Genomic DNA, 55513 nt, shown 5'->3' on the forward strand with positions numbered 1-55513 from the left:
TATTTCGAACCCCGGCCATTGGTCGGGGTTCATTCGTTTTGGGGGCTCCCCTGGACCCGTTCGTCGGGAACGAACGGGAACCGCTTCAGCGGGCCCGAAGGGCGAGTCTCGGGAGGAGACGAGTCAAGTCGCGGAGCGCCGCCCGCCGGGTGGCCGGCCCGAACATCGTCAGGCTTCTATACCCAACCCCAGCTTCGAAAGAGGCTGGGGTTTTGCTTTGTCCGACGGATCATCGCCACGGGCTACGGGCTACGGGCTACGGGCTACGGGCTACGGGCTACGGGCGGCGTTATCGATAAGCTGCGAACTTCGCTAGAATGTCGGTTTTGTCGCTAGGCGTATCCTGATGAGTATCGGTGACCTGATTCGTTTGCTCAGTGACGGCAACTACCATTCCGGCCAGCAGTTGGGTGAGCGTCTTGGTGTGTCGCGTACTGCAGTCTGGAAACAGCTCAAGAAGCTGGAGGCGATGAACCTGCCGCTGGAGGCGGTCAAGGGGCGGGGTTATCGACTGGTCAACCCGCTGGATTCGCTTGACGGCGCCTGTATCGTTTCCCGGTTGTCGGCCGAAACCCGACATCATCTCAAACGGCTTTTCGTCGAGGATGTTCTCGACTCCACCAACACGTTTCTGCGGGATCGCTTCCGCCATGGCGCGGGTCACGGCGAGGTGTGCCTTGCGGAGAGCCAGACTGCGGGGCGAGGCCGCCGAGGGAAGGTTTGGAGTACCGGCTGGGGGGAGAGCCTGATCCTGTCGCTGGGTTGGCGGTTCGAGTCCGGCGTGGCAGCGCTCGAAGGGCTGAGCCTCGCCGTCGGGGTGGTTCTGGCCAACGTCGTCGGTGACCTGGGTGCCGATGTTGCCCTGAAATGGCCCAACGACGTTCTGCTTGCCGTCGATGACGAATGGCAGAAGCTTGCCGGTATCCTGCTCGAAGTGACCGGAGACGTGGAAGGGCCTTGCGAAGTGGTCATTGGCATCGGCCTCAACGTCTCTGCAAGCGATGCCGTTCGAGAAGCTGCGGGGCAGCCGGTGGGCGCGCTCGCCGACGTGGTGCAGGCGCCCAAGCGCAATCATGTCGCGGCGGCGCTGATCGAGTCGCTGCTGATGATGTTGCCCGAGTTCGAGCGCCAGGGTTTCGGCGCCTGGCGAGCAGACTGGAACAGGCGGCATGCCTATGCGGGCCGATCCATTCGTATTCACCAGGGCTCTACTTCCTATATCGCCGAAGCGGTCGAGGTGGACCCTAGCGGCAATCTGATCGTGAAGACCGAAGCTGGTGAGCAGGCTCTCACGGGGGGCGAGATAAGCATTCGGCCGGAGTGATCCGATCAGCAATCGGCGACGGGCGTATGGGGGGGCGCCGCCACATGGCGTGAGCAGGCAGAGGTTCGTCGAAAAGATAGCATTCGCGCTTGCATTCGATGCCCTGCTTTGACACAATGCGCCCCGCTTTGTGCGCAAGGCCATTGATATCCGAGCCTGTTATCGCAATAAAAACAGACGCTTGACATCAATGAGGGGCAGTGTAGAATCTGTCGCCGTCATGGAGAGGTTCCCGAGTGGCCAAAGGGAGCAGACTGTAAATCTGCCGCGAAAGCTTCGAAGGTTCGAATCCTTCCCTCTCCACCAGTTTTATTGCAGTAGTTTTGCCGGTCTGTTTCGGCAAGCCGGATCAGAGCGGGTAGGCGGGTATAGTTCAATGGTAGAACCTCAGCCTTCCAAGCTGATGGTGTGGGTTCGATTCCCACTACCCGCTCCATTTGATGTTGAAGTGATTTAGGCTCATGTAGCTCAGGGGTAGAGCACACCCTTGGTAAGGGTGAGGTCGACGGTTCAATTCCGTCCATGAGCTCCATTTCAATCATCGATGCCGATGTGCGAAAAGCGAGCCAGGAGCTCGCTTTTTTGGTGAAAAAGAAAAATGCCGGATGGGATTGCTTTTTCTGGCATATCTTCGCTATCATAGCGCCCTCCTAATTTCCGGGTGCTTCTCGGAAGTGTAGTTGCAGGCCAGTAGCTCAATTGGCAGAGCAGCGGTCTCCAAAACCGCAGGTTGGGGGTTCGATTCCCTCCTGGCCTGCCAGTCTTCCCCAGGCTGGCTTGTATTTGATATCTTGTCTTGTTCGGTTATCGCGCCTTGAGTTGAGGAGTTTTCATGAAGCACAACGCCGAGGTGCAGGAGTCACGCTTCGACACTCCCAAGTGGATCGTCGTGGTGTTGCTGCTGGCAGTCGCGGTTGGCGGCAATGCGTGGTTCGCGGATCAGGCGTTGCTATACCGCGTGCTGGGCGTCGTCGTCATCTGTGGTATTGCCGCCGCGATCGCCTTGACCACGGCAAAGGGGCAGGCATTGATGGATCTGGCGCGGGGTTCCAAGCGTGAGATTCAGCGAGTGGTCTGGCCGACCCGACAGGAGACCATCCAGACGACGTTGATCGTACTGGCGGCCGTTCTCGTCGTGGGGCTGCTGCTGTGGCTTATCGATACCGTCCTGGGTTGGGCGATGTCCGGAATCATTGGCTAGGAGTTTTCATGTCCAAGCGTTGGTACGTCGTTCACGCCTATTCCGGTTTCGAGAAGCAGGTGATGCGCTCGCTGATCGAGCGGGTAAAGCTCTACGAGGTCGAAGATCAGTTCGGTGACATTCTGGTGCCGACCGAAGAAGTCGTCGAGATGCGTGACGGCAAGCGCCGCAAAAGCGAGCGCAAGTTCTATCCCGGCTACGTGCTGGTCGAGATGGAGATGAACGAGCAGACCTGGCACCTGGTCAACGAGACGCCGCGCGTGATGGGATTCATCGGCGGTACGCCGGAGAAGCCCGCCGCCATCACGCAGAAAGAAGCGGATGCGATCTTGCGCCGCGTCCAGGATGGTACCGACAAGCCACGCCCCAAGACACTCTTCGAGCCAGGCGAGACCGTTCGTGTCGTCGATGGCCCCTTCGCCGATTTCAACGGTGTCGTGGAAGAGGTCAACTACGAAAAGAGTCGCCTGCAGGTCAGCGTGCTGATCTTCGGGCGTTCGACGCCGGTAGAGCTGGAGTTCGTCCAGGTGGTCAAGGACTGACCGGCGTTGCATTGAGTTCATCGCGGCGCCATTCGGTGCTGCGTTATCGTTGCCGGCCGTCGTGTCGGCTGAATTGGGGAGCCGCAAGGCGTCCGTACCCGACTGGAGTTCAAAATGGCTAAGAAAGTCCAGGCCTACATCAAGCTGCAGGTTGCAGCTGGCAAGGCCAATCCGAGTCCGCCCGTGGGTCCCGCGCTGGGTCAGCACGGCGTCAACATCATGGAATTCTGTAAGGCGTTCAACGCCGCGACTCAAGAAATTGAGCCGGGCCTGCCGACGCCGGTCGTGATCACGGTCTATTCCGACCGCAGCTTCACCTTTGTCACCAAGACGCCGCCGGCGGCCGTGCTGCTGAAGAAAGCCGCGGGTATCAAGTCCGGTTCCGGCGTGCCGAACAAGACCAAGGTCGGCACCGTGACTCGTGAGCAGCTCGAGGAAATCGCCAAGACCAAGGAGCCGGATCTGACGGCTGCCAGTCTTGACGCCGCCGTTCGTACCATCGCTGGCAGTGCTCGCAGCATGGGCCTCAACGTGGAGGGCCTCTGATCATGGCAAAGCTGACAAAACGCGCTCAGATGATTCGCGAGAAGGTCGAGCCGGGCAAGGTCTACACCCTCGAAGAAGCTGTCGCGCTGCTCTCCGAAGTGTCCACGGTCAAGTTCAAGGAAGCCGTCGAGGTTTCCATCAACTTGGGTGTCGATCCGCGTAAATCCGACCAGGTCGTGCGTGGCGCCACCGTGCTGCCCAACGGAACCGGTCGTGACGTCCGCGTCGCCGTGTTCGCGCAAGGCGCTGCCGCCGACGCCGCCAAGGAAGCCGGTGCCGACATCGTCGGCATGGAAGATCTGGCCGAAGACGTCAAGAAAGGCAACATGAACTTCGACGTCGTCGTCGCTGCCCCGGATGCCATGCGTGTGGTCGGCCAGCTGGGCCAGATTCTCGGCCCGCGCGGCCTGATGCCGAACCCGAAGGTCGGCACCGTGACGCCGGACGTCGCCACCGCGGTCAAGAACGCCAAGGCAGGTCAGGTCCGTTTCCGTACCGACAAGAACGGCATCATCCATGCCTCCATCGGTAAGGTCGACTTCCCTGCCGACGCGCTCAAGGGCAACCTGGAAGCGCTGGTCAACGACCTCAAGCGCCTCAAGCCGAGCACGTCCAAGGGCATCTATCTCAAGAAACTGACCCTGTCCAGCACCATGGGCCCGGGTCTGACCGTCGATCACAGCGCTTACGCGTGATCGGCGACAACCAGGCAATAACTTTGCGGTCCCCGTGCGCTGTTTCGACGACTCGCGTCGTCCTGGCAGAGTGGGGCGGGGCACCGTCAAAGACCGCAGGTGACAGCGCTAGCCGCTGACTTAATGCCCCGAATGGGGGCCTGCGCAGATGGTGTTGCTCGCCGAGTCAGGTGTGCAGCCATCATCCAAGACTTTCATCGCTGTCAGGTGAAAGAGATGGTAACCACCGGGTCGCGACGCCGTCGCCCCGGCACGAAGGAGTAACCACTGTGCCACTAGCACTCGAAGGCAAAAAAGCGATTGTTGCCGAGGTCAGTGAAGCCGCTAAGGACGCTCTTTCCGTCGTAGTTGCCGATTCTCGCGGTGTGACCGTTGGCGCAATGACCGATCTGCGCAAACAGGCTCGCGAGAATGGCGTCCAGATTCGTGTTGTCCGCAACACGCTGGCGCGCCGCGCGCTGTCAGGGACTTCATGGGAGTGCCTGAACGAGACTTTCGCAGGCCCGACGCTGCTGGCCTTCTCCTACGAACACCCGGGCGCTGCCGCGCGGCTGTTCAAGGAGTTCGGCAAGACGCAGAAGGATTTCGAAGTCAAGGCGCTGGCTTACGAAGGGGAGATGATCCCGGCTGCTGATATCGACCGTCTGGCAACGCTGCCGACTTACGATGAAGCGATCGCCAAGCTGATGTCCGTCATGAAGGAAGCTTCTGCCGGCAAGCTGGTTCGTACGCTTGCAGCACTTCGCGACCAGAAGCAGGAAGAAGCTGCCTGATTGGCAGCCTGTTCGCGCAGACTGGATCGACTGTTGAATCAATGAGCGCTTGGCCGATACCGGCTGGGGCTCCGCAAAGTTTAGGAATCTGAAAATGGCACTTTCTCAAGAAGACATCATCAACGCCGTTGCCGAAATGTCCGTGATGGAAGTTGCGGAACTGGTTTCTGCAATGGAAGAGAAGTTCGGCGTTTCTGCAGCTGCTGCTGTCGTCGCCGGTCCTGGCGGCGGCGGTGAAGCTGCTGCCGAAGAGCAGACCGAGTTCTCTGTCGTTCTGACCGCTGCCGGTGACAAGAAAGTCAACGTCATCAAGGTCGTTCGCGAAATCACCGGTCTTGGCCTGAAAGAGGCCAAGGGCGCTGTCGACGGCGCTCCGGCGACGTTGAAAGAAGGTCTGTCCAAGGACGACGCTGAAGAAGCCAAGAAGAAGCTGGAAGAAGCTGGCGCTTCTGTGGAGCTCAAGTAACTCTGTGCTCACGGCTTCACGCGCTGTGTAAGCGCCACGGCTGGTGGCGGGCCTACCCGCTGCCGGCCTTTTTCTGTTTTTGCTAGCCTGGCGTTAGTACGCCTGGTCCGGGGTCGACCTCCCGGTTCAGGATTGTAGCCACTAGACGAATTCCGACGGCGAGCTCCCTGTGTTGGGAGGCTTGCCGTCAGCGCCTAACGGGGGTAGCCCGCGTTAGGGAGCGCCGACCACGCACCGGTCACCCATGGTGAACAAGCTGGGGAATACAGATGGCTTACTCATACACTGAGAAAAAACGCATCCGCAAGGATTTCGGCAAACTGCCTCAAGTAATGGATGTGCCCTACCTGCTGGCCATCCAGCTTGATTCCTATTACGACTTTCTCCAGCAGGACCGGGCGCCGGAAGAGCGTCTCGAGACCGGTCTCCATGCGGCTTTCAAGTCCGTATTTCCGATCGAGAGCTTTTCAGGCAATGCGGCGCTCGAGTATGTCAGTTATCGCTTCGGCACCCCGGCTTTCGACGTCAAGGAGTGCCAGCTGCGCGGCGTGACCTATTCGGCACCGCTGCGGGTCAAGGTTCGCCTGATCATCTACGACAAAGAGTCCTCGAACAAGGCCATCAAGGACATCAAGGAGCAGGAAGTCTACATGGGGGAGATCCCCCTGATGACCGAGAACGGTACCTTCGTCGTCAACGGTACCGAGCGTGTCATCGTCTCCCAGCTCCACCGCTCGCCGGGCGTGTTCTTCGATCACGACAAGGGCAAGAGCCACTCCTCCGGGAAGCTGCTTTATTCCGCGCGGATCATTCCTTACCGCGGCTCCTGGCTGGATTTCGAGTTCGATCCGAAGGACAACGTCTTCGTGCGTATCGACCGTCGCCGCAAGCTGCCGGCGACCGTGCTGATGCGCGCGCTCGGCATGAGCGCCGAGGAGATCCTCGAGACCTTCTTCGATACCAGCACTTTCCATATCGAAAGCGACGGCATTTTCGTCGAGCTGGTGCCGTCACGGTTGCGTGGTGAAACCGCGACCTTCGACATCAAGGGTACCGACGGCAACGTCATCGTCGAAGAAGGTCGCCGCATCACCCAGAAGCACATCCGTCAGCTGGAAAGCGCCGGAATCGAGCGCTTGCAGGTGCCGATGGACTATCTGTTCGGCAAGACGCTGGCCAAGGATCAGGTCGATGCCAATACCGGCGAACTGATCTGCGAATGCAATACCGAGCTGACGCCGGAGCTGGTCGAGAAGCTGGGGCAGGGCGGTGTCACCAAGCTGGAGACGCTCTACACTAACGATCTCGACGCGGGCTCGTTCATCTCCGATACGCTGAAGGTGGACACCACTCGCTCCGCGCTGGAAGCGCTGGTCGAGATCTACCGCATGATGCGCCCGGGTGAGCCGCCGACCAAGGAAGCGGCCGAGACGCTGTTCCACAACCTGTTCTTCACCGAAGACCGCTACGACCTGTCGGGCGTCGGCCGGATGAAGTTCAACCGTCGTCTGCGTCGCGAGGCCGACACAGGCTCCGGCGTGCTCGACAACCAGGACATCCTTGATGTCCTCAAAGAGCTGATCAACATTCGTAACGGCTTCGGCGAAGTCGACGACATCGATCACTTGGGCAACCGCCGTATCCGCTGTGTCGGCGAGATGGCGGAAAACCAGTTCCGTGTCGGTCTGGTGCGTGTCGAGCGTGCGGTCAAGGAGCGCCTCTCCATGGCGGAGAGCGAAGGCCTGATGCCGCAGGACCTGATCAACGCCAAGCCGGTGGCGGCGGCAGTGAAGGAGTTCTTCGGCTCCTCGCAGCTGTCCCAGTTCATGGATCAAAACAACCCGCTCTCCGAGGTCACCCACAAGCGCCGTGTCTCCGCGCTTGGGCCGGGCGGTCTGACCCGCGAGCGGGCCGGTTTCGAAGTGCGCGACGTTCACGCCACGCACTATGGCCGGCTGTGCCCGATCGAGACCCCGGAAGGTCCCAACATCGGTCTGATCAACTCGCTGGCGACCTACTCCAAGACCAACAGCTACGGTTTCCTCGAGACGCCGTATCGCAAGGTCGTGGATCGTCAGTTGACCGACGAGATCGTGCATCTTTCCGCGATCGAGGAAGGCGACTTCATCATCGCCCAGGCTTCGGCGACGGTCGACGAGAGCAACAAGTTGATCGACGATCTGGTCCAGGTCCGCCACAAGGGTGAAACCACCTTCATGGCGCCGGACAAAGTGACCCTGATGGACGTGTCGCCGCGCCAGGTGGTTTCGGTCGCCGCCGCGCTGATCCCGTTCCTTGAGCACGACGACGCCAACCGCGCGTTGATGGGCTCGAACATGCAGCGTCAGGCAGTACCGACCCTGCGTGCCGACAAGCCGTTGGTGGGTACCGGGATGGAGCGCTTCGTGGCGCGTGACTCCGGCGTCTGCGCCGTGGCCCGTCGTGGCGGCGTGATCGATTCCGTCGACGCCAAACGCGTCGTGGTCCGGGTCAACGAAGACGAGATCATCGGTGGCGAAGCCGGTGTCGACATCTACAACCTGACCAAGTACGTGCGTTCCAACCAGAACACCTGCCAGAACCAGCGCCCGATCGTGCGCCCGGGCGACCAGGTGGCACGAGGCGATATCCTCGCCGATGGCCCGTCCGTCGACATGGGTGACCTGGCCCTGGGCCAGAACATGCGTCTCGCGTTCATGCCGTGGAACGGCTACAACTTCGAGGACTCCATCCTCGTCTCCGAGCGGGTGGTCGAGGACGATCGTTTCACCACGATCCATATCCAGGAACTGACCTGTGTCTCTCGCGACACCAAGCTGGGTGCGGAAGAGATCACGTCCGATATCCCCAACGTGGGCGAGTCGGCGCTGGGCAAGCTGGACGAGGCCGGCGTGGTCTATATCGGCGCCGAGGTCGGTGCCGGCGACATCCTGGTCGGCAAGGTAACGCCCAAGGGCGAGACCCAACTGACGCCGGAAGAGAAGCTGCTGCGGGCGATCTTCGGCGAGAAGGCGTCCGACGTGAAGGACACCTCGCTGCGCGCGCCGACCGGCATGCGCGGTACCGTCATCGACGTTCAGGTGTTCACCCGCGATGGCGTCGAGAAGGACTCCCGCGCGCTCTCCATCGAGCAGCAGCAGCTCGACGAGGTGCGGCGTGACCTGCAGGAGACCTATCGCATCGCCGAGGAAGCGACTTTCGAGCGTCTCCAGCGCACGCTGGACGGCCAGCCGGTCAATGGCGGGCCCAAGCTCAAGAAGGGTGATGTCCTGAGTGAAGACTACCTCGACGAACTGCCGCGTCAGCAGTGGTTCAAGCTGCGGATGCAGGACGAGACGCTCAACGAGCTCCTCGCCCAGGCCGACGAACAGCTGGAAAATCGCCGCAAGGAGATGGACGAGCGTTTCGAGGACAAGAAGCGCAAGCTCACCCAGGGCGACGACCTCGCGCCGGGCGTGCTCAAGATCGTCAAGGTCTACCTGGCGGTGAAGCGTCGCATCCAGCCGGGCGACAAGATGGCCGGGCGTCACGGTAACAAGGGTGTCATCTCCGCGATCATGCCGATCGAGGACATGCCGTTCGACGACAACGGCCAGCCGGTCGACGTCGTGCTCAACCCGCTGGGTGTACCGTCACGCATGAACGTCGGTCAGATCCTCGAGACCCACCTGGGCATGGCGGCTCACGGCCTCGGGGTCAAGATCGACCGGATGCTGCGCGACGCCCGTGAACAGCAGGTCAGCGAGATTCGCGGCTTCCTCAAGCAGGTCTACAACACCCAGGAAACGCGTCAGGAAGACATCGACTCCCTGACCGATGACGAGATCATCACCCTGGCCAAGAACCTGCGCGGTGGCGTGCCGATCGCGACGCCGGTGTTTGACGGCGCCAAGGAGCACGAGATCAAGCACCTGCTGAAGCTCGCCGATCTGCCGGACTCCGGCCAGATGACGCTCTACGACGGCCGTACCGGCGAGTCGTTCGATCGTCCGGTGACCGTGGGCTACATGTACATGCTCAAGCTCAACCACCTGGTCGACGACAAGATGCACGCGCGTTCCACCGGCTCCTACTCGCTGGTCACCCAGCAGCCGCTGGGTGGCAAGGCGCAGTTCGGCGGACAGCGCTTCGGGGAGATGGAAGTGTGGGCGCTCGAGGCCTATGGCGCCGCCTACACCCTGCAAGAGATGCTCACCGTCAAGTCGGATGACGTCGAGGGTCGTACCAAAATGTACAAGAGCATCGTGGATGGCGACCACACCATGCAGGCCGGTATGCCGGAATCCTTCAATGTGCTGGTGAAGGAAATCCGCTCGCTGGGTATCGACATCGAATTGGAAAGCTAAGACCGGCACAGTCGATCGATAGCGACGGTTTGCGGGGCGAGCGAGTGATTCGCGGCCCCGCTCATGACAACTCCGCAACGGAGCGATCCCATGAAAGATTTGGTGAAAGTCCTCAAGTCACAGGCGCAATCTGACGAGTTCGACGCGATCAAGATCACGCTCGCGTCGCCGGAAATGATCCGCTCCTGGTCATACGGCGAAGTCAAGAAGCCGGAGACCATCAACTACCGTACGTTCAAACCGGAACGTGACGGGCTGTTCTGCGCCAAGATCTTCGGGCCGGTCAAGGATTACGAGTGCCTGTGCGGCAAGTACAAGCGCATGAAGCATCGCGGCATCATCTGCGAGAAGTGTGGGGTCGAGGTGACCAAGGCCGCGGTACGCCGCGAGCGCATGGGTCACATCGAGCTGGCCTCGCCGGTGGCGCACATCTGGTTTTTGAAGTCGCTGCCGTCACGCATCGGCATGTTCCTGGACATGACCCTGCGCGATATCGAGCGCGTGCTCTATTTCGAATCGTTCGTCGTGATCGATCCGGGCATGACCACCCTCGAGCGCGGCCAGCTGCTCAATGACGAGCAGTACTTCGAAGCGCTGGAAGAGTTCGGCGACGACTTCGATGCGCGCATGGGCGCCGAAGCCGTGCAGGCCCTGCTCAAGGATATCGATCTGGAAGAAGAGATCGAGCGGCTGCGCGAGGAGATTCCGCAGACCAACTCCGAGACCAAGATCAAGAAGCTCTCCAAGCGCCTCAAGCTGCTGGAAGCCTTCTACAAGTCCGGCAATGCGCCGGCATGGATGGTCATGGAAGTGCTACCGGTGCTGCCGCCGGACCTGCGTCCGCTGGTGCCGCTGGACGGTGGCCGCTTCGCGACCTCCGATCTCAACGACCTCTATCGTCGTGTGATCAACCGTAACAACCGCCTCAAGCGGCTGCTCGACCTCAATGCGCCCGACATCATCGTGCGCAACGAGAAGCGCATGCTGCAGGAGTCGGTGGACGCACTGCTCGACAACGGTCGCCGCGGTCGTGCCATCACCGGTTCCAACAAGCGCCCGCTGAAGTCGCTCGCCGACATGATCAAGGGCAAGCAGGGGCGTTTCCGCCAGAACCTGCTGGGCAAGCGCGTCGACTACTCCGGTCGTTCGGTCATCACCGTGGGTCCGACCCTGCGCCTGCACCAGTGCGGTCTGCCCAAGAAGATGGCGCTGGAGCTGTTCAAGCCGTTCATCTATTCCAAGCTGCAGGGCAGCGGGCAGGCGTCCACGATCAAGGCCGCCAAGAAGATGGTCGAGCGCGAGCTGCCGGAAGTGTGGGACATCCTCGCCGACGTCATCCGCGAGCATCCGGTGCTGCTCAACCGTGCCCCGACCCTGCACCGTCTGGGTATCCAGGCGTTCGAGCCGCTGCTGATCGAAGGCAAGGCGATCCAGCTGCACCCGCTGGTCTGCGCCGCCTACAACGCCGACTTCGACGGCGACCAGATGGCCGTTCACGTACCGCTGACGCTGGAGTCCCAGCTCGAGGCGCGTGCGCTGATGATGTCGACCAACAACGTGCTGTCGCCGGCCAACGGCGAGCCGATCATCGTGCCGTCCCAGGACGTCGTGCTGGGTCTCTACTACATGACTCGCGAGCGTATCGGCGCCAAGGGTGAAGGCAAGGCGTTCGCCAACCTCAACGAGCTGGATCGCGCCTTCGCGACCCAGAACGTGTCGCTGCACGCCCGGGTCAAGGTCCGCCTGACCGAGTGGCTGTCCGACGAGAAGGACGGCGAGATCACCGAGCTGACCGAGACCGTCTCGATCAAGGACACCACCGTCGGCCGAGCACTGCTGTTCCGCATCCTGCCGAAGGGGATGCCGTTCGAGCTGGTCGACCGCCCGATGAAGAAGAAGGCGATCTCCGGTCTGATCAACGAAGTCTATCGCCGCACCGGCCTCAAGGACGCGGTCATCTTCGCCGACCAGCTGATGTACACCGGCTTCCGTCTGGCGACCTGGTCCGGCGCCTCCATCGGCGTCAACGACTTCGTCATCCCGGATGCCAAGGCCGAGATCGTCGACGCGGCCGAGGACGAGGTCAAGGAGATCGAGGATCAGTTCTCCTCCGGTCTGGTGACTGCGGGCGAGAAGTACAACAAGGTCATCGATATCTGGTCCAAGGCCAACGACAAGGTGGCCAAGGCGATGATGGCCGGTATCTCGAAAGAGACCGTGACCGATCGCGACGGCAACCAGGTCGAGCAGGACTCGTTCAACAGCGTGTTCATCATGGCTGACTCCGGTGCCCGTGGTAGCGCGGCCCAGATCCGTCAGCTCGCCGGCATGCGTGGCCTGATGGCCAAGCCGGACGGCTCGATCATCGAAACGCCGATCACCGCCAACTTCCGTGAAGGCCTGAACGTACTCCAGTACTTCATCTCGACCCACGGCGCGCGTAAGGGTCTGGCGGATACGGCCCTCAAGACCGCCAACTCCGGTTACCTGACCCGGCGTCTGGTCGACGTGGCCCAGGATCTGGTCATTACCGAAGAGGACTGCGGCACCGAAGAGGGCCTCACCCTGCACCCGGTGATCGAGGGCGGCGACGTCATCGTCTCGCTGGCACAGCGTGTGCTCGGCCGAGTCGTGGCGCAGGACGTCATCGATCCACAGACCGACGACGTGCTGATCCCGCGTGGCACCCTGCTCGACGAAGCCTGGTGCGAGCGTCTCGACACCATGGGTGTCGACGAGATCATCGTGCGCAGCCCGATCAGCTGCGAGACGTCTCATGGCGTCTGTTCGGCCTGTTACGGTCGTGATCTGGCCCGTGGCCATCAGGCCAACATCGGCGAGGCGGTGGGTGTCATCGCTGCACAGTCGATCGGTGAGCCGGGTACCCAGCTGACCATGCGTACGTTCCACATCGGTGGTGCGGCATCGCGGGCCTCGGCGGTGGACAGCGTGCAGGTCAAGCACGGCGGCAGCGTGCGCCTGCACAACATCAAGTCGGTCGAACGCGCCGATGGCAAGCTGATCGTGGTTTCCCGCTCCAGTGCCCTGGCCGTCGCCGACGACCACGGCCGTGAGCGCGAGTACTACAAGCTGCCCTACGGCGCCGAGCTGTCGGTCAAGGATGGCGATCACGTCGAAGGCGGCCAGATCGTCGCCAAGTGGGATCCGCACACCCACCCGGTCGTCGCCGAGGTGCAGGGCAAGGCGCAGTTCACGGACATGACCGAAGGTCTGACCATGACCCGCACGGTCGACGAAATGACCGGCCTGTCCAACATCGAGGTGATCGAGTCGGCAGCACGTCCGGCCTCCGGCCGCGACAAGCGTCCGATGATCATGCTGGTGGGCGAGGACGGTCAGCACGTCACGCTGCCGGGCTCCAACACGCCGGTGCAGTACCTGATGCCTGGCCGTGCCATCGTCGCGGTGGAGAACGGCACCGAGATCGGCGTGGGTGAAGTGATCGCGCGTATCCCGCTGGAAGCGTCCGGCAACAAGGACATCACCGGTGGTCTGCCGCGCGTCGCCGACCTGTTCGAGGCGCGTAAGCCGAAGGAGCCATCCATCCTCGCCGAGATCAGCGGTACGATCAGCTTCGGCAAGGAGACCAAGGGCAAGCGTCGTCTGACGATCACGCCGGAAGAGGGCGATCCGTTGGAGATGCTGATCCCGAAATGGCGCCAGATCGGGGTGTTCGAGGGCGAGACGGTCGAGAAGGGCGAAGTCATCTCCGATGGCCCGAGCAACCCGCACGACATTCTGCGGCTGCTGGGCGTGGCGGAGCTGGCCAAGTACATCACCGTCGAGATCCAGGACGTCTATCGCCTGCAGGGCGTGAGCATCAACGACAAGCACATCGAAGTCATCGTGCGTCAGATGCTGCGCAAGGTCGAGATCACCGATGCCGGCGATTCGACCTTCATTCCGGGCGACCAGGTCGAGCTGGTGCGGGTGCTCGAGGAGAATGCCCGTCTCGAGCAGGAAGAGAAGTTCCCGGCCAAGTACGAGCGGCTGCTGCTGGGTATCACCAAGGCGTCTCTGGCCACCGAGTCGTTCATCTCCGCGGCCTCGTTCCAGGAGACGACTCGCGTGCTGACCGAAGCCGCGGTGACGGGCAAGCGCGACTACCTGCGCGGCCTGAAGGAAAACGTGGTGGTGGGACGCCTGATCCCGGCAGGTACCGGGCTCGCCCACCACGACGAGCGGCGTCGCAAGCGCGAGGAGTCCGAGCGCACGCTGCAGCCGTCGGCGTTCGATGTCGAGCAGGAGCTGGGTGCCCAGCTCACCGCGCTCGATGCCGATGACGACGATCTATAGGTCGTGATCCCGGGCCGCCCACCTTCGGGTGGGTGGCCTTGACGGGTCTCATGACAACTGATTAGAATGCGCAGCCTTTATGTAGGGGTAGTGCAAGCGATTCATGCACGAACACCCCGGCATGAGGCAAGGCAACCCATTGGAGTCAGCTAAACATTATGGCAACGATCAACCAGCTCGTGCGCAAGCCGCGCAAGCGCCCCGTCGAGACAAGCGACGTGCCGGCGCTGCAGGCTTGTCCGCAACGTCGTGGGGTCTGCACCCGCGTTTACACCACCACGCCCAAGAAGCCGAACTCGGCGCTGCGTAAGGTGTGCCGCGTGCGTCTGACCAACGGCTACGAAGTCAGCTCTTACATTGGCGGCGAAGGCCACAACCTGCAGGAGCACTCCGTGGTCCTGATCCGTGGCGGTCGCGTCAAGGATTTGCCGGGTGTGCGTTATCACACCGTGCGCGGTGCGCTCGACACCTCCGGTGTCCAGAACCGTAAGCAGGGCCGTTCCAAGTACGGCACCAAGCGTCCCAAGTCCTGATTCGGACGCTGTCACCAATCATTATCGGTCAGATAAGAGTAAGGTCGGCCGCTATCGCCCACCCGCGATGAGCCGTGTCGGGTTTACCTGAACGACCCTTAACTAGAGGGCTTATCATGCCAAGAAGAAGAGTTGCCGCTAAGCGCGAGATCCTTCCCGATCCCAAGTTCGGAAGTGAGCGCCTGGCCAAGTTCATGAACCACCTGATGATCAGCGGCAAGAAGTCCGTGGCTGAACGTATCGTTTACGGCGCGTTGGACCGGGTTGCCGAGCGCAGTAACGAAGCGCCGCTGGACATCTTCGACAAGTCGTTGGAGGCCATTCAGCCGATGGTCGAGGTCAAGTCTCGCCGCGTCGGTGGTGCGACTTACCAGGTGCCGGTCGAGGTTCGTCCGTCACGTCGCCAGGCGCTGGCCATGCGCTGGTTGGTCGATGCCGCCCGCAGCCGTGGTGAAAAGACCATGGTGCAACGTCTTGCTGGCGAAATGCTGGACGCCGCCGAAGGTAAAGGCGCTGCTGTGAAGAAGCGTGAAGACGTGCATCGCATGGCAGATGCCAACAAGGCCTTCTCTCACTACCGCTTCTAATCAACGGGGACTTCCATCGTGGCACGCAAGACACCACTCAAGCGTTATCGCAACATCGGTATCGTTGCCCACGTCGACGCTGGCAAGACGACGACTACCGAGCGTGTCCTGTTCTATACCGGCCTGTCCCACAAGGTGGGCGAGGTCCATGAAGGCGCTGCCGTCATGGACTGGATGGAGCAGGAGCAGGAGCGTGGCATCACGATCACCTCCGCGGCGACCACCTGCTTCTGGCAGGGCATGAGCAAGCAGTTCGACGAGCACCGCATCAACATCATCGATACGCCGGGGCACGTCGACTTCACGATTGAAGTCGAGCGTTCGCTTCGCGTTCTGGATGGCGCGGTCGTCGTGCTGTGCGGCTCTTCCGGCGTGCAGCCGCAGACCGAGACTGTCTGGCGCCAGGCCAACAAGTACGAAGTGCCACGCATGGTGTTCGTCAACAAGATGGACCGTGCCGGCGCCGACTACTACATGGTGCTGGACCAGCTGAAGGATCGCCTGGGCGCCAACGTCGTTCCGATCCAGATTAACTGGGGCGCGGAAGACGAGTTCAAGGGCGTGGTCGACCTCATCCAGATGAAAGCGATTCTCTGGGACGAGGACAACTTCGGCATGAACTACGAGTTGGTCGATATTCCGGCCGACCTGCAGGAGACTGCCGAGAAGTACCGCGAGCAGATGGTCGAGGCTGCTGCCGAAGCCAACGAAGAGCTGATGGATAAGTACCTCGAAGAGGGCGACCTGTCCATCGCGGATATCAAGGCCGGTCTGCGCGCGCGTACCCTGGCCAACGAGATCGTGCTCGTGACCTGCGGTTCCGCGTTCAAGAACAAGGGCGTTCAGGCCGTTCTGGACTGCGTCATCGAATACCTGCCGTCGCCGACCGAAGTCAAGGCGATCGAGGGCGAGCTCGATGACAAGGATGGCACCATCGCCACGCGTGAAGCGGATGACAGCGCGCCTTTCGCGGCGCTGGCATTCAAGATCGCCACCGACCCGTTCGTCGGGACGCTGACCTTCATGCGCGTCTATTCCGGTGTGCTGAAGTCCGGCGACAGCATCTTCAACTCCGTGAAATCGAAGAAAGAGCGTGTCGGCCGTATCGTCCAGATGCACGCCAACTCGCGCGAAGAGATCAAAGAGGTCTATGCCGGCGACATCGCTGCCTGTATCGGTCTCAAGGACGTCACGACCGGCGACACCCTGTGCGACCTGAACGACAAGATCGTTCTCGAGCGGATGGAGTTCCCGGAACCGGTCATCTCCGTCGCCGTCGAGCCGAAGTCCAAGCCCGACCAGGAGAAGATGGGCGTCGCCCTCGGCAAGCTGGCGCAGGAGGACCCCTCCTTCCGCGTTCAGACCGACGAGGAGACAGGCCAGACCATCATCTCGGGCATGGGCGAGTTGCACCTCGACATCATCGTCGACCGCATGCGTCGCGAGTTCAAGGTCGAGGCCAACATCGGCAAGCCGCAGGTTGCCTACCGTGAAACCATCCGCCAGTCGGTGGAGCAGGAAGGCAAGTTCGTCCGTCAGTCGGGCGGTCGCGGCCAGTACGGTCACGTCTGGTTGCGCATCGAGCCGCTGACGGCCGAAGACAAGGGCGAGGACGAGGAGATGTCCTTCAAGTTCGCGTCCGAGATCGTCGGCGGTGTCGTGCCCAAAGAGTACGTGCCGGCCGTCGAGAAAGGGGCTTACGAACAGCTCAAGAACGGCGTTATCGCGGGTTACCCGATGATCGACGTCAAGGTGACGCTGTTCGATGGCTCCTACCATGACGTGGACTCCAACGAGACTGCGTTCAAGGTCGCCTCGTCCATGGCGATCAAGGAAGGTGCTCGTAAGGCTAAGGCCGTGTTGCTCGAGCCGGTAATGAAGGTCGAAGTCGTGACTCCCGAGGATTTCATGGGTGATGTCATGGGCGATCTCAACCGCCGACGTGGCCTTGTGCAGGGCATGGATGACTCCTCTTCTGGCAAGGTCATTCGCGCCACGGTTCCGTTGGCTGAGATGTTCGGTTATGCAACCGATCTGCGTTCTCAGACCCAGGGACGCGCAAGCTACACCATGGAGTTTGCGAATTACGAAGAGGCGCCCTCCAGCGTCGTTGATGCCGTCATCAATCAGAACGGTTAACCGTTAGCTAACGTAAAGAGGTTATAGCAGTGGCTAAGGCAAAATTTGAACGCTCCAAACCGCACGTCAACGTCGGCACCATCGGTCACGTCGACCACGGTAAAACGACTCTGACGGCAGCTCTGACCCGTGTCTCCGCCGAAGTCTTCGGTGGCGAATGGCGTCAGTTCGACTCCATCGACAACGCTCCGGAAGAGCGCGAGCGCGGTATCACCATCGCGACCGCTCACGTCGAGTATCAGTCCGAAGTTCGCCATTACGCGCACGTCGACTGCCCGGGGCACGCCGACTACGTCAAGAACATGATCACCGGTGCTGCGCAGATGGACGGCGCCATCCTGGTCTGCTCTGCAGCCGACGGCCCGATGCCGCAGACTCGCGAGCACATCCTGCTGTCCCGCCAGGTTGGCGTTCCGTACATCGTCGTGTTCCTGAACAAGGCCGACATGGTCGATGACGAAGAGCTGCTCGAGCTGGTCGAGATGGAAGTTCGCGAACTCCTGAACGAGTACGACTTCCCGGGCGACGACACCCCGATCATCATCGGCTCCGCGCTGATGGCGCTGGAAGGCAAGGATGACAACGGCATGGGCACCACCGCCGTTGCCAACCTGATCAAGTCGCTGGACGAGTACATTCCGGAGCCGGAGCGTGCCATCGATCAGCCGTTCCTGATGCCGATCGAAGACGTGTTCTCCATCTCCGGTCGCGGTACGGTCGTTACCGGTCGTGTCGAGCGCGGTATCGTCAAGACTGGCGACGAAGTCGAAATCGTCGGTATCCACGACACCACCAAGACCACCGTTACCGGTGTCGAGATGTTCCGCAAGCTGCTCGACGAAGGTCGTGCTGGCGAGAACGTCGGTGCGCTGCTGCGTGGTACCAAGCGTGACGACGTCGAGCGTGGTCAGGTCCTGGCCAAGCCGGGCACCATTACGCCGCACACCAAGTTCGAAGCCGAAGTCTACGTCCTGTCCAAGGAAGAAGGCGGTCGCCACACCCCGTTCTTCAAGGGCTATCGTCCGCAGTTCTACTTCCGGACCACTGACGTGACCGGTACCTGTGAACTGCCGGAAGGCGTCGAGATGGTCATGCCGGGCGACAACGTCCAGATGGTCGTGACTCTGATCGCACCGATCGCCATGGAAGACGGCCTGCGCTTCGCTATCCGCGAAGGCGGTCGTACCGTCGGCGCTGGCGTGGTCGCCAAGATCATCGAGTAACACTTTCGGTGATTGCCAAGGAAGGGGCGCTGACGCGCCCCTTTTTCTATGTGGATTCGGTAGCCTTCGGTGGAGAGTGTGTTTGACTCTCGATCGGGGCTCTCCTATAATGCGCGTCCTTTGAACGCGTGGGTCGACGGCTCGCGCCGTCAGCATCCAGTGGAGCATAAGGTAAATGCAGAACCAGAAGATTCGCATTCGGCTGAAAGCGTTTGACCATCGGCTGATCGATCAGTCGGCTCAGGAAATCGTGGATACGGCCAAGCGCACTGGCGCCCAGGTCCGTGGTCCGATCCCGCTGCCGACGAATCGCGAGCGTTACACCATCCTGATCTCTCCGCACGTCAACAAGGATGCGCGTGATCAGTATGAGATTCGCACACACAAGCGCGTTCTCGATATCGTCGAGCCGACGGAAAAGACCGTCGACGCGCTGATGAAGCTCGATCTCGCCGCCGGCGTTGACGTGCAGATTAAACTCGACTGAAACCAACACTAGACACTAGCGGACGCTGAGTTCGACAGCATCCGCCGCGTCGTGAGACGCCACACAATGTGCTAGTGGAATGCTCTGGAAAGGGCAGCCATAGCGGGTGATAGCCCCGTACACTAAAGGAGACTGAACATGACTATCGGTTTGGTCGGTAAGAAGGCGGGCATGACCCGTGTCTTCACCGAAGATGGCGCATCCGTGCCCGTAACCGTTATCGAGGTTGAGCCCAACCGCATCACGAGCGTCAAGACCGTAGAGTCCGACGGCTACCGTGCGGTGCAGGTTACAACTGGCTCCCGCAAAGCCAAGCACCTCTCCAAGGCGATTGCTGGTCAATACGCCAAGGCGGGTGTCGAGGCAGGCCGTTCCCTGATGGAGTTCCGTCTCTCCGAAGACGATGAGACTCCCGAGCTGGGCGGTTCCTTCACCGTATCCCTCTTTGAAGCTGGTCAGAAGGTCGATGTGACCGGTACGTCCAAGGGCAAGGGCTTCCAGGGCGCTGTCAAGCGCTGGAACTTCCGTACCCAGGACAACACCCACGGTAACTCGCTGTCCCACCGTGCGCCGGGCTCCATCGGTCAGTGCCAGACCCCAGGCCGCGTTTTCAAAGGCAAGAAGATGGCTGGTCAGCTGGGCAACGAGCGCGTCACCGTCCAGACCCTGGAAGTGGTACGTATCGATGCCGAGCGTAATCTTCTGTTGATCAAGGGCGCCGTGCCCGGTGCACCCGGCAGCGATGTCGTCGTGCGCAGTGCCGTGAAAGCTCGCTGAGGGGACTGAGACCGATGAATCTGAATCTCGTAGGTGCCGCAGGCACCGTCGAAGTGTCCGAAGAGACCTTTGGCAAAGACTTCAACGAAGCGTTGGTGCACCAGGTCGTTACCGCCTATCTGGCGGCAGGCCGCCAGGGTACCCGTGCTCAGAAAAACCGTTCCGACGTTCGTGGCGGCGGCAAGAAGCCGTGGCGTCAGAAAGGCACCGGCCGCGCGCGCGCCGGCACCATCCGCTCGCCGCTGTGGCGCAGTGGTGGTGTCACCTTCGCCGCTCGCCCGCAGGATTACACGCAGAAGGTCAACCGCAAGATGTACCGTGCGGCGATGCGTTCGATCCTGTCCGAGCTGGTTCGCCAGGAGCGTCTGGTGCTGGTCGAAGAGTTTGCCGTTGAAGCGCCCCGTACCAAGGAATTGGTCGGCAAGCTCAACGAGCTGAAGCTCGAGAAAGTGCTGATCGTCACCGAAGAGATCGACGAGAAGCTCTATCTGGCCGCGCGCAACATCCCCAACGTCGATGTGGTCGATGCTGCGGCAGCCGATCCGGTCAGCCTGATCGCCTTCGACAAGGTGCTGATGACCGTCTCCGCTCTGCGTAAATTCGAGGAGAAGCTGGGATGAACCAGGAACGCGTATACAAGGTTCTGCTCGGACCTCACATGACCGAGAAGGCCGCGCTCGCCGCCGAGAACAATCAGTACGTGTTCAAGGTGGCCCAGGACGCGACCAAGCCCGAGATCAAGAAGGCCGTCGAAGCGCTGTTCGGCAAGAAAGTCGCCGGTGTTTCCGTGCTCAACGTCAAGGGCAAGACCAAACGCACTCGCTTCGGCACTGGTCTGCGCAAGGGTTACCGCAAGGCGTACGTGACCCTGGCTGCGGGCGAGACGCTCGAAGACTTCTCTGGCGCCGAGTAAGGCAGGAGTACGGATCATGGCAGTAGTCAAGACAAAACCCACTTCCGCCGGTCGTCGTCACGTCGTCAAGGTCGTCAACGACGAGCTCTACAAGGGTCGCGCCTACGGTGCGCTTGTCGAGAAGCAGTCGAAGTCGGGTGGTCGTAACAACAATGGCCGCATCACCACGCGTCACGTGGGCGGCGGTCATCGTCAGCACTATCGTTTGATCGATTTCAAGCGCACGAAGGATGGCATCAAGGCCGCCGTCGAGCGTATCGAATACGATCCGAACCGTAGCGCCAACATCGCGCTGCTGAAGTACATGGATGGCGAGCGCCGCTACATCATCGCGCCCAAGGCCCTCAAGGCCGGCGACGTGGTGGAGTCCGGTGTCAACGCCGCCATCAAGCGCGGCAACGCGCTGCCGCTGCGCAACATCCCGGTCGGCTCCACGGTGCACTGCATCGAACTGAAGCCGGGCAAGGGTGCGCAGATCGCGCGTAGTGCCGGTGCCAGCGCTCAGCTGGTGGCTCGTGAAGGCAACTACGCAACCTTGCGTCTGCGCTCCGGCGAGATGCGTCGCGTGCTGTCCGAGTGCCGCGCTACCTTGGGTGAAGTCGGTAACTCAGAGCACAGCCTGCGTCAATTGGGCAAGGCCGGTGCGAAACGTTGGAGAGGGGTGCGCCCGACTGTTCGCGGTGTCGCAATGAACCCGGTGGACCATCCGCACGGTGGCGGTGAAGGCCGCACCAGTGGCGGTCGTCATCCGGTCAGCCCGTGGGGGATTCCCACCAAGGGCCACAAGACCCGCAAGAACAAGCGTACCGACAAGCTCATCGTTCGTCGCCGCAAGTCCAAGTAACAGACATTAAGAGGTAACGGCTGTGCCACGTTCACTGAAGAAAGGTCCTTTTATCGACCTTCATCTGTTGAAGAAGGTCGACGTCGCAACGGAAAAGAACGATCGCAAACCGATCAAGACCTGGTCGCGTCGTTCGATGATCCTGCCCAACATGGTCGGGCTCACCATTGCGGTACATAACGGTCGCCAGCATGTCCCGGTGCATGTTTCCGAGGAGATGGTCGGCCACAAGTTGGGCGAGTTCGCCGCTACCCGCACCTATCGCGGTCATGCAGCGGACAAGAAAGCCAAACGCTGAGCCAAGAGGATTAAGAGATGGAAGTCGCTGCTAAGTTGCGTGGCGCGAGCTTATCCGCCCAGAAGGCCCGTTTGGTGGCTGACCAGGTGCGCGGTAAGCCGGTCGCCGAAGCGCTCGACGTGCTGACCTTCTCGCCGAAGAAGGCCGCGAAGTTGGTCAAGAAGGTGCTGCAGTCCGCGATTGCCAATGCGGAAGAAAATAACGGCATGGACATCGACGAGCTGCGTGTCTCGACCATCTGTGTCGATGAGGGCATGACGCTCAAGCGCATTCAACCGCGCGCCAAAGGCCGTGCGGATCGCATTCTGAAGCGCACCTGCCACATCACCGTCAAGGTAGCCGAGAAGTAGGAGTCGACCAGATGGGTCAGAAAGTCAATCCAGTCGGTATCCGACTGGGCATCGTCAAGGATCACACCTCGGTCTGGTATGCCGAGCGCGGTGCCTATGCCGACAAGCTGAACAACGATCTGGAAGTGCGTCGCTATCTCGAGGAGCGTCTCAAGAACGCTTCCGTCAGCCGCATTACCATCGAGCGTCCGGCCAACAACGCCCGGATCACCATTCACACTGCCCGCCCGGGTATCGTGATTGGCAAGAAGGGCGAGGACGTCGATCGTCTGCGCCAGGATGTCACCCGCATGATGGGTGTGCCTGTGCACGTCAACATCGAAGAAGTCCGCAAGCCGGAACTGGATGCCGCCCTGGTCGCGCAGAACATCGCCGGTCAGCTCGAGCGTCGCGTGATGTTCCGCCGCGCCATGAAGCGCTCCGTCCAGAACGCGATGCGTCTGGGTGCAGGCGGCATCAAGGTGCAGCTCTCCGGTCGTCTCGGTGGTGCCGAAATCGCACGTACCGAGTGGTATCGCGAAGGCCGCGTGCCGCTTCATACACTGCGTGCCGATATCGATTACGCCACCTATGAAGCCCACACCACCTACGGCGTCATCGGCGTCAAGGTCTGGGTCTTCAAGGGCGAAATCCTCGGGGGCATCGAAGAGGTGCGTGCCAAGCAGAAGCAGCAAGCTCAGGCGCCCGCATCGAAGAAGAAAGGTTCCAGGTAAGGGGAGACTGATCGATGTTGCAACCCAAGCGTACAAAGTTCCGCAAGGTGCAGAAAGGTCGTAACCGCGGCCTGGCACATCGCGGCAGCAAGGTGAGCTTCGGGGACTTCGGTCTCAAGGCCACCGATCGCGGTCGTATCACCGCACGTCAGATCGAAGCGGGTCGTCGTGCAATCACCCGTCACGTCAAGCGTGGTGGCAAGATCTGGATCCGCGTATTCCCGGACAAGCCGATTACCAACAAGCCCCTCGAGGTTCGTATGGGTAAAGGTAAGGGTTCCGTCGAGTACTGGGTGGCCCAGATTCAGCCGGGCAAGGTGCTCTACGAAATCGAGGGTGTTTCCGAAGAGCTGGCGCGTGAAGCCTTCTCTCTGGCGGCCCAGAAAATGCCCATCTCCACCACCTTTGTGAAACGGACGGTGATGTGATGAAAGCCAACGAAATGCGTGAAAAGTCAGTCGATGCGCTGCAGGAGCAGCTGTTCGAACTGCTCCGCGAGCAGTTCAACCTGCGCATGCAGAAGGCCACCGGCCAGCTGAGCCAGACGCACCTGCTCAAGCAGGTTCGTCGCGACATCGCTCGCGTCAAGACTGTGCTCAACCAGAAGGCAGGTGACCAATAATGGCTGAAGCAAGCAAAGCTCGGACGCTCACCGGCAAGGTCGTGAGCGACAAGATGGAAAAGTCGATTGTCGTATTGATCGAGCGCCGCGAGCGTCATCCGATCTACGGCAAGTACATGAAGCGCTCCACCAAGCTGCACGCCCACGACGAGACGAACCAGGCCAAGTTCGGCGACACGGTTTCCATTCAGGAATGCCGTCCGCTGTCCAAGAAGAAGGCCTGGACGTTGGTCGAGGTGGTCGAGCAGGCCAAGGGCTGAGCCCGACAGGCGCCTTCTGAACCAGTGCAGTCAGATTAGGTTTGGAGAAAACCAATGATTCAGACGCAGACAATGCTGGATGTCGCCGACAACAGCGGCGCGCGCCGGGTGCAGTGCATCAAGGTGCTGGGCGGTTCACACCGTCGTTACGCCCGCGTTGGCGACATCATCAAAGTGACGGTCAAGGAAGCCATCCCGCGGGGCAAGGTCAAGAAAGGCCAGGTCCTCAAGGCGGTGGTTGTGCGTACGCGCAGCGGTGTCCGTCGTAACGACGGTTCGCTGATCCGCTTCGACGGAAATGCGGCGGTTCTGTTGAATAACACCAACGAACAGCCGATCGGCACCCGTATCTTCGGACCGGTAACTCGTGAACTTCGTAACGAGAAGTTCATGAAGATCATTTCCTTGGCGCCCGAAGTGCTGTAAGGAGCGAGGCGGATATGCACAAGATCAAACGTGACGACGAAGTCATCGTCATCGCCGGCAAGGATAAGGGCAAGCGTGGCACGATCAAGCGCGTCCTCGAGAACGACCGTTACGTCGTTTCGGGCGTCAACATGATCAAGCGCCACACCAAGCCCAATCCTATGGTTGGCAACCCGGGGGGTATCGTCGAGCGTGAGGCTCCGATCCATGCGTCCAACGTGGCCATCTTCAATGCGGAGACCGGCAAGGCGGATCGCGTCGGCTTCCAGCTGCAGGAAGACGGTACCAAGGTACGTATCTACAAGTCGACGCAAAAGCAGATCGACGCCTAACGCGAGTCGGGTAGCAAAATGGCGAACTTGAAAGAACGTTATCAGAACGAGGTCATGGCTCAGCTCAAAGAGCAGTTCAGCTATGCCAACGTTATGCAGGTGCCCCGGATCACCAAAGTGACCCTGAACATGGGCATCGGCGAAGCGACCAGCGACAAGAAGCTGATCGACAATGCTGTCGGCGACCTGGAGAAGCTCTCCGGTCAGAAGCCGGTAGTGACCAAGGCGCGCAAGTCCATCGCTGGCTTCAAAGTCCGCGAAGGCTGGCCGATTGGCGTCAAGGTGACGCTGCGCCGCGAACGGATGTGGGACTTTCTGGACCGGCTGGTCAACATCGCGATTCCTCGCGTACGTGACTTCCGCGGCCTGAACCCGAAATCCTTCGACGGGCGTGGCAACTACTCCATGGGCGTACGGGAGCAGATCATCTTTCCGGAGATCGAATATGATAAGATCGACCGGATTCGTGGTCTGGATGTCACCATTACGACCAGCGCCATCACCGACGAAGAAGGTCGTGCGCTGCTCAGCGCGCTGAACTTCCCGTTCAAGCAATAAGGGTGGATTCATGGCAAAGAAAAGCATGATTGAGCGTGAGCTCAAGCGCGCAAAGCTGGTCGACAAATACGCCGCCAAGCGTGCCGCGCTCAAGACCGTCATCTATGACGTCAACGCTTCTGACGAAGAGCGCTTCGACGCTCAGCTGAAGCTGCAACAGTTGCCGCGGGACTCCAGTCAGGTCCGTCAGCGCAACCGCTGCCGCGTTACCGGCCGTCCGCACGGTTACTACAACAAGTTCGGACTGGCCCGTAACAAGCTGCGCGAAGCTGCCATGCGTGGCGATGTCCCTGGACTGAAGAAGTCCAGCTGGTAAGCCACGTCGAGGAATTCAGGAGCGCAATGTAATGAGCATGCAAGATACTCTGGCGGATATGTTTACCCGTATCCGCAATGCGCAGATGGCCACCAAGGAGACGGTTACCATGCCGTCTTCCAAGCTCAAGGTTGAAGTGGCCCGCGTACTCAAGCAGGAAGGCTACATCACCGACGCAACGGTCTCCGAGGGCACCAAGCCCGAGCTGACCGTGACCCTCAAGTATTTCGAGGGCAAGCCGGTCATCGAGCACCTCCAGCGTATGTCCAAGCCGTCACTGCGGATCTACAAGGGCAAGAGTGAACTGCCCAAGGTCGCGGACGGTCTGGGTGTGGCGATCGTCACCACCTCTCAAGGTGTCATGACCGATCGTGCCGCACGCCAGGCGGGTGTCGGTGGTGAAGTCATCTGCACCGTATTCTAGGAGTGAGTAATGTCTCGCGTAGCCAAGTATCCGGTTAAACTGCCCAGCGGCGTCGACGTGAAGTTCGACGGCGACCAGCTGTCCGTCAAGGGCGGCCAGGGCACGCTTGAACTGACCGTGCATCCCGACGTGAAGATCACTCAGGAAGATGGTCAGCTGGTTTTCGCCCCGAGCGAACAGGCGAAGTCCTGGGCCATGGTCGGCACCACGCGTGCCCTGGTCCAGAACATGGTCACCGGCGCTTCCGAGGGTTTCACTCGGTCGCTGGAAATCAATGGCGTCGGCTATCGTGCCCAGGCTAGTGGCAAGACGCTGAACTTAACACTCGGTTTCTCACACCCGATCGACTACACGCTGCCCGAAGGTGTCACGGCGGAAACGCCGAAGAACACCGTGATCGTGCTGAAAAGCGCGGACAAGCAGAAACTCGGTCAGGTGGCTGCGGAAATTCGCGCTTTCCGTCCGCCGGAGCCCTACAAGGGCAAAGGCGTTCGTTACAGCGACGAACGTGTCCGCCGCAAAGAAGCCAAGAAGAAGTAAGGCAGGGTTATGAACGCGAAGAAAGAATCTCGTCTCCGTCGTGCCCGCCGCGCCCGTGCCAAGATCCGCGATCTGGGTGTGAACCGCTTGTGCGTCAACCGCACCCCGCGTCACATCTACGCGCAGATCATCTCACCGGACGGCGGCAAGGTCCTTGCCAGCGCTTCCACGCTGGACAAGAGCCTGCGCGAAGGTGCCACGGGCAACGCTGACGCGGCTGCCAAGGTGGGTGCTCTGATTGCCGAGCGCGCCAAGGATGCCGGCATCTCTCAGGTTGCCTTCGACCGCGCAGGGTTCCAGTACCACGGGCGTGTCAAGGCGTTGGCTGATGCCGCACGCGAAGGCGGTCTGCAATTCTAAAGGGTTTAACGATGGCGAATAACGAACAGAAGGGCGGAGACCTGCAAGAGAAGTTGGTGCAGGTCAACCGCGTCGCCAAGGTGGTCAAAGGTGGCCGTATCTTCGGTTTCACCGCGCTGACCGTCGTTGGCGATGGCAACGGCCGGGTTGGCTTCGGTCGCGGCAAGGCACGTGAAGTGCCGGTCGCGATCCAGAAAGCCATGGACCAGGCACGCCGTAATATGGTCAAGGTCAGTCTCAGCGGCAGCACGCTGCAGTACCCGGTTCGCGCCCGTCACGGCGCGTCCAAGGTGTTCATGCAGCCCGCTTCCGAGGGTACCGGCATCATCGCCGGCGGTGCCATGCGCTCCGTCCTCGAGCTGGCCGGTGTGCATGACGTTCTGGCCAAGTGCTACGGTTCCACCAACCCGGTGAACGTGGTTCGTGCCACCATCAAGGGGCTCGAATCCATGCAATCTCCGGAAGACATCGCCGCCAAGCGTGGCCTGTCTGTCGAAGAGCTGGCGGGGTAAGTGACCATGGCACAGACGATCAAAATCACCCAGACCCGCAGCACCATCGGTGTCCTGCAGAAGCACAAGGCGACGATGACCGGTCTCGGTCTGCGTCGCATTGGGCACTCGGTCGAGCTGGAAGACACCCCCGCCGTTCGCGGCATGATCAACAAGGTTAACTACCTTGTTCGAGTCGAGGGAGAGTAATCCATGAAACTCAATAGCTTAAGCCCGGCGCCGGGTTCCAAGCACGCTGAGAAGCGTCTTGGCCGCGGTATCGGCTCTGGCCTGGGCAAGACCGGTGGCCGCGGCCACAAGGGTCTGAAGTCCCGTTCCGGCGGTTCGGTCAAACCGGGTTTCGAGGGCGGCCAGATGCCCTTGCAGCGCCGCTTGCCGAAGTTCGGTTTCACCTCGGCCAAGTCGCTGGTGTCCGAAGAAGTCCGCCTGGCCGAACTGGCCAAGGTCGAGGGCGACGTCGCCGATCTCGCCAGCCTGAAGAAGGCCAACGTGCTCAAGAATGCTACCGAGTACGCCAAGGTCGTTCTGTCCGGCGAGTTGAGCAAGGCGGTTACCGTGCGTGGCCTCAAGGTCACCAAAGGTGCACGCGCTGCGATCGAAGCGGCCGGTGGCAAGGTAGAGGACTAAATGGCTAAGTCAGGAAACATGCCGGCGAACATGGGTAGCGGTCTCAGCGAGCTGTGGGCGCGCCTGCGTTTCGTCTTCATCGCGATCGTGGTGTACCGCATCGGTGCCCACATCCCCGTCCCCGGCATCGATCCTGACCAGCTGGCTGCCCTGTTTCGGGAGAACCAGGGCACCATCCTGGGCATGTTCAACATGTTTTCGGGGGGTGCGCTGCAGCGCATGAGTATCTTCGCGCTGGGGATCATGCCGTACATCTCCGCGTCGATCATCATGCAGCTTCTGACCGCGGTATCGCCTCAGCTCGAAGCGCTGAAGAAAGAGGGCGAAGCCGGCCGCCGCAAGATCAACCAGTACACCCGCTACGGCACGGTGTTGCTGGCCCTGATCCAGGCGACCGGGATGTCAGTTGGTCTGGTCAGTCAGGGCGTTGCTTATTCGGGCGACATCAGCTTCTACTTCACGGCCATCGTGACGTTCGTGGCCGGTGCGGTATTCCTGATGTGGCTGGGCGAGCAGATCACCGAGAAGGGGATCGGCAACGGTATCTCGTTGATCATCTTCTCCGGCATCGTGGCTGGCCTGCCCAGCGCGATCGGTCAGTCGTTCGAGTTGGCTCGCAACGACGGTGCGTGGAACGTGTTGCCGCTGCTGGCGCTCTCGATTCTGGGCATCGCCACGGTGGCCTTCGTGGTGTTCATCGAGCGCGGGCAGCGCCGTATCACGGTGAACTATCCGCGGCGTCAGGTCGGCAACAAGATGTATGCGGGGCAGAGCAGTTACCTGCCGCTGAAGGTCAACATGGCGGGCGTGATTCCGCCGATCTTCGCGTCGAGTATCCTGCTGTTCCCGGGTTCCATCGGTCAGTGGCTGGGCCAGGGCGACGGGTTCGAGTGGCTGCAGGTGGCATCACAGCAGCTCGCCCCGGGTGCGCCGTTGTACATCATCCTGTTTGCCGCGGCAGTGCTGTTCTTCTGCTTCTTCTACACGGCGTTGGTGTTCAACCCGAAGGATGTCGCCGACAACCTGAAGAAGTCAGGGGCTTTCCTGCCGGGGATCCGTCCAGGAGAGCAGACGGCTCGCTACGTGGACAAGGTGATGACGCGCCTGACGCTGTTCGGGGCGCTCTACATCACGCTGGTCTCGTTGATGCCGCAGTTCCTGGTGGTGGCCTGGCAGGTGCCGTTCTACTTCGGCGGGACGTCGCTGCTGATCGTGGTCGTGGTAATCATGGACTTCATGGCCCAGGTTCAATCGCATCTGATGTCTCATCAGTATGAGTCGGTGATGAAGAAATCGAACCTGAAAGGCTACGGTAGCGGTGGTCTGACGCGCTGAGCCTCCGCCAGAGAGCATTTGGAGAGAACGATGAAAGTTCGAGCTTCTGTAAAGAAAATGTGCCGTAACTGCAAGATCATTCGGCGCAACGGTGCGGTTCGCGTGATTTGTACCGAGCCGCGTCACAAGCAGCGCCAGGGCTGATTTGACCCTGACGCTGTGAGTAAAAAGCGGGCCGTGGCATATCCCTTGCCTTGAGAGAGGTTAAGGGGTATGCTATTGCGCCCTTTGTGGACGACTAAACGAGCAAGCCGCTCAACATTCGGAGTAAGCTGATGGCCCGTATTGCAGGCGTCAATATCCCGGACAACAAGCATGCGGCGATCTCGCTGACCTACATCTACGGGATTGGCCGCACGCGTGCACAGAGTATCTGTGTCGCTGCCGGCATCGCACCGACCGCCAAGGTTCAGGAACTGTCAGGCGAAGAGCTCGACACCCTGCGTACCGAAGTGGGTAAGTACACCGTAGAAGGCGACCTTCGCCGTGATGTGACGCTGAATATCAAGCGTCTCATGGACTTGGGTTGCTACCGTGGTCTGCGCCATCGTCGTGGTCTACCGCTGCGTGGTCAGCGTACCAAGACCAATGCGCGTACCCGTAAGGGACCGCGTAAACCGATTCGTAAGTAATTAACGTTCCGGCGTTTAAGATCAGGATACATCAACATGGCTAACCCGCGTAGTAACCGTAAAAAGGTTAAAAAGCAGGTCGTGGATGCGGTCGCACACATCCATGCCTCTTTTAACAATACGATCGTGACGATCACAGACCGCCAGGGCAATGCGCTTTCTTGGGCAACTGCCGGTGGTTCGGGTTTTCGTGGTTCTCGCAAGAGCACCCCGTTCGCAGCTCAAGTGGCGAGTGAACGTGCAGCGACTGCTGCAGCCGAGTATGGTGTGAAAAACGTCGACGTGCTGGTCAAGGGCCCCGGTCCTGGCCGTGAGTCTGCCGTGCGCGCATTGAATGCCGCCGGCTTCCGTGTACAGAGCATCACTGACGCGACGCCGATTCCGCATAACGGATGCCGTCCGCCGAAGAAACGCCGCGTTTAAGGAGACAGACTCATGGCTCGTTATCTAGGTCCCAAGTGTAAACTGTCTCGTCGTGAGGGTACCGACCTCTTTCTCAAGAGCGGTGTCACTCCCTTCGAGAAGAAGTGCAAATCCGAGCAGATCCCGGGTGTGCACGGCCAGCGCCGTCAGCGTCTTTCCGACTACGGCTTGCAGCTTCGCGAGAAGCAGAAAGTGCGTCGTATCTACGGCGTACTCGAAAACCAGTTCCGCAACTACTACAAGGAAGCCGCTCGCCTGAAAGGCGCGACCGGCGAAGTCTTGCTGCAGTTGCTGGAATGCCGACTGGACAACGTGGTTTACCGCATGGGCTTCGGCTCCACGCGTAACGAATCACGTCAGTTGGTCAGCCACAAGGCGATTTCGGTCAACGGCCGTACCGTCAACGTGGCGTCCTATCAGGTGCGCCCCGGCGACGTCGTTTCTGTTCGTGAGAAGGCCAAGAACCAGGCCCGTATCCAGCAGGCCCTGTCCATCGCTGCCAACCGCGGCGACGTGACCTGGATCGACATCGACTCGAAGAAGATGGAAGGCACTTTCAAGGCTGTCCCGGAACGCGGCGACCTGTCTGCCGACATCAACGAAAACCTGATCGTCGAGCTGTACTCCAAGTAAGGCTTGGAGCCGGGCCGCTCAGGCGGCCCGGTTCCCGCCTGGAGTACCGATATTCGTTTGGCAGCCTGGGAAGGTGTTCATATGCAGCGTTCAGTGACAGAGTTTCTCCGTCCCCGCGACATCAAGGTCGAAGAGGTCAGTGCACATCACGCCAAGATCGTGCTGGAACCCTTCGAACGTGGTTTCGGCCATACCCTGGGGAATGCGCTGCGTCGCATCCTGCTCTCTTCGATGCCCGGCTGTGCCGTGGTCGAAGCGGAAATCGAAGGCGTGTTGCACGAATACAGCGCCATCGAGGGTGTTCAGGAAGACGTCATCGAGATTCTGCTGAATCTCAAGGACGTGGCCATCAAGATGCATGGTCGCGACGAAGCCGTCCTCACCTTGAACAAGCAGGGCCCCGGTGTCATGACCGCAGGCGATATTGCTGTCGGCCATGACGTCGAGATCGTCAATCCGGATCACGTGATTGCCCACCTCAACGATGGCAGCGAGCTGAAAATGCAGCTGAAGATCGTTCGAGGTCGCGGTTACGAGCCCGCCGATGCGCGTCTCTCCGACGAGGACGAATCCCGTGCCATCGGTCGTCTGCAGCTGGATGCGACGTTCAGCCCCGTTCGCCGCGTGTCCTATGCGGTCGAAGCGGCTCGTGTCGAACAGCGCACCGATCTCGATAAGCTGGTCATCGATCTCGAAACCGACGGCACTCTGGACCCGGAAGAAGCGATTCGCCGCAGTGCGACCATTCTTCAGGAACAGCTGGCCGCCTTCGTCGATCTCGAAGCCGACAGAGAGCAGGAAATCGAAGAGGAAGAAGATCAGATCGATCCGATTCTTCTGCGCCCCGTGGATGATCTCGAACTCACGGTTCGCAGCGCCAACTGCCTGAAGGCCGAGAATATTTACTACATTGGCGATTTGATTCAGCGCACAGAAGTCGAGCTGCTCAAGACGCCGAACCTTGGCAAGAAGTCCTTGAACGAGATCAAGGATGTGCTGGCTTCGCGCGGTCTTTCGCTCGGTATGCGGTTGGAAAACTGGCCGCCGGCGAGCTTGAAAGACGACAAGGCCTCCGCCTGACGACGATATGTGCAGACGCCCAGGTGTCTGCCTTCGTGTCAGCGTCGAATCCAGTGTGCCGACTCGAATCACCAGTTTGGTAAGGAATAGCAATCATGCGTCATCGTAAGAGTGGTCGTCATCTGAATCGGACCAGCTCGCATCGGCACGCCATGTTCAAGAACATGTGCATCTCGCTGGTCGAGCATGAAGTGATCAAGACTACCCTGCCCAAAGCCAAGGAGCTGCGTCGTCATATCGAGCCGCTGATCACCCTGGCCAAGCAGGATAGCGTGGCAAACCGCCGTCTGGCGTTCAGCCGCACCCGCTCCAAGGAAGCCGTCGGCAAGCTCTTCAACGAGCTTGGCCCGCGTTACGTCAATCGCCCGGGCGGTTATGTCCGCGTGCTGAAGTGCGGCTACCGCACTGGCGACAACGCACCGATGGCCTACATCGAGCTGGTCGATCGTCCGGTCGTTGAAGAAGCCGCTGGCGACGAATAAGTCCCACGCTTCTTGCACGATAAAAACCGGCTGCCCANNTGGGCAGCCGGTTTTCTTTTGGGACAAAGATCAGGTTCTAGGGCTTCAATGGCGCGGGAGAGCGCTGGGTTCGGGATCTTGCGCCTCGAGCTGTTGGAGCCGCTGCTGTTGCTGTTCCACCACGCTCAGCAGCGCATCAAGGGCATCGGAAGCGGGATGGCCGGGCCAGGCCATCCAAACCGTGGGCGCAGGGCGCCCTCAGGTGTCGTGAGCGCTGTCGATTGGCTGCTCGGACTCTCCAGGTCGGTCGAAGGGGCCGCAAGAGCCACTCCGCGATGGGGCTTGATTCCGATTCTGGTTCGCCACGGGCTGCTAGCACAATCTCCATGGATCATTGGAGCAGAGCCGCCATAGGGCGCCTGCGAACGCGCCATATGGCCGGACTCAGGCGCGCTTGGCCTTGCGCGCCTTGGGGGCGGGCAGCAACGGCGCCAGGAAATTGCCGGTGTGGGAGTGTTCGAGCCCCGCCACCTGTTCCGGCGTGCCCTCCGCGATGATGCGCCCACCGCCGGAGCCACCTTCCGGGCCCAGATCGATGATCCAGTCGGCAGTCTTGATCACATCGAGGTTATGCTCGATCACCACCACCGTGTTGCCGTGGTCACGTAGCCGATGCAGCACGCCGAGCAACTGCCGGATATCCTCGAAGTGCAGCCCGGTGGTGGGCTCGTCGAGAATGTAGAGCGTCTGGCCGGTGTCACGCTTGGCCAGCTCGCGAGCCAGCTTGACGCGCTGCGCCTCGCCGCCGGAGAGGGTGGTGGCGCTCTGGCCCAGTCGGACGTAGGAGAGTCCCACGTCCATCAGCGTCTGCAGGCGCCGGGCGATCGCTGGCACCGGGCTGAAGAATTCCAGCGCTTCTTCGATGGTCATCTCGAGCACTTCGTGAATGCTCTTGCCCTTGTAGTGGATCTCCAGCGTCTCGCGGTTGTAGCGCTTGCCCTTGCAGACGTCGCAGGGAACGTAGATATCCGGCAGGAAGTGCATCTCCACCTTGATCATGCCCTCGCCCTGGCACGCCTCGCAGCGCCCGCCCTTGACGTTGAAGCTGAAACGTCCCGGCTTGTAGCCGCGGGCCCGCGCCTCCTGGGTGCCCGAGAAGAGCTCGCGGATGGGGGTGAAGATACCGGTGTAAGTGGCAGGGTTGGAGCGTGGTGTGCGGCCGATCGGGCTCTGGTCGATGTCGATGATCTTGTCGAGCTGATCGAGACCCTCGATGCTGCGATAGGGCGCTGCCGTCAGTGTGGTGGCGCGATTGAGTTCACGTGCCGCGATCGGCATCAGGGTCGAGTTGATCAAGGTCGATTTACCGGAGCCGGAGACGCCGGTGACGCAGACGAACAGCCCCAGCGGCAATGTCAGGTCAACATCCTGCAGGTTGTTGCCGGTGGCGCCACGCAGATGAAGCTGCTTGTCCGGGTTGACCGGGATGCGGTACGGCGGCACCTCGATACAGCGTTTCCCGGAGAGATACTGGCCGGTCAACGACTCTGGCGCCGTCTCGATGTCGTGGGGCGTTCCCTGGGCCACGATGGTGCCACCATGCACGCCGGCGCCAGGGCCGATATCGAGCACGTGGTCGGCAGCGCGAATGGCGTCTTCGTCATGCTCGACCACGATCACCGTATTGCCCAGATCGCGCAGGCGTATCAACGTGCGCAGCAGACGATCGTTGTCGCGCTGATGAAGGCCGATCGAGGGCTCGTCGAGGATGTACATCACCCCGACCAGGCCGGCACCGATCTGGCTGGCCAGGCGAATGCGCTGGGCTTCGCCGCCGGAGAGCGTGTCCGCGCTGCGCTCCAGGGTCAGGTAGTCGAGCCCGACGTTGACCAGGAATTCGAGTCGTGCGTGGATTTCGTGGACGATCTTGACCGCGATTTCGCCCTTCCTCCCGGGAAGCGTCAACTGGCGGAAATAGTTCCAGGCTTCGCCCACCGGCATCCGGGTCAGCGTCGGAAGATTGTTGCCGTCGATGAACACATGGCGCGCCTCGCGCTTGAGGCGGGTCCCGTCGCAGGTGGGGCAGGGCCGCACCGCCAGGTACTTGGCCAGATCGTCGCGAACCATCGACGACTCGGTCTCACGATAGCGACGCTCCAGGTTGGGCAGCACGCCCTCGAAGGGGTGCTCGCGGGTCACCTTGCGGCCGCGGTCGTTGACGTAGCTGAAGGCGATGTCGTCCTTGCCGCTGCCATTGAGTACGAGATCGCGCTCATGTCGGGCGAGCTCGTTCCACGGCGTATCGAGCGTGAACCGATAATGCTCGGCGACTGCCTGCAGCTGGCTGAAGTAGTAGATGCTACGGCGATCCCAGCCTTTGATCGCGCCCTCGGCCAGCGACAGCTCCGGATGACTGATCAGCTTGTCCGGATCGAAGAACTGACGCACGCCCAGGCCGTCGCAGGTCGGGCAGGCACCGGCCGGGTTGTTGAACGAAAACAGCCGGGGTTCCAGTTCGCTAAGCGAGTAGCCGCAGATCGGGCAGGCGAAGCGTGACGAAAACGCCAGGTCATCCTGTTCGCCATCCATGAAGTGGATGATGGCGGTGCCATCGGCCAGATTGAGTGCGGTCTCGAAGGACTCGGCCAGGCGTTGCTGCAGGTCCGGGCGAACCTTGATGCGATCGACCACCACGCTGATGTCGTGCTTGCGCTTCTTGTCGAGCGCAGGCATATCATCGAGTTCGACGGTATGGCCGTCGATCACGGCACGCACGAAGCCCTGGGCGCGCAGCTCGCTGATCAACTGGAGGTGCTCGCCCTTGCGGCCCTTGACCACCGGCGCCAGCAGCATCAGCCGGCTGCCCTCGGGCAGCGCCAGCACCTGATCGACCATCTGCGAGACGGTCTGCGCTTCCAGTTCCTCGTCGTGATCCGGGCATCGCGGCGTGCCGGCGCGAGCGAACAACAGCCGCAGATAGTCGTAGATCTCGGTGATGGTGCCGACGGTGGAGCGCGGATTGTGCGAGGTCGATTTCTGCTCGATCGAGATCGCTGGCGAGAGTCCCTCGATATGGTCGACGTCGGGTTTTTCCATCATCGACAGGAACTGTCGGGCGTAGGTCGAGAGGGATTCGACATAACGTCGCTGTCCCTCGGCGTAGAGCGTGTCGAACGCGAGTGAAGACTTGCCCGAACCGGAGAGCCCGGTTACCACGATCAACTTGTCGCGCGGCAGTTCGACATCAATGTTCTTCAGGTTATGGGTCCGTGCGCCCCTGACCAGAATGCTGTCCATGACTACCTCGTGCTGCGACGCGGGAAACGACCATTATAGGTCGCGGATCAAAGGCCCGGCAAAGCCGGCTGCTTTCACTGGAGAAGGGCGAGCGGTAAAATGCATCGCTCATCCCGAATCATCCTCGGCTCGCGCCGAGTTCACCCAACGTTGCGACCTCCATGACTTCTCGTTTTCTCGTTACCGAACGACGTGCCATCGTCGGGCTGGCCAGTCTGTACGCCTCGCGAATGCTGGGGCTATTCATGGTCCTGCCGGTGCTGGCGCTGTATGCCGATCATCTCGACGGCGCCACTCCCTTGCTTGTCGGCATGGCGCTGGGCGGCTACGGCCTGACCCAGGCCATTCTTCAAATTCCCTTCGGCCTGCTCTCCGACCGAATCGGTCGCAAGGCGGTCATCGCCGGGGGCCTGCTGCTGTTCATCATCGGCAGTATCGTCGCCGCCAGTGCCACGTCCATCACCGGCATCATCATCGGGCGCTGCCTGCAGGGGAGCGGCGCCGTCGCCGGCGCCATCATGGCCCTGCTGGCGGATCAGACCCGCGAGGAGATCCGCACCGCCGCGATGGCGACCATCGGGCTCTCCATTGGCGTCGCGTTCGCCATCGCCATGGTGGTGGGGCCCCTGATCGCGGATGTCGGCGGGCTCGCCGGCGTGTTCTGGTTCACCGCGGCGCTCTCCGCCTGCGGCCTGCTGATCCTGTGGAAACTGGTGCCGCGAGCACCGAAGCGAATGCCCCATCGAGATGTCGGCATCGATCGCCGTCAATTGCGCGCCACGCTGGGCCAGGGCGACCTGCTCCGGCTCGATTTCTCGATCTTCGCCCTCCACCTGATTCTGACGGCGTGCTTCACGGCGCTGCCGTTTCGGCTCGAGGCCCTGGGATTTGCCCCGGCAGATCATGGTTGGGTCTATCTGCCGGTGATGGCACTGGCCTTCGTCGGCATGATTCCGCTGGTCATCGTGGCCGAGAAGTATCGCAAGATGAAGCCGGTCTTCGTCGGCGCCGTCGCGGCGATGACATTGATTCTGCTCGGCTTCGGCGAGCTGGCGAATGATCGCGTCGCCCTGCTGATCCTACTTTGGGGCTTTTTCGTCGTCTTCAATCTACTGGAGGCGACGCTGCCGTCGATGATCAGCAAACTGGCACCGGCCGGGTCCAAGGGCACCGCCATGGGCGTCTACTCCACCAGTCAGTTCTTCGGCGCCTTTCTCGGGGGTACGCTGGGCGGTGCCCTGTCCCAGGGCTTTGGCGTCCAGAGTGTCTTCCTGGGCACGGCGGTGGTCGGGGCGATCTGGCTGGCGGTGGTCTGGAAGATGCCGGCGCCCCGCCATCTCTCCAGCGAGATCATCGCACTCGACGAGCAATCCATGGGCATGCTCGATACACTACTCGAGCGTTTCGTCGCGGTGACCGGGGTCGAGGACGCCGTGGTCGTACCCGAAGAACAAGTCGCCTATCTCAAGGTCGACCGGCAGCGCCTGGATGTGGAGGCGCTGGCCCGTATCGCAGGCAACCAATGGCAACGAACCGACGCATGATAGCGTCGCAACGCAGGAATGCGAGGAGACAACGATGGCCCGAGGTGTAAATAAAGTCATCCTGATCGGCAACCTGGGACAGGATCCGGAAGTGCGCTTCCTGCCCTCGGGGAATCCGGTGTGCAACCTGCGCATCGCGACTACCGATAGCTGGACCGATCGCCAGAGCGGCCAGCGCCAGGAACGTACGGAATGGCACAGTGTGGTGCTGTTCAACAAGCTGGCGGAGATCGCCCAGCAGTACGTCAAGAAAGGTTCGCGGATCTATATCGAGGGCCGCCTGCAGACTCGCAAATGGCAGGGCCAGGACGGTCAGGATCGCTACTCGACCGAAATCGTCGGCAATGACATGCAGATGCTGGACTCTCGTGGCGGCGGCCAGGGCGGCGGGGATTACGCCCAGCCCCAGGGGCAGTATGGCGGTGCGCCGCAGAATGGCGGCTACGACCAGCCGCCGCAGCAGGGCGGTTACGGTGGCAATCCGCAACAGCCGCAGCAGCGCCCGCCTCAAGGCCAGCGCCCACCGCAGCAGGGCCAGCCGGCCCCGCAACCGAACCAGAATCCGAACTACGGTGCGCCGAACCCCGGTAGCTTCGACGACTTCGACGACGAGATTCCGTTCTAGGACTCAGATACCCGCGTCCAACGGCTCGTCCTTACGGGCATCGAGTCAGTGAACCCCCGGCGTGCCGCACCGGCCGTCATCAGAGCGCCCCGCCTCGCGGGGCGCTTGCGTTACGGGCGTGGACCATCCCGGCAAGATCCGCAGGTGAAAAGCGGCGTCTCGGCCGGGTATCGGTGTGACAGCGATGGCCATCGACAAGCGCGGCCTCGAGGTTCGGCGCGTCGGCAGGTTCTTCCCTCGCCATGACCCAGCACCCGTGGCTTGAGCTCCCGCGGATTGTCTTTCAGAGCAAGTTTCTGGAAACCATGTTCAGCTTTCGTACGAAGGCCGCGTCATGGCAGGTTGACGTTCGTCGACCTTGGGAGCCGATGAAACAATCAAACATATCAATATTTACTAATTTGTAAGACCGCCATTTTATCTCTAGTTTTACTTGGCTTTTAGCACCCCACTCAAAGGAATTGAGTGCTCTCGCAACAGAGTGTTAACGGAAATAACGGTGGTCCTGTCCTGTAATGCGAATATCTCGCTTCCGCGGCCGAGTCGCGAAGGCCGGCGAAGGCTTTGGCTTCTCGACGAGGCCGTACGCCGCCGGCAACGGTCGCTGCCGCGCCTGTTCAACTCGATTCCCCCTCGCACTCTGCCTGCTGTCGCTCTTCGCCTATTCAGCCCAGGCAGCCGAGCGCTTTCCGGATGGGCGCTTGCCGCCCGCCGAGGCGCCGGCCTCAGCCTATGGCGTAGACGTGCGGCCAGGGCCGTCGGGGCGCCCCAATGCCGACGATCTGGCGGGCATTGCGGAACGCCAGCGTCAGCAGGGGCATCCGGCCATCGCGCTGCAACTGGCGCAGCGAGTGCTGACGTATGCCCCGGACAATCGTCAGGCCCTCCAGACGACGATCTCCAGCCTGTCCAATCTCGGGGCCTATCGCCGTGCCGAGCGGTTACGCGAGCGCTACCGGCCGGCGTGGCCGCAGGCCACGCAGGATCGGTTTCGGGCCGATGCCGCGACGGCCCGGATCCGCAATGGGGTGCAGGAGCAGGCGCGACACGAGCGGCGGCAGCGCTACGGAGCACGTGACGCGGCCCTGACCGCATCGCTCAATGACCTGAATGCCAATCTGGAACGCTTCCCTCCCGGCAGCGACGCCGGCCATCGGACCCGTGTCGATCGACTGGTGGTGCTGCGCCAGTTGAACCGCTTCGAGGCGGTGGTTGCCGATTATCAGGCGCTGCAGCGTGAATCGGTCGATGTGCCGGTCTACGCCAAGGCCGCCGTTGCCGATGCCTATCTGGCTCGCCGGCAGCCGGAGCAGGCCGCACGCCTCTACCGCGAGGTGATCGAGTCGGGCGCGCGGCCATCGTTGGCAGTGCGGACCGGCTTCTACTACGCCCTGATCGAGAGCGAAGAGTACGCCGCCGCGGCCGAGGTGCTCGTCCAGTTGGACGCCGACACCCCGATCTGGCGCTCGCGGCCGAATCCGAAGACGCCTCCGGTGCCCAATTGGGAGCGCAGCGAGGTCGATCGCCTGCAGGTGCTGGATGCCACCTATCGTCGTCATGATGGAGAGGCTCTCGAACGGGCCCGTGCGCTTTATCGGCAGGCGCCGCGCAATACCGACGTGATCAATGGCCTGTCCACCGCACAGCGTTCGAGAGGCTGGTACGAACAGGCGCAGTCGACCGCCGAACTGGCAGCGGCCTATGCGCCCAGGGATCAGGCCACGCGGCTCAACATTGCCGAGAATGCCCAGGACCTCGAGAACTTCCCGCGCTGGCAGCGCACTATCGAACCCTTGGCGTCGCAGTTTCCCACCGACAGCGCGATTCGGCGCAACCACCTCGAATGGCAGGATCGTCAGCACTTCTCCCTCGAGGGGGAGGGCAGCTTCGGTCGCTCTCGCGGCGGGAGCGCCGTCAACGGCAGCCGCGACGGTGAATACCGGCTGCGCCTCAATTCGCCCTGGCGCGAGGATGGCTACCGCGCCTACATCGAACAATCCTGGCGCTGGGGTGACTACGACGGTGGGGCCGAGCGCCAGGATCGCTGGGGTGTCGGCATCGAACGCCGATGGTTGCGCCGGCACTGGTGGGCCGGCGTGAGTGGCGAGAACGCCAGCGACGATCCCGGCGTCGAGCTCGGCTGGTCGCAGTGGCTCGACGATCGTTGGCAGTACCAGTTGCTGACCCAGTTTCAGTCGCCGGAGACCCCGCTGCGCGCCGAGCGCAGCGATCAGGATGGACGCCTCTACCAGGCGCAGGTGACCTGGCGTCAGAACGAGTCGCGCCAGGCGACGCTGACGCTGGGCGCCCTGGACATCAGCGACGGCAACCTGCGCAGCGACGTCTCCGCCGAGCTGACCCAGCGCGTGCAGGCCAGCGCGCATCATCGGACCCGCCTGCTCGGCTCGCTCTCCGCCGAGCACAACAGCCAGAGCGAAACGGATTACTACAGCCCCGAGGATACCCGTTCCGCCGGAGTGACTCTCGAACACGATTGGCTGACCTGGCGGCGCTACGACCACGTCTTCACGCAGAACGTCTCGCTGGGCACGGCCTCCGAGTGGGAGCGCGGCTACGGTAGCGCGCCGGGCTACGACGCGCGCTACGGCCACGTCTGGCAACTGACGCGGACCTGGTCGGTCAACTACGGCGTCGGCTGGGGCAGTCATGAGTACGAGGGCGAGCGCGAAGCGCGCTGGTTCGGACAGTTAGGTTTCGAGGGAGTGCTGTGATGCGATCGACCCTGCTCCATTTCGCGCTGGTCGCACTACTGGTCGCGCTGTCGACGGCAGTACAGGCCCAGGGAGCGCCGTCATCTCCGCCGATGGGCGACCTGCCGGGAGATGTGACGACGCTGCAGATCCCCGCCGGTCATTTCGTGACGCTCGGGTTTCACGATGTGCGGGACGATACCCGGCCCGCCGTGGATCGGGACCCTTACGCCGTCAGCACCGAACGCCTGGCGTCGCTGTTCGACTGGCTGGCGGCCAACGATTGGCACCCGATCTCCCTGGACGACATCGAGGCGGCCCGGGAGGGTAGGCGGCCGCTGCCTCCCAACGCGGTGCTGCTGAGCTTCGACGACGGGCTGGCGAGCTTCTACGGCCGCGTCTTTCCGCTGCTACGGGCTTTCGGCTATCCGGCGCTGTTCGCGGTGGAGATCGGCTGGATCGAGCGGGTCGGGCGTGGCGACAGGGTGACGGCAGCCGCTACCGATCCGGTGGCATCGCGGCTCGAGGAGGGGGCGGTCATCGGTGGGAACGGCGACGCTGGGGCGGCGAACGAAGTTCTCTACAACGGTCGCGAGAGAGGGGCAGAGGGTTTCGTGGATTGGGACCAGGTCCGCGAGATGCAGGCCTCGGGGCTGGTGGAAGTGGCTTCGCACACCGATGACCTCCACCACGGGATCCTCGCCAATCCGCAGGGTAACGTGGAACCCGCAGCGCTGACACGACGCTACGATGCCGTCAGTGGCGCGTACGAGAGCGACGCCGATTACCGGCGGCGCGTTCACGCCGACCTGGTCCGCAGCGCCGAGATCATCGAGCGGCACACCGGGGTGCGGCCGCGCACCCTGGTCTGGCCCTACGGCGCGACCAACCCCGTTACCGAAAGGATAGCGAGAGAGGCGGGTTACCGGTTCACCTTCAGTCTCGGTGATCAGCGTCTCTCGACCCCGTCGAGCGGACCCGATTTCGGTCGCTTCCTGGTGATGGATGATCCCGATCCGGTGGCCGTAGAATCCCAAGTCGCGCAGACCGTCGATCCGCCCAGGCGCATTCAACGGGCCGTGCAGGTCGACCTCGACTATCTCTACGATCCCGACCCCGATCAGGTCAATGCCAATCTCAGCGCCTTGCTGGACCGGATTCGGGCCATGCAGGTGCGCACGGTCTATCTGCAGGCCTTTGCCGATCCGGATGGGGATGGCACTGCCTCGGCACTCTACTTCCCCAACGACTACCTGCCGATGCGCGCCGATCTGTTCAACCGTGTCGCCTGGCAGCTCAAGACCCGGGCCGGCGTCGATGTGTATGCCTGGCTACCGCTGCTCGCCTTCGACCTGCCCGACGCCGAACGACAGCAGCAACTGGCGGTGCGAGCCAGGGGGAGCGACGGCAAGAGCCGGATCGCCGATCGCGACTACCGCCGGCTGAGCCCTTTCCGCCCGGCTGTAATGGCGCTCGTTCGCGGGATCTATGGCGATCTGGCCCGCAACACCCCGGGGATCGACGGCATCCTGATTCACGATGACGCCTATCTCGCCGCGGACGAAGATGCTCAGGCTTGTAACCCCGCGGCGCGGTGGCCCGGCGGTCAGCGGGCGCTTACCGACTGTGACCTGAGTGCGCGTGACAAGACCCGGGCGCTGATCGACTTCAGTCATCAGGCGGTCGCCGCCGCGCGCGAGTACGCCAATCTCAGCAACCGTTTCCGGGTGGCGCGCAATATCTACGCGCGGGTCGTGCTCGACCCCGCTGCCGAGTCGCGCTTTGCCCAGGCGCTGGGTCCTTTCCTCGACAACTACGACGAGGTGGCGCTGATGGCGATGCCCTACCTCGACGACGCGGACATGGCACGCGATGACCGTTCGGCCAGCCGCTGGCTGGATGATCTGGTCGACCAGGTGATGCGCCAGCCCAAGGGGCTCAGGAAGACGGTTTTCGAGCTGCAGGCCTACGACTGGGCGCGAGATCGCTGGATCGAGCCTGGGCGCTTCAAGGCGTGGATGCAACAGCTGGTGCGCCGGGGCGGGCTGAATCTCGCCTACTATCCGGACGACTTCATCACCGGCATGCCGGCCTTCCAGCCCACGTTCGAGGGTATGAGCCTCAATGAATTTCCCTACTCGACCTCTCGTCTTCGGAGTCAACCATGATCGCCGATATCGAAGCCTGGGTCTCGGCCATCGATTGGCGGGACGTGATGTTCGGTTTTGCCTTCTACTACCCGATCTTCATGGCCTGGATGTGGATCATCGGTGGCCTCTGGTTCTATCTTCGCCGCGAGCGTGGCAAGGACATGACGCCGAGGCTGGAGACCTTGGATCCCGACTCCCCTCACGTCAGCATCGTGGTGCCCTGTTTCGACGAAGCGGATCAGGTCGAGCAGACGATTCGCTACGCTCTGGCGACGCGCTACCCGCAGTTCGATGTCATCGCCATCAACGACGGTAGCCACGATGAGACTGGCGAGATCCTCGATCGCCTGGCCGAGAAGCACGAGCGGCTGCGGGTGATCCATTTCGCGGCCAATCAGGGCAAGGCGGTGGCGCTGCGCGCCGGTGCGCTGGCGGCCCCTTCGGATTACCTCGTCTGTATCGATGGTGATGCGCTGCTCCATCCCTTCGCCGTGTACTGGATGATGCAGCATCTGACCGGGGGGCCGCGTGTCGGCGCGGTGACCGGCAATCCGCGCATCCTCAACCGCTCGACGCTGCTGGGCAAGATCCAGGTGGGCGAGTTCTCCTCGATCATCGGCCTGATCAAGCGGGCGCAACGCACCTACGGGCGTATCTTCACCGTCTCCGGGGTGATCACGGGCTTCAACCGGGCGGCGCTGGACAGCATCGGCTACTGGCGCGCCGACATGGTGACCGAGGACATCGATGTCTCCTGGCGTCTGCAGATCCATCACTGGGACATCCGCTTCGAGCCAGAGGCGCTCTGCTACATCTATATGCCGGAAACCCTCAAGGGCCTGTGGCAGCAGCGCCTGCGCTGGGCCCAGGGCGGTGTCGAGGTGATGCTGCGCTACGGCGGGCGACTGCTGGCCTGGCGCCAGCGCCGCTTCTGGGGGGTTGCGCTGGAGTATCTCACCAGCCTGGTGTGGGCCTACGTCATGCTGGCCATCGCCGTGCTGTTCTGCATCGGCTGGTTCGTACCGCTGCCGCCACGCTGGCAGATCGCGACGCTGCTGCCGCAATGGAACGGACTGCTGCTGGGCGCCACCTGCCTGATCCAGTTCCTGGTCAGTCTGAGCATCGACCAGCGCTACGAACGCGCCGGCTTTCTTCGCCACTATTTCTGGGTCATCTGGTATCCGCTGCTCTACTGGGTGCTCTCGACGCTCACGGCAGTGGTCGCCGTGCCCAGGGCCCTGCTGGCCTCGCGGCGTCAGCGGGCGCGCTGGAGCAGCCCGGACCGCGGTATCCAACCCTGACAGGAGAGCTCGACATGCCGAAGGCGAACAACCAGCGAGGCGCCGCCGGGCTGCCTCGAATCATCCACCGTCCCGACCTGCAGTCACGGCGCCAGCGCAGTGTGTTCGCGCTGCTGGCGGGCATCGGCTGGTTGCTGTGGCTCTATCTGCTGCTACCGCTGGCGACGATTGGCGGCTGGATTTTCGGGGTGGGACGGTTCGAGTCCTACGTGATCGACAGCCAAGACCATAGCTGGGCCTCGCTGACACTCTACGCGGTCATCACTGTGCTCGCGGGGGCCATGCTGCTGGTATGGGCGTTCTACAACTACCGCCGCTTCCGACACGTCGATCGGCGCCAGCCGGCGCTGCCGCTGACCCCCGAGCGGCTGGCGCTCTCGTTCGGCATGAATTCGGACCAGGTGGCCGCGCTCCAGCGCCATCGCCGGGTGACGCTCACCCATGATGCCCAGGGCAACATCATCGAGGCGCGGTGAGCGCGGCGTGCTCAATCTCCGCCGGGGGAGCCCGGCCGCCTCGACGCAAGAGCGTGGGAATTCTAGAATGGTCGTCTAGATAGCCATCTAACGATTTGCCTGTACTGCCAGTTTCCGCGGGCGATGGTGGCCCCGACGATCGCGGCGGCAGCGCCTCGATCCTGCGCCGGCCTTTCACCTCAAGAGTGTCTCCATGCCACAACCTATCCCCGATGACGCCCGTCTGCCCGAGTTGACGCTGCGAGGCGTCATGCTGGGCGCCGTCATCACCCTGCTGTTCACCGCTTCCAATGTCTATCTGGGGCTCAAGGTCGGGCTGACCTTCGCCTCGGCGATTCCCGCCGCGGTCATCTCCATGGCCGTGCTGCGACGCGTGGCCGGCGCCAACAAGCTCGAAAACAACATGGTTCAGACCCAGGCCTCGGCGGCAGGAACGCTCTCCGCGATCATCTTCGTGCTGCCGGGGCTCTTGATGATCGGCTACTGGCAGGGCTTTCCGTTCTGGCAGACCACGGCGATCTGCGCCATCGGCGGCATTCTCGGCGTGCTCTACACGATCCCGCTGCGCCGGGTGATGGTGGTACAGAGCGATCTGCCCTATCCGGAGGGGATCGCCGCGGCCGAGATCCTCGAGGTCGGCAGCCGCGATGCGGCCCGCGCTGCCGATGACGGTCAGCGTGGCGACGGAGACGCCGGTGGCGCCAGGAATGAACCCGGTGCCCGGGAGATTCTGCTGGGCGGCATCGTCGCGGCCGGCTTCTCGATCGCCAGCGGCGGCTTGCGGCTGCTGGCGGATAGCATCAGCGTGTGGTTCTCGGTCGGTCGCGCGGCGTTCCAGCTCTCGACCGGGTTTTCGCTGGCGCTGGTCGGCGCCGGCTACCTGGTCGGCATCGTCGGCGGCATGGCAATGCTGATCGGGACGCTGATCGCCTGGGGTATCGCGGTCCCCTGGTTGACCAGCGTCACCCCGATGGAGGCGGGGCAGTCGCTGGCCGATGCCGGCATGGCGCTGTGGTCCGATAAGGTCCGCTTCATCGGCGCCGGCACCATCGGGATCGCTGCGGTCTGGACACTGGCGACCCTGTTCAAGCCGATGCTGATCGGCATTCGTACGTCACTGGGGGCGATGCGCGGCGACCAGGGCGCGTTCCGTGACCAGGCGCGAACCGAGCGCGACCTGCCGGCGGGCATCATCCTGGCGTTGACGGTAGCGCTGCTGGTGCTGTTGACCGTGGTCTTCGCGATCTTTCTCCACGGAGCGGCACCGCAGCTGGCCGGCGCCGCGTTCTGGACGCTGACCCTGGGCAGCGTGCTGTTCGCGGGCGTGTTCGGCTTCCTGATCGCGGCCGCCTGCGGTTACATGGCCGGGCTGGTCGGCTCTTCCAGCAGTCCGATCTCCGGCATCGGCATCGTGGCGGTCATCCTGGTGTCGCTGCTGCTGCTGGGCTTCACCGCCGTCAGCGATGCGTTCGACGTGCTGGACCCGGCGGTGGCGCGCATGCTGCCGACGGCGTTGGCGCTATTCGTGACCTCTGTCATCCTCGCCGTGGCGGCGATATCCAACGACAACCTGCAGGATCTCAAGACCGGTTATCTGGTGGGGGCCACGCCGTGGCGCCAGCAGGTCGCGCTGATCATCGGCTGCGTGGTCGGGGCGCTGGTCATCCCGCCAGTGCTCTCGCTGCTCTACAACGCCTACGGCTTCGCCGGAGCGATGCCACGGGAGGGGATGGACCCCGGGCAGGCCCTGGGGGCGCCACAGGCCTCGCTGATGACCGCCATCGTGCGCGGTGTGTTCTCCCACGATCTCGAATGGACGATGATCGTCATCGGTCTGGCGATCGGTGTCGTGCTGATCGGTGTCGACGAGTGGCTGCGCTGGCGAGGGGGCAAGGCACGTCTACCGGTGCTGGCGGTGGGGATCGGTATCTACCTGCCCCCGAGCATCAACATGCCGCTGGTGATCGGCGCCGTGCTGGGCTGGCTGATCGATCGCCGGCTCCGCGCCTGCGCGCTGGCACGGGGTGATGACGTCGAGCGTGCCTCGGAGCGGCCGCGTCGACGTGGCGTGCTGCTCGCCTCCGGGCTGATCGTCGGCGAGAGCTTGGTCGGCGTGCTGCTGGCTGGCGTCATCGGCCTGAGCGGGGCGCCGGCCCCGTTGGCGCTGGTCGGAGACGGTTTCGCCGGTATCGCCCGGTGGCTGGGGCTGGCGGTGTTCGTCGCCGTCTGCCTCGGCTTCTACCGCCGCGTGCTGGCGGCGCCCGCGGCCGGGTGACCCCAGCCGTGCTACAGCCCCGGATCGTTGGGCAGAATCACCGGCGTGGTGGCGATGCCGCCGGTCTCGACGGCGACCTCGAACAGCGCACCGGCCAGCGGCTCGTCATGGCAGCCGGTCGCCGCCGAGGTGACGAACAACCGGTCCAGCGCGTCGCCGCCGAAGATGCAGGAGGTGGGGCGGGAGACGGGGAGGGCGATCTCCCGGTCCAGCGAGCCATCGGCGTGGAATCGGGCGATACGGCCGCCGTCCCACAGTGCGATCCACAGCCCGCCCTCGCGATCGCAGGTCATGCCGTCCGGATAGCCGGCGCCCGGGGCTAAGCGTATGTGCTCGCGGCGGTTCGACAGTTCGCCGTCAGCGTCGAGGTCGAAGGCAAAGACGGTCTGGCGCGCGCTGTCGTTATGGTAGAGTGTGTCGCCGTGCGGGCTGATGGCGGGGCCGTTGGTGACGTGATATTCACTGTCCATCAGGGTAACGCCACGGCTGTCGAGGCGGAACAGATGACCGCGTACGTCGTTTTCGGCGTCATCCATGGAGCCGAACCAGAGGCGGCCGTGCGTATCGCTTCCGGCATCATTGAGGCGGTCGCCCGCCGGTAGCCACTCGATCGGGGTAAGACGCTTGCCGATGCGAGGGCCTCGTTCGTCGAGTTCGAGCCCCACGACCCCGGAGCGCAGGCCGGCAACGAAGCCGCCCCCTTCTCGAGGCAGCAGCCAGCAGCACGCTTCCTCGAGATCCCAGCTCCGACGCTCGCCGTCTTCGGGATGATAGACGTGCAGCCTGGCCTGTCGAATATCGACGAACACCAGGGCGCGAAGGGTGTCGGACCAGATGGGGCCTTCGCCGAGTTCGGCGCCGATCTCCCAGGCGACGGCGACGTCCTTGTTCATGATGACTCTCTCCGTGGATGAGCGAATGGTCGAGTGGTTCCTGCGGGCCTCGATGTCTGCCACTATCGATGTCCGCCACGATCGGCACTTCCCCGTCATCGAGCCTAGAGCGGAAAAGGCGTCTTCTATCATAGTCCGGGACCGGCCAGGGCAGTGTAGTTCTCAGCAAAGTAAGGATTCCAGAGCGATGAGGCGTTCCGAGGTGCCATCGTGAAGTGTTTGGTGTTGCAGGCGGAGCACTGCCTGAGCCGGGCGTTGCACGCCATCTCCGCGCAGCGGGGTGATATCGACTATGTCTCGTGGCCGGCGGGAGATGCCGAGGCATTGGCGGTAGTCGAGCCGGATGTCGTGATCGTGCCGCCGCTGGCAGATCCGGGGCGCTGCGAGCCGGCGGTGGTCTACGCCCATGCCGACCGGGTGGAGGCGTTGCTGGCGGCGTGCCGGGCAAGGCAGATCCCGCTGGTCTGGTGTGTCTCCGATGCGCTGTACGAGGATGGCGCCGACGTTCCCATCGACGAGGATGTCCTGCCTCGGCCACGGGATGAGGCGATGCGCCGTCTGGTCGCCGTCGGCGAGCTCGTGCGCAGTCACCCCCGGCATCTGATATGGCGACTGGGGCCGCTGTTCGGGCGCGACGGCGAGGACGCCTGGCTGAGCGAACTGATCGACGCGCTGATGCGTGGCGAGTCGGTCAGGGCGGCCCGGGACCTGGTGGTGTGTCCGACCTCCGTCGTGGCCGTGGCCCGCGCCCTGACGGGCGTGTTGCTGCAGCTCGAGAGTGGCGCCAACGCCTGGGGCACCTATCATCTCTGCGGCACGGAGCCGGTCAGCGTCTTCACCTTCTGCTCGGTGGTACGGACGCAATTGGAGACGCGGCTGGCGGGGGTGGGAGAGTCGCCGACGCTGGGAAGACTGGAGGGGCTCGACCAGCATCATGATACGCCGCTGCGGCGCGTGCTCAATTGTCGTCGGCTACTCGATGTCTTCGGCATCCATCAGAAGTCCTGGCGCCTGGAGCTAGGGCTGATGCTGGATGCGTGGTGTCAGGAGCGCTATCCCGTTCACGATGAGGTCGACACAGGCGATCAACGTCGCAGCAGAGAGGAAGCGGCCGACACATGAAAGTCTTTCGTAGCATCATCTTCTATATCGGTTACTTCCTGGCAATCCTGGTCTCGGGATTGCTGATGCTGCCGGTGGGCTTTGCCTTGCCGATACGCTCGCGCTTTCGGCTGTTCAACTGGCACAACCGTTTCATCGTCGGCTGGCTCTCCATCACCTGTGGCATCCGCTATCAGGTGACAGGGCGGGAGCACGTGCCGGAAGGGCCCTGTGTGGTGCTGGCCAACCATCAAAGCGAGTGGGAAACCGTCTACCTGCAACTGCTCAAGACGCCGATCTGCACCGTGCTCAAGAAAGAGCTGCTCAACATCCCGCTGTTCGGCTGGGGGGTGCGACTACTGCGGCCGATTCCGTTGGATCGTTCGAAGCCATCGGCCGCCATGCGCCAGGTGCTCTCCCACGGCAAGCAGCGCCTGGAGGAGGGGTTGTCGGTGCTGATCTTCCCCGAGGGGACCCGGGTTCCGCCTGGGCAGCGACGCCGTTTCAACAAGAGCGGTGCGGTCATCGCCTGCCGCACCGGCGTGCCGGTACTGCCGGTGGCGCACAATGCTGGCGAGCGATGGGGACGGCACTGGGTCAAGCAGCCGGGCGTGCTCCGCGTCGTGGTGGGTGAGCCGATCGAGACGGTGGGGCGCAAGCCCGAGGAGGTGATGGCCGAGATGGAGGCGTGGATCGAGGGCGCCCTGAACGAGATTTCCGAGGTGCCGCGCCCGGCCTCGCCGGACAAGGCCGCACCTGCTGAGCTGCCCTCCTGAAACCGTGAATCCGGCCATGAAAAAGGCGCCCCGCGGGGCGCCTTTTTCGTCGACGACGAGCGCGCCGACGGTCAGCTCTCGTAGCGATCCAGCACCAGACAGGCGTTGGTGCCACCGAAGCCGAAGCTGTTGGAGAGCACGCGCCGGATGTCGACGTCTTCACGACGCTGGCGGACGATGTCGAACCCACTGGCCTGTTCGTCGAGCGTATCGATATTGGCCGAGGCGCAGATGAAGCGGTTCTCCATCATCAGCAACGAGTAGATCGCTTCCTGAACGCCGGTGGCGCCCAGCGAGTGGCCGGTCAGCGATTTGGTCGAACTCATTGCCGGCGTGCTGTCGCCGAAGACCTCACGGATCGCCTTGAGTTCGGCGACATCGCCCACCGGCGTCGAGGTACCGTGGGTATTGACGTAGTCGACCTTGCCTTCCAGCCCGGCGAGCGCCTGGCGCATGCAGCGTGCCGCGCCTTCGCCGGAGGGGGCGACCATGTCGTGACCGTCGGATGTCGCGCCGTACCCGGTGATCTCTGCGTAGATCCTGGCGCCGCGTGCCTTGGCGTGCTCGAGCTCCTCGATCACCAGCATGCCACCCCCGCCTGCGATGATGAATCCATCGCGATCCACGTCGTAGGGACGCGAGGCCTTTTCCGGGGTGTCGTTGTAGTGCGTGGTCAATGCGCCCATGGCATCGAACAGGCACGACAGCGTCCAGTGCTCCTCTTCGCCACCGCCGGCGAATACGACATCCTGCTTGCCGAGCTGGATCTGCTCGACGGCGCTGCCGATACAGTGCGCCGAGGTGGCGCAGGCGGAGGAGATGGAGTAGTTGACACCCTTGATCTTGAACGGTGTCGCCAGGCAGGCGGAAACCGTGCTGCCCATGGTCCGGGTCACTCGATAGGGACCGACGCGACGCAGGCCCTTCTCTCGCATCACATCGGCCGCTTCGACCTGGTTGGCGCTGGACGCGCCACCGGAGCCGGCGATCAGGCCGGTGCGAGGGTTGGATATGTCGCTGGCGTCGAGCCCGGCATCGTCGATCGCCTGCTGCATGGCGATATAGGCATAGGCCGCCGCGTCTCCCATGAAGCGCAGCTGCTTGCGATCGACGAGAGATTCGATGTCGATGTCGACGACACCGGCGACCTGGCTACGAAAGCCGAGTTCGGCATACTCCGGTTTGAAGCGAATGCCGGAACGCCCCTGGCGCAGAGAGTCGAGCACCTGTTGGGCGTCGTTGCCCAGACAGGAAACGATACCCAGGCCGGTGACTACCACTCGTTTCATGGAAGCCTCCCGCTCAGAATTTCTCAGTGTTAGTGAACAGACCGACGCGCAAGTCCTTGGCCTGATAGATATCCTGACCATCGACCGACAGCGTGCCGTCAGCGATGCCCAGCACCAGCCGGCGCGTGATCACGCGCTTGATCTCGATATGATACGAAACCTGACCGGCGCTCGGCAGGATCTGCCCGGAGAACTTTACCTCGCCGCAGCCCAATGCCCGGCCGCGACCGGGATTCCCCAGCCAGCCGAGATGAAAACCCACCAGCTGCCACATGGCGTCCAGGCCCAGGCAGCCCGGCATCACCGGATCGCCCGGGAAATGGCACTGGAAGAACCACAGGTCAGGATGGATATCCAGCTCGGCGATGATCTCGCCCTTGTGGTACTTGCCGCCATCCTCGTTGATCTGCGTGATGCGGTCGAGCATCAGCATGTTGGGCGCTGGCAGTTGGGCGTTGCCGGGGCCGAACAGTTCCCCCCGGCTGCATCTCAGCAGATCGTCTTGGCTGAAAGAGTGCTGTCTGGTCACTGGATCGTTCCGAGAATCGAAGAAGAGTTTGCCTCGTCATCCCGAGGCGCGGCCAGTCTAAAGGCTGCGGACGCCGAATGCACGCCGGCCAAAGCCTAGTCTCGTGCGAACCATGGTGCAATGGGCCCCGCGGCGCTTGCCCTGGCGAACGTCGCCGGGGCATGATGCGGGACGGGAACGGAATCTATCCGGTAGCCGCCAGGCAAACCATAACGACGATAAACGACATCTTATGTGGCCTTCCTTTACGCTGAATCGACCGCTGACCTGGTTGGGCCTAGCGGCACTGGCTGCCGCTAGTGTATTGCCGTTGCTGACGCTGCGGCTGGTGGCGTTGGCCCTGGTCATGGTGGGGGTCGCCGACGTCTGGCGCCAGACGCGGCTAGAGCATCAGCGTCGCCGCCTCAGTGAGCAGGCCCTCGAGCTGTCGCCGGATGGCGTGATGATCACCGACACCGCCAACCGCATCGTCACCGTCAATCCCGCCTTTACCCAGATCACGGGCTATACCCCCGAGGAGGTTCGCGGGCTCAACCCCTCTTCACTCTCCTCCGGGCGCCACGACAAGGCCTTCTACGACCGCTACTGGCAGACGCTGAAGACCACCGGTCGCTGGGAAGGCGAGGTCTGGAACCAGCGCAAGCATGGCGACCAGTACCCCGAGTGGCTGCGGGTCCAGGCTTGCCATGATCGCAAGGGACGGGTATCCCACTACGTCGGCCTGTTTACCGATATCAGCCGGCACAAGGCACGCGAACAGGACCTGCGCCGCATCGGCTTCGAGGATCCTTTGACCGGCCTGCCCAACCGGCGGCGCCTGCACGATCTGCTGGCCTCGCGCCTGCGCCACCTGCGGGCGGGAGAAGGTCTGGACCTGGCGCTGGTCGATATCGACGCCTTCAAGGCGATCAACGACAGTCTCGGCGTCGATAGCGGGGATCGTCTGCTGTCGCGCTTCGGCCAGCGCCTGGCGGCGCAGGTGGCCGGTGGTATCGTCGGGCGGCTGGGGGGTGATGAGTTCATGGTCATCCGTACCACCACCTTCGACGACCACGAGAAGTGGGTTGCCAGCCTGCGTCATCACCTGAGCGAACCCTTCGAGATCGACGACAACTCGCTGCACCTGGGATTGACCATTGGCAGCTGTCGCGCCCCCGAGGATGGCAATGATCCCAACGTCCTGTTCCAGCGGCTCGAGTCCGCCCTCTACAGCGCCAAGCGACACGGGCGCAACCACGACCGACGCTTTCGCCCCTCTCTGGAAGTCGAGTCGGATCGCCACCTGATCATCCTCAACGAGCTTCGCCAGGCCCTGGCCCAGGGGGCGCAGCTCGAACTCTACTACCAGACCCAGCACCGTCTCGATGACGGCGGCATGGTGGGGATGGAGGCGTTGCTGCGCTGGCACCATCCCGAACATGGCCTGATCCTGCCCAACGAGTTCATTCCGCTGGCCGAGCGCCACGGACTGATGCCTGCGCTGGGCAGTTGGGTCATCGAGCAGGCCGTGGCCCAACTGGCGACCTGGCGAAGCCAGGGCCTGAACGTGCAGCCCGTTTGGGTCAATCTGTCGGCGCTGCAACTGATTCAGGGCGATCTCGAAGCCCATTTGATCTCGACACTGAACCAGTACCGGGTGCCGGCGCGACTGCTCGGCCTCGAACTGACCGAATCGGTGCTGCTCGACGAGCGCGCTGGCGACATTTCGCCGCGGCTGGAAGCGCTGCGGCGTGAAGGACTGCAGATCGCCATCGACGATTTCGGGACTGGTTACTCGTCGATGGCCTACCTCAAGCGTCTGCCGGTCGACAAGCTCAAGCTCGACCGGGAGTTCATTCGTGCGCTGCCCCACGACCACGCCGATGCGGCGATCACCTCGGCGGTGCTGGCGATGGCGCAGGGCCTGAACCTGGATGTCATTGCCGAGGGAGTGGAAACCGCCGAGCAGCGCGATTTCCTGCTGGCGAGAGGGTGTCGCCATGTGCAGGGATATCTCTACGCGCGGCCGCAACCTGCCGGTGAGGTCGAAACGCGACTGCGCCAATTGGCCGCCAGCGTCTACTCCTGATCGGTTTTGTCCCGGCTCGACCCTATTGCCCGCCAGCGGTGCTCGGACACTCGTCGACTGCCGAGATACTGCGCCAGGCCAGCGCAGAGACCTGCCCAGACGATTGCCTCGATAGCGATCGCCCAGGGGCGAATCTCGACCCCGGCCAGCGCCGCCCCCGAGAGATAGCTCAGCGGCCCGCCCAGGGCTCCGCAGGCGATAGCCAGGGCCCGGTAGCGCCATAGCCAGGCCAGGCAGTGATGGAGCGTGGTTGCGAAGAGCGGCCAGAGCGCCCATAGCCAGAGTGGGAGACTCCCTCCCATCTCGATGCCGCCGGTGGCGACTAGACCGCCATCGACGACGATGCCGGCCAGCAGCAACCCCAGCCACCAGCGCCACTCCCCCGGCCGTGCCAGCCAGTACCAGTGAACGAGAAGGATGAGCGGGGTCGCGACGATGGCCCAGGGCGAGCCGCCGAGCACGCAGAGGAACCAGCCGCCCTGGAACAACAGGGCGTTGACGGCGAGCGCTCCACCGCGGGTCATGACCCTCACCGGCCGACGGCTACACGCCGCCGGTGAGCGGTGCGGGTCTGGCTTCCGGCTTGGCCAGCAGCAGATGACTGGTGCCGATGGTTCGTTCCAGGAAGCCACCTTCGCAGTAGCAGAGATAGTAGCGCCACATTCGAATGAAGCGCTCGTCGTAGCCCAGCGCGCGTACCTCGTCGAGACGGGATTCGAAGCGCAGGCGCCATTCCCGCAGCGTGCGGGCGTAGTGCAGACCGATCTCGTCCAGGTCGAGCAGGTTGAGCTGGGTGTGCCGGCTCAGTCCGTTGAGCAGCGCCGTATGGGAAGGCAGGAAACCGCCCGGAAAGATATAGCGCTTGATGAAGTCCATCTCGCGCTTGGCGGTTTCGAAACGCTGATCGCGAATGGTGATGCACTGGAGCAGTGCCAGGCCGTCCGGTTTCAGCAGTCGGTCGATACAGGCGAAATAAGTCCCCAGGTACTGATGACCGACGGCTTCCACCATCTCCACCGAGACCAGCCGATCGAAGCGACCCTCCAGGTCCCGGTAATCGTCCTTCAGCAGGGTGACCCGGTCCGCCAGTCCGGCCTCGCGGACGCGTTCGGCGGTAAAGGCGTACTGCTCTTCCGAGATGGTGGTGGTGGTGACGCGGCAACCTCGCGTCCTGGCCGCGTGGATCGCCAGTCCGCCCCACCCGGTGCCGATCTCCAGCAGATGGTGGTGCGGTTCGATCGCGAGCTTGTCGAGAATGAGATCGAGCTTGTGTGTCGACGCCTCTTCCAGCGTGGCCTCGGCGCGCGGAAACACCGCGCTCGAGTACATCCAGTGCTCCCGATCCAGGAACGTCGCGAACAGCTCGTTGCCCAGATCGTAGTGGGCCGCGATATGGCGCCGAGAGCGCCGCGTGGTATTGCGCTGGAGGGCGTGAAGCGCCGTCAAGGCCCAGCGGCGCAGGCGTGCGGTGCCGTTTTCCATGCCATCGTTGACGCGCTCGATGTTGCGCGCGAACAGACGAACCAGGCCGACCAGATCGTCGACCTCCCAGGCGCCATCCATATAGGCTTCCGCGACGCCGACGGTGCCGCCCAGGGCAAAGCGGCGCCACACGTTCGGATCATGGATGGTGATATCGACATGGACCGTCGATGAGCCAGTGTCGCCACGCCCCAAGTGGTGGACGCTATCTCTTTCGCGCAGCGTCAGCCTGCCGCCCTCCAGGTCGTCTAGCGCCTTGAGCATGCGGAGGCGCAGCCAGCGTGACAGCCTTGGTGCGTCCGCGGCGGGATGAGTGGAGGGTGATCGGGCGGCTGTCATGACGAAGTCTCCCGTCCGGGATGGTCGTGGATCGGCGTGCGC

General features: G+C 62.5%; 58 protein-coding genes and 4 tRNA genes (1 of these 62 cut by a window edge). 55 read left to right on the forward strand and 7 right to left on the reverse strand.

Going from position 1 to position 55513, the window contains the following annotated elements:
* Positions 1–346 precede the first annotated feature (346 nt).
* The 45 genes from DOM56_RS18430 (at position 347) to rplQ (ending at position 32636) form a co-directional block, all read left to right on the forward strand.
* Complete coding sequence (locus DOM56_RS18430; RefSeq protein ID WP_110603278.1) at positions 347–1324, forward strand: biotin--[acetyl-CoA-carboxylase] ligase; 978 nt, start codon at positions 347–349, stop codon at positions 1322–1324.
* A 222-nt stretch (positions 1325–1546) separates the two neighbouring features.
* Positions 1547–1630: transfer RNA gene (locus DOM56_RS18435), tRNA-Tyr, on the forward strand.
* Positions 1631–1686: 56 nt separating this feature from the next.
* Positions 1687–1760, forward strand: a tRNA-Gly gene (locus DOM56_RS18440).
* Positions 1761–1781: 21 nt separating this feature from the next.
* Positions 1782–1856 (forward strand) — tRNA-Thr (locus DOM56_RS18445).
* A gap of 152 nt (positions 1857–2008) precedes the next feature.
* Positions 2009–2084, forward strand: a tRNA-Trp gene (locus DOM56_RS18450).
* Between the two features lie 72 nt (positions 2085–2156).
* Positions 2157–2525, forward strand: a complete 369-nt coding sequence (gene secE / locus DOM56_RS18455) for a preprotein translocase subunit SecE (protein ID WP_110603280.1) — start codon at positions 2157–2159, stop codon at positions 2523–2525.
* Between the two features lie 8 nt (positions 2526–2533).
* The gene (nusG, locus tag DOM56_RS18460; protein WP_110603282.1) at positions 2534–3067 is read left to right on the forward strand and encodes a transcription termination/antitermination protein NusG; all 534 of its coding nucleotides are present in this window, start codon (positions 2534–2536) and stop codon (positions 3065–3067) included.
* Between the two features lie 114 nt (positions 3068–3181).
* Positions 3182–3613, forward strand: coding sequence for a 50S ribosomal protein L11 (gene rplK / locus DOM56_RS18465; protein ID WP_110603284.1), 432 nt, complete (start codon positions 3182–3184; stop codon positions 3611–3613).
* Positions 3614–3615: 2 nt separating this feature from the next.
* A complete protein-coding gene (gene rplA, locus DOM56_RS18470) occupies positions 3616–4308 on the forward strand; it encodes a 50S ribosomal protein L1 (protein ID WP_110603286.1) in 693 nt (230 codons plus the stop codon).
* A 269-nt stretch (positions 4309–4577) separates the two neighbouring features.
* Positions 4578–5081 (forward strand): 50S ribosomal protein L10, encoded by a 504-nt coding sequence (rplJ, locus tag DOM56_RS18475; RefSeq protein WP_110710468.1) that lies wholly within the window; start codon positions 4578–4580, stop codon positions 5079–5081.
* Between the two features lie 94 nt (positions 5082–5175).
* A complete protein-coding gene (gene rplL, locus DOM56_RS18480; RefSeq protein WP_110603290.1) occupies positions 5176–5547 on the forward strand; it encodes a 50S ribosomal protein L7/L12 in 372 nt (123 codons plus the stop codon).
* A 269-nt stretch (positions 5548–5816) separates the two neighbouring features.
* Positions 5817–9893, forward strand: a complete 4077-nt coding sequence (gene rpoB, locus DOM56_RS18485) for a DNA-directed RNA polymerase subunit beta (protein ID WP_110710469.1) — start codon at positions 5817–5819, stop codon at positions 9891–9893.
* A gap of 90 nt (positions 9894–9983) precedes the next feature.
* The gene (gene rpoC / locus DOM56_RS18490; RefSeq protein WP_110603293.1) at positions 9984–14210 is read left to right on the forward strand and encodes a DNA-directed RNA polymerase subunit beta'; all 4227 of its coding nucleotides are present in this window, start codon (positions 9984–9986) and stop codon (positions 14208–14210) included.
* A 158-nt stretch (positions 14211–14368) separates the two neighbouring features.
* On the forward strand, positions 14369–14743 hold the full coding sequence (gene rpsL, locus DOM56_RS18495; RefSeq protein WP_110603295.1) for a 30S ribosomal protein S12: 375 nt from the start codon (positions 14369–14371) through the stop codon (positions 14741–14743).
* 116 nt (positions 14744–14859) lie between these two features.
* Complete coding sequence (rpsG, locus tag DOM56_RS18500) at positions 14860–15330, forward strand: 30S ribosomal protein S7 (RefSeq protein ID WP_110603297.1); 471 nt, start codon at positions 14860–14862, stop codon at positions 15328–15330.
* A gap of 18 nt (positions 15331–15348) precedes the next feature.
* Positions 15349–17469: an elongation factor G gene (gene fusA / locus DOM56_RS18505; RefSeq protein ID WP_110710470.1), complete on the forward strand. Its 2121-nt coding sequence runs from the start codon at positions 15349–15351 to the stop codon at positions 17467–17469.
* A gap of 29 nt (positions 17470–17498) precedes the next feature.
* Complete coding sequence (gene tuf, locus DOM56_RS18510; protein ID WP_110603301.1) at positions 17499–18692, forward strand: elongation factor Tu; 1194 nt, start codon at positions 17499–17501, stop codon at positions 18690–18692.
* Positions 18693–18867: 175 nt separating this feature from the next.
* Entirely contained in the window at positions 18868–19179 is a 312-nt protein-coding gene (gene rpsJ, locus DOM56_RS18515; protein WP_035470365.1) for a 30S ribosomal protein S10, read from the forward strand.
* 138 nt (positions 19180–19317) lie between these two features.
* Positions 19318–19956: a 50S ribosomal protein L3 gene (gene rplC, locus DOM56_RS18520; RefSeq protein ID WP_110603303.1), complete on the forward strand. Its 639-nt coding sequence runs from the start codon at positions 19318–19320 to the stop codon at positions 19954–19956.
* 14 nt (positions 19957–19970) lie between these two features.
* Complete coding sequence (gene rplD / locus DOM56_RS18525) at positions 19971–20576, forward strand: 50S ribosomal protein L4 (RefSeq protein WP_110710471.1); 606 nt, start codon at positions 19971–19973, stop codon at positions 20574–20576.
* Positions 20573–20869: a 50S ribosomal protein L23 gene (gene rplW, locus DOM56_RS18530; RefSeq protein WP_110603307.1), complete on the forward strand. Its 297-nt coding sequence runs from the start codon at positions 20573–20575 to the stop codon at positions 20867–20869. Before rplD ends, rplW begins: the two co-directional genes overlap by 4 nt.
* A 16-nt stretch (positions 20870–20885) precedes the next feature.
* The gene (gene rplB, locus DOM56_RS18535) at positions 20886–21713 is read left to right on the forward strand and encodes a 50S ribosomal protein L2 (protein ID WP_110603309.1); all 828 of its coding nucleotides are present in this window, start codon (positions 20886–20888) and stop codon (positions 21711–21713) included.
* 22 nt (positions 21714–21735) lie between these two features.
* Positions 21736–22011 (forward strand): 30S ribosomal protein S19, encoded by a 276-nt coding sequence (gene rpsS, locus DOM56_RS18540; RefSeq protein ID WP_075563680.1) that lies wholly within the window; start codon positions 21736–21738, stop codon positions 22009–22011.
* Positions 22012–22028: 17 nt separating this feature from the next.
* Positions 22029–22361 carry a 50S ribosomal protein L22 gene (gene rplV, locus DOM56_RS18545; RefSeq protein WP_035470378.1) on the forward strand — a complete coding sequence of 111 codons (333 nt, stop codon included), beginning with the start codon at positions 22029–22031 and terminating at the stop codon, positions 22359–22361.
* 11 nt (positions 22362–22372) lie between these two features.
* Positions 22373–23074: a 30S ribosomal protein S3 gene (gene rpsC / locus DOM56_RS18550; RefSeq protein WP_110603311.1), complete on the forward strand. Its 702-nt coding sequence runs from the start codon at positions 22373–22375 to the stop codon at positions 23072–23074.
* 14 nt (positions 23075–23088) lie between these two features.
* Positions 23089–23502 (forward strand): 50S ribosomal protein L16, encoded by a 414-nt coding sequence (rplP, locus tag DOM56_RS18555; protein ID WP_035470382.1) that lies wholly within the window; start codon positions 23089–23091, stop codon positions 23500–23502.
* Positions 23502–23696 (forward strand): 50S ribosomal protein L29, encoded by a 195-nt coding sequence (gene rpmC, locus DOM56_RS18560; RefSeq protein WP_071230713.1) that lies wholly within the window; start codon positions 23502–23504, stop codon positions 23694–23696. The genes rplP and rpmC overlap by 1 nt, the downstream gene beginning before the upstream one ends.
* The gene (gene rpsQ, locus DOM56_RS18565; RefSeq protein WP_110603312.1) at positions 23696–23956 is read left to right on the forward strand and encodes a 30S ribosomal protein S17; all 261 of its coding nucleotides are present in this window, start codon (positions 23696–23698) and stop codon (positions 23954–23956) included. The genes rpmC and rpsQ overlap by 1 nt, the downstream gene beginning before the upstream one ends.
* A gap of 54 nt (positions 23957–24010) precedes the next feature.
* The gene (gene rplN / locus DOM56_RS18570; RefSeq protein ID WP_075571386.1) at positions 24011–24382 is read left to right on the forward strand and encodes a 50S ribosomal protein L14; all 372 of its coding nucleotides are present in this window, start codon (positions 24011–24013) and stop codon (positions 24380–24382) included.
* A gap of 14 nt (positions 24383–24396) precedes the next feature.
* On the forward strand, positions 24397–24714 hold the full coding sequence (rplX, locus tag DOM56_RS18575) for a 50S ribosomal protein L24 (RefSeq protein WP_075563676.1): 318 nt from the start codon (positions 24397–24399) through the stop codon (positions 24712–24714).
* Positions 24715–24732: 18 nt separating this feature from the next.
* Positions 24733–25272 (forward strand): 50S ribosomal protein L5, encoded by a 540-nt coding sequence (gene rplE / locus DOM56_RS18580; protein ID WP_110603314.1) that lies wholly within the window; start codon positions 24733–24735, stop codon positions 25270–25272.
* Between the two features lie 10 nt (positions 25273–25282).
* Positions 25283–25588 carry a 30S ribosomal protein S14 gene (rpsN, locus tag DOM56_RS18585; protein WP_110603316.1) on the forward strand — a complete coding sequence of 102 codons (306 nt, stop codon included), beginning with the start codon at positions 25283–25285 and terminating at the stop codon, positions 25586–25588.
* Between the two features lie 31 nt (positions 25589–25619).
* The gene (rpsH, locus tag DOM56_RS18590) at positions 25620–26012 is read left to right on the forward strand and encodes a 30S ribosomal protein S8 (protein WP_110603318.1); all 393 of its coding nucleotides are present in this window, start codon (positions 25620–25622) and stop codon (positions 26010–26012) included.
* A 9-nt stretch (positions 26013–26021) separates the two neighbouring features.
* Positions 26022–26552, forward strand: coding sequence for a 50S ribosomal protein L6 (gene rplF, locus DOM56_RS18595; RefSeq protein ID WP_110603320.1), 531 nt, complete (start codon positions 26022–26024; stop codon positions 26550–26552).
* Positions 26553–26561: 9 nt separating this feature from the next.
* Positions 26562–26912 (forward strand): 50S ribosomal protein L18, encoded by a 351-nt coding sequence (gene rplR / locus DOM56_RS18600; protein ID WP_110603321.1) that lies wholly within the window; start codon positions 26562–26564, stop codon positions 26910–26912.
* Between the two features lie 11 nt (positions 26913–26923).
* Positions 26924–27424: a 30S ribosomal protein S5 gene (rpsE, locus tag DOM56_RS18605; protein WP_071230722.1), complete on the forward strand. Its 501-nt coding sequence runs from the start codon at positions 26924–26926 to the stop codon at positions 27422–27424.
* A 6-nt stretch (positions 27425–27430) separates the two neighbouring features.
* Complete coding sequence (gene rpmD / locus DOM56_RS18610; RefSeq protein ID WP_110603433.1) at positions 27431–27613, forward strand: 50S ribosomal protein L30; 183 nt, start codon at positions 27431–27433, stop codon at positions 27611–27613.
* 3 nt (positions 27614–27616) lie between these two features.
* Positions 27617–28051, forward strand: coding sequence for a 50S ribosomal protein L15 (rplO, locus tag DOM56_RS18615; protein WP_110603323.1), 435 nt, complete (start codon positions 27617–27619; stop codon positions 28049–28051).
* Positions 28052–29386: a preprotein translocase subunit SecY gene (secY, locus tag DOM56_RS18620; protein WP_110710472.1), complete on the forward strand. Its 1335-nt coding sequence runs from the start codon at positions 28052–28054 to the stop codon at positions 29384–29386.
* Between the two features lie 30 nt (positions 29387–29416).
* A complete protein-coding gene (gene rpmJ, locus DOM56_RS18625) occupies positions 29417–29530 on the forward strand; it encodes a 50S ribosomal protein L36 (RefSeq protein WP_031384759.1) in 114 nt (37 codons plus the stop codon).
* Between the two features lie 131 nt (positions 29531–29661).
* Positions 29662–30018 (forward strand): 30S ribosomal protein S13, encoded by a 357-nt coding sequence (gene rpsM, locus DOM56_RS18630; RefSeq protein ID WP_110603326.1) that lies wholly within the window; start codon positions 29662–29664, stop codon positions 30016–30018.
* A 36-nt stretch (positions 30019–30054) separates the two neighbouring features.
* Positions 30055–30441, forward strand: a complete 387-nt coding sequence (gene rpsK, locus DOM56_RS18635) for a 30S ribosomal protein S11 (protein ID WP_009723883.1) — start codon at positions 30055–30057, stop codon at positions 30439–30441.
* 12 nt (positions 30442–30453) lie between these two features.
* Positions 30454–31074, forward strand: a complete 621-nt coding sequence (gene rpsD / locus DOM56_RS18640; RefSeq protein WP_110603327.1) for a 30S ribosomal protein S4 — start codon at positions 30454–30456, stop codon at positions 31072–31074.
* A gap of 81 nt (positions 31075–31155) precedes the next feature.
* A complete protein-coding gene (gene rpoA / locus DOM56_RS18645; RefSeq protein WP_110603329.1) occupies positions 31156–32154 on the forward strand; it encodes a DNA-directed RNA polymerase subunit alpha in 999 nt (332 codons plus the stop codon).
* A gap of 95 nt (positions 32155–32249) precedes the next feature.
* The gene (rplQ, locus tag DOM56_RS18650) at positions 32250–32636 is read left to right on the forward strand and encodes a 50S ribosomal protein L17 (protein ID WP_071230729.1); all 387 of its coding nucleotides are present in this window, start codon (positions 32250–32252) and stop codon (positions 32634–32636) included.
* A 423-nt stretch (positions 32637–33059) separates the two neighbouring features.
* On the opposite strand, the gene uvrA is transcribed toward rplQ, so the two are convergent.
* Entirely contained in the window at positions 33060–35912 is a 2853-nt protein-coding gene (uvrA, locus tag DOM56_RS18655; RefSeq protein ID WP_110710473.1) for an excinuclease ABC subunit UvrA, read from the reverse strand.
* Positions 35913–36073: 161 nt separating this feature from the next.
* On the opposite strand from uvrA, the gene DOM56_RS18660 reads away from it, so the two are divergent.
* From DOM56_RS18660 to DOM56_RS18690, 7 genes are all read left to right on the forward strand, one after another.
* Positions 36074–37456, forward strand: coding sequence for an MFS transporter (locus DOM56_RS18660; protein ID WP_110603332.1), 1383 nt, complete (start codon positions 36074–36076; stop codon positions 37454–37456).
* 34 nt (positions 37457–37490) lie between these two features.
* Positions 37491–38081, forward strand: coding sequence for a single-stranded DNA-binding protein (ssb, locus tag DOM56_RS18665; protein WP_110710474.1), 591 nt, complete (start codon positions 37491–37493; stop codon positions 38079–38081).
* A gap of 743 nt (positions 38082–38824) precedes the next feature.
* Complete coding sequence (gene pgaA, locus DOM56_RS18670; protein ID WP_232822361.1) at positions 38825–40813, forward strand: poly-beta-1,6 N-acetyl-D-glucosamine export porin PgaA; 1989 nt, start codon at positions 38825–38827, stop codon at positions 40811–40813.
* Complete coding sequence (gene pgaB, locus DOM56_RS18675; RefSeq protein ID WP_110710476.1) at positions 40813–42960, forward strand: poly-beta-1,6-N-acetyl-D-glucosamine N-deacetylase PgaB; 2148 nt, start codon at positions 40813–40815, stop codon at positions 42958–42960. Before pgaA ends, pgaB begins: the two co-directional genes overlap by 1 nt.
* On the forward strand, positions 42957–44243 hold the full coding sequence (gene pgaC, locus DOM56_RS18680; protein WP_110710477.1) for a poly-beta-1,6-N-acetyl-D-glucosamine synthase: 1287 nt from the start codon (positions 42957–42959) through the stop codon (positions 44241–44243). The genes pgaB and pgaC overlap by 4 nt, the downstream gene beginning before the upstream one ends.
* A 14-nt stretch (positions 44244–44257) precedes the next feature.
* A complete protein-coding gene (gene pgaD, locus DOM56_RS18685; protein ID WP_110710478.1) occupies positions 44258–44719 on the forward strand; it encodes a poly-beta-1,6-N-acetyl-D-glucosamine biosynthesis protein PgaD in 462 nt (153 codons plus the stop codon).
* Between the two features lie 193 nt (positions 44720–44912).
* A complete protein-coding gene (locus DOM56_RS18690) occupies positions 44913–46994 on the forward strand; it encodes an oligopeptide transporter, OPT family (protein ID WP_110710479.1) in 2082 nt (693 codons plus the stop codon).
* An 11-nt stretch (positions 46995–47005) separates the two neighbouring features.
* Here the strand turns inward: DOM56_RS18690 and DOM56_RS18695 are convergent, their stop codons facing one another.
* On the reverse strand, positions 47006–47887 hold the full coding sequence (locus DOM56_RS18695; protein ID WP_110710480.1) for an SMP-30/gluconolactonase/LRE family protein: 882 nt from the start codon (positions 47885–47887) through the stop codon (positions 47006–47008).
* 210 nt (positions 47888–48097) lie between these two features.
* Between DOM56_RS18695 and DOM56_RS18705 the strand changes: the two genes are divergently transcribed.
* Together DOM56_RS18705 and DOM56_RS18710 are read left to right on the forward strand one after the other, a co-directional pair.
* Positions 48098–49009 (forward strand): sugar nucleotide-binding protein, encoded by a 912-nt coding sequence (locus DOM56_RS18705; RefSeq protein ID WP_110710482.1) that lies wholly within the window; start codon positions 48098–48100, stop codon positions 49007–49009.
* The gene (locus tag DOM56_RS18710; protein ID WP_110710483.1) at positions 49006–49764 is read left to right on the forward strand and encodes a lysophospholipid acyltransferase family protein; all 759 of its coding nucleotides are present in this window, start codon (positions 49006–49008) and stop codon (positions 49762–49764) included. The genes DOM56_RS18705 and DOM56_RS18710 overlap by 4 nt, the downstream gene beginning before the upstream one ends.
* Positions 49765–49835: 71 nt before the next feature.
* Here the strand turns inward: DOM56_RS18710 and fabB are convergent, their stop codons facing one another.
* Together fabB and fabA are read right to left on the reverse strand one after the other, a co-directional pair.
* Positions 49836–51053, reverse strand: coding sequence for a beta-ketoacyl-ACP synthase I (gene fabB / locus DOM56_RS18715; protein WP_110710484.1), 1218 nt, complete (start codon positions 51051–51053; stop codon positions 49836–49838).
* Between the two features lie 13 nt (positions 51054–51066).
* Entirely contained in the window at positions 51067–51582 is a 516-nt protein-coding gene (gene fabA, locus DOM56_RS18720; RefSeq protein ID WP_110603352.1) for a 3-hydroxyacyl-[acyl-carrier-protein] dehydratase FabA, read from the reverse strand.
* Positions 51583–51814: 232 nt separating this feature from the next.
* Between fabA and DOM56_RS18725 the strand changes: the two genes are divergently transcribed.
* A complete protein-coding gene (locus tag DOM56_RS18725) occupies positions 51815–53650 on the forward strand; it encodes a GGDEF domain-containing phosphodiesterase (RefSeq protein ID WP_110710485.1) in 1836 nt (611 codons plus the stop codon).
* On the opposite strand, the gene DOM56_RS18730 is transcribed toward DOM56_RS18725, so the two are convergent.
* The 3 genes in view from DOM56_RS18730 to DOM56_RS18740 are tightly spaced (at most 19 nt apart) and all read right to left on the reverse strand, a layout consistent with a single transcriptional unit that may run on beyond the window.
* Positions 53641–54174 (reverse strand): DUF2878 domain-containing protein, encoded by a 534-nt coding sequence (locus DOM56_RS18730; RefSeq protein WP_110710486.1) that lies wholly within the window; start codon positions 54172–54174, stop codon positions 53641–53643. The genes DOM56_RS18725 and DOM56_RS18730 overlap by 10 nt on opposite strands.
* Before the next feature lie 19 nt (positions 54175–54193).
* Positions 54194–55471, reverse strand: coding sequence for a cyclopropane-fatty-acyl-phospholipid synthase family protein (locus tag DOM56_RS18735; protein ID WP_110710487.1), 1278 nt, complete (start codon positions 55469–55471; stop codon positions 54194–54196).
* On the reverse strand, positions 55468–55513 hold the 3' end of the coding sequence (locus DOM56_RS18740; RefSeq protein ID WP_110710488.1) for a DUF1365 domain-containing protein. It continues 725 nt past the right edge of the window; the window shows 46 of its 771 coding nt (coding positions 726–771); its start codon lies off the right edge, out of view — the gene reads right to left on this strand; it ends in the stop codon at positions 55468–55470. The genes DOM56_RS18735 and DOM56_RS18740 overlap by 4 nt, the downstream gene beginning before the upstream one ends.

The sequence above is a fragment of the Salinicola sp. CR57 genome (assembly GCF_003206585.1).
Lineage (GTDB): Bacteria > Pseudomonadota > Gammaproteobacteria > Pseudomonadales > Halomonadaceae > Salinicola > Salinicola lusitanus.

What these genes read in the sequence shown, in the direction of transcription:
- DOM56_RS18430 (WP_110603278.1), top strand. Translation starts at nt 347, where the DNA reads ATGAGTATCGGTGACCTGATTCGTTTGCTCAGTGACGGCAACTACCAT.
- secE (WP_110603280.1), top strand. Translation starts at nt 2,157, where the DNA reads ATGAAGCACAACGCCGAGGTGCAGGAGTCACGCTTCGACACTCCCAAG.
- nusG (WP_110603282.1), top strand. Translation starts at nt 2,534, where the DNA reads ATGTCCAAGCGTTGGTACGTCGTTCACGCCTATTCCGGTTTCGAGAAG.
- rplK (WP_110603284.1), top strand. Translation starts at nt 3,182, where the DNA reads ATGGCTAAGAAAGTCCAGGCCTACATCAAGCTGCAGGTTGCAGCTGGC.
- rplA (WP_110603286.1), top strand. Translation starts at nt 3,616, where the DNA reads ATGGCAAAGCTGACAAAACGCGCTCAGATGATTCGCGAGAAGGTCGAG.
- rplL (WP_110603290.1), top strand. Translation starts at nt 5,176, where the DNA reads ATGGCACTTTCTCAAGAAGACATCATCAACGCCGTTGCCGAAATGTCC.
- rpoB (WP_110710469.1), top strand. Translation starts at nt 5,817, where the DNA reads ATGGCTTACTCATACACTGAGAAAAAACGCATCCGCAAGGATTTCGGC.
- rpoC (WP_110603293.1), top strand. Translation starts at nt 9,984, where the DNA reads ATGAAAGATTTGGTGAAAGTCCTCAAGTCACAGGCGCAATCTGACGAG.
- rpsL (WP_110603295.1), top strand. Translation starts at nt 14,369, where the DNA reads ATGGCAACGATCAACCAGCTCGTGCGCAAGCCGCGCAAGCGCCCCGTC.
- rpsG (WP_110603297.1), top strand. Translation starts at nt 14,860, where the DNA reads ATGCCAAGAAGAAGAGTTGCCGCTAAGCGCGAGATCCTTCCCGATCCC.
- rpsJ (WP_035470365.1), top strand. Translation starts at nt 18,868, where the DNA reads ATGCAGAACCAGAAGATTCGCATTCGGCTGAAAGCGTTTGACCATCGG.
- rplC (WP_110603303.1), top strand. Translation starts at nt 19,318, where the DNA reads ATGACTATCGGTTTGGTCGGTAAGAAGGCGGGCATGACCCGTGTCTTC.
- rplD (WP_110710471.1), top strand. Translation starts at nt 19,971, where the DNA reads ATGAATCTGAATCTCGTAGGTGCCGCAGGCACCGTCGAAGTGTCCGAA.
- rplW (WP_110603307.1), top strand. Translation starts at nt 20,573, where the DNA reads ATGAACCAGGAACGCGTATACAAGGTTCTGCTCGGACCTCACATGACC.
- rplB (WP_110603309.1), top strand. Translation starts at nt 20,886, where the DNA reads ATGGCAGTAGTCAAGACAAAACCCACTTCCGCCGGTCGTCGTCACGTC.
- rplV (WP_035470378.1), top strand. Translation starts at nt 22,029, where the DNA reads ATGGAAGTCGCTGCTAAGTTGCGTGGCGCGAGCTTATCCGCCCAGAAG.
- rpsC (WP_110603311.1), top strand. Translation starts at nt 22,373, where the DNA reads ATGGGTCAGAAAGTCAATCCAGTCGGTATCCGACTGGGCATCGTCAAG.
- rplP (WP_035470382.1), top strand. Translation starts at nt 23,089, where the DNA reads ATGTTGCAACCCAAGCGTACAAAGTTCCGCAAGGTGCAGAAAGGTCGT.
- rpmC (WP_071230713.1), top strand. Translation starts at nt 23,502, where the DNA reads ATGAAAGCCAACGAAATGCGTGAAAAGTCAGTCGATGCGCTGCAGGAG.
- rpsQ (WP_110603312.1), top strand. Translation starts at nt 23,696, where the DNA reads ATGGCTGAAGCAAGCAAAGCTCGGACGCTCACCGGCAAGGTCGTGAGC.
- rplN (WP_075571386.1), top strand. Translation starts at nt 24,011, where the DNA reads ATGATTCAGACGCAGACAATGCTGGATGTCGCCGACAACAGCGGCGCG.
- rplX (WP_075563676.1), top strand. Translation starts at nt 24,397, where the DNA reads ATGCACAAGATCAAACGTGACGACGAAGTCATCGTCATCGCCGGCAAG.
- rplE (WP_110603314.1), top strand. Translation starts at nt 24,733, where the DNA reads ATGGCGAACTTGAAAGAACGTTATCAGAACGAGGTCATGGCTCAGCTC.
- rpsN (WP_110603316.1), top strand. Translation starts at nt 25,283, where the DNA reads ATGGCAAAGAAAAGCATGATTGAGCGTGAGCTCAAGCGCGCAAAGCTG.
- rpsH (WP_110603318.1), top strand. Translation starts at nt 25,620, where the DNA reads ATGAGCATGCAAGATACTCTGGCGGATATGTTTACCCGTATCCGCAAT.
- rplF (WP_110603320.1), top strand. Translation starts at nt 26,022, where the DNA reads ATGTCTCGCGTAGCCAAGTATCCGGTTAAACTGCCCAGCGGCGTCGAC.
- rplR (WP_110603321.1), top strand. Translation starts at nt 26,562, where the DNA reads ATGAACGCGAAGAAAGAATCTCGTCTCCGTCGTGCCCGCCGCGCCCGT.
- rpsE (WP_071230722.1), top strand. Translation starts at nt 26,924, where the DNA reads ATGGCGAATAACGAACAGAAGGGCGGAGACCTGCAAGAGAAGTTGGTG.
- rpmD (WP_110603433.1), top strand. Translation starts at nt 27,431, where the DNA reads ATGGCACAGACGATCAAAATCACCCAGACCCGCAGCACCATCGGTGTC.
- rplO (WP_110603323.1), top strand. Translation starts at nt 27,617, where the DNA reads ATGAAACTCAATAGCTTAAGCCCGGCGCCGGGTTCCAAGCACGCTGAG.
- secY (WP_110710472.1), top strand. Translation starts at nt 28,052, where the DNA reads ATGGCTAAGTCAGGAAACATGCCGGCGAACATGGGTAGCGGTCTCAGC.
- rpmJ (WP_031384759.1), top strand. Translation starts at nt 29,417, where the DNA reads ATGAAAGTTCGAGCTTCTGTAAAGAAAATGTGCCGTAACTGCAAGATC.
- rpsM (WP_110603326.1), top strand. Translation starts at nt 29,662, where the DNA reads ATGGCCCGTATTGCAGGCGTCAATATCCCGGACAACAAGCATGCGGCG.
- rpsK (WP_009723883.1), top strand. Translation starts at nt 30,055, where the DNA reads ATGGCTAACCCGCGTAGTAACCGTAAAAAGGTTAAAAAGCAGGTCGTG.
- rpsD (WP_110603327.1), top strand. Translation starts at nt 30,454, where the DNA reads ATGGCTCGTTATCTAGGTCCCAAGTGTAAACTGTCTCGTCGTGAGGGT.
- rpoA (WP_110603329.1), top strand. Translation starts at nt 31,156, where the DNA reads ATGCAGCGTTCAGTGACAGAGTTTCTCCGTCCCCGCGACATCAAGGTC.
- rplQ (WP_071230729.1), top strand. Translation starts at nt 32,250, where the DNA reads ATGCGTCATCGTAAGAGTGGTCGTCATCTGAATCGGACCAGCTCGCAT.
- uvrA (WP_110710473.1), bottom strand. Translation starts at nt 35,912, where the DNA reads ATGGACAGCATTCTGGTCAGGGGCGCACGGACCCATAACCTGAAGAAC.
- DOM56_RS18660 (WP_110603332.1), top strand. Translation starts at nt 36,074, where the DNA reads ATGACTTCTCGTTTTCTCGTTACCGAACGACGTGCCATCGTCGGGCTG.
- ssb (WP_110710474.1), top strand. Translation starts at nt 37,491, where the DNA reads ATGGCCCGAGGTGTAAATAAAGTCATCCTGATCGGCAACCTGGGACAG.
- pgaB (WP_110710476.1), top strand. Translation starts at nt 40,813, where the DNA reads ATGCGATCGACCCTGCTCCATTTCGCGCTGGTCGCACTACTGGTCGCG.
- pgaC (WP_110710477.1), top strand. Translation starts at nt 42,957, where the DNA reads ATGATCGCCGATATCGAAGCCTGGGTCTCGGCCATCGATTGGCGGGAC.
- pgaD (WP_110710478.1), top strand. Translation starts at nt 44,258, where the DNA reads ATGCCGAAGGCGAACAACCAGCGAGGCGCCGCCGGGCTGCCTCGAATC.
- DOM56_RS18690 (WP_110710479.1), top strand. Translation starts at nt 44,913, where the DNA reads ATGCCACAACCTATCCCCGATGACGCCCGTCTGCCCGAGTTGACGCTG.
- DOM56_RS18695 (WP_110710480.1), bottom strand. Translation starts at nt 47,887, where the DNA reads ATGAACAAGGACGTCGCCGTCGCCTGGGAGATCGGCGCCGAACTCGGC.
- DOM56_RS18710 (WP_110710483.1), top strand. Translation starts at nt 49,006, where the DNA reads ATGAAAGTCTTTCGTAGCATCATCTTCTATATCGGTTACTTCCTGGCA.
- fabB (WP_110710484.1), bottom strand. Translation starts at nt 51,053, where the DNA reads ATGAAACGAGTGGTAGTCACCGGCCTGGGTATCGTTTCCTGTCTGGGC.
- DOM56_RS18725 (WP_110710485.1), top strand. Translation starts at nt 51,815, where the DNA reads ATGTGGCCTTCCTTTACGCTGAATCGACCGCTGACCTGGTTGGGCCTA.
- DOM56_RS18730 (WP_110710486.1), bottom strand. Translation starts at nt 54,174, where the DNA reads ATGACCCGCGGTGGAGCGCTCGCCGTCAACGCCCTGTTGTTCCAGGGC.
- DOM56_RS18735 (WP_110710487.1), bottom strand. Translation starts at nt 55,471, where the DNA reads ATGACAGCCGCCCGATCACCCTCCACTCATCCCGCCGCGGACGCACCA.